Source organism: Paraburkholderia sp. (assembly GCF_050742655.1).
Lineage (GTDB): Bacteria > Pseudomonadota > Gammaproteobacteria > Burkholderiales > Burkholderiaceae > Paraburkholderia.
In genome coordinates, this window is record NZ_JBOIGG010000004.1 from 170703 (window position 1) to 227187 (window position 56485).

The 56485-nt window shown below is 64.4% G+C and carries 53 protein-coding genes, 1 tRNA gene and 1 pseudogene (2 of these 55 only partly in view); 29 read left to right on the forward strand and 26 right to left on the reverse strand.

All coding sequences use genetic code 11. The features are described 5' to 3' along the window. The 4 genes from ACREXZ_RS07985 to ACREXZ_RS08000 form a co-directional block, all read right to left on the reverse strand. Window positions 1–301, reverse strand: partial view of a very short patch repair endonuclease gene (locus tag ACREXZ_RS07985; RefSeq protein WP_431763512.1) — the 5' portion only. Its footprint begins 179 nt before the window's first position; only the first 301 of its 480 coding nucleotides appear in the window; the start codon lies at window positions 299–301; its stop codon lies off the left edge, out of view. 10 nt (window positions 302–311) lie between these two features. Then, entirely contained in the window at window positions 312–1583 is a 1272-nt protein-coding gene (gene dcm, locus ACREXZ_RS07990) for a DNA (cytosine-5-)-methyltransferase (RefSeq protein ID WP_431763513.1), read from the reverse strand. 274 nt (window positions 1584–1857) lie between these two features. Beyond that, window positions 1858–2148, reverse strand: coding sequence for a hypothetical protein (locus ACREXZ_RS07995; protein ID WP_431763514.1), 291 nt, complete (start codon window positions 2146–2148; stop codon window positions 1858–1860). A 195-nt stretch (window positions 2149–2343) separates the two neighbouring features. Continuing rightward, window positions 2344–2496, reverse strand: coding sequence for a hypothetical protein (locus ACREXZ_RS08000; protein WP_431763515.1), 153 nt, complete (start codon window positions 2494–2496; stop codon window positions 2344–2346). Between the two features lie 275 nt (window positions 2497–2771). Here ACREXZ_RS08000 and ACREXZ_RS08005 point away from each other — a divergent pair, with 275 nt between their 5' ends. The 3 genes from ACREXZ_RS08005 to ACREXZ_RS08015 all read left to right on the forward strand — a co-directional run bounded on the left by ACREXZ_RS08005 (window position 2772) and on the right by ACREXZ_RS08015 (window position 4044). Next, window positions 2772–3086, forward strand: coding sequence for a DUF4148 domain-containing protein (locus ACREXZ_RS08005; RefSeq protein ID WP_431763516.1), 315 nt, complete (start codon window positions 2772–2774; stop codon window positions 3084–3086). 326 nt (window positions 3087–3412) lie between these two features. Next, window positions 3413–3730 (forward strand): transposase, encoded by a 318-nt coding sequence (locus tag ACREXZ_RS08010; RefSeq protein ID WP_431763517.1) that lies wholly within the window; start codon window positions 3413–3415, stop codon window positions 3728–3730. Window positions 3731–3861: 131 nt separating this feature from the next. Then, the gene (locus ACREXZ_RS08015; protein ID WP_431763518.1) at window positions 3862–4044 is read left to right on the forward strand and encodes a rubredoxin; all 183 of its coding nucleotides are present in this window, start codon (window positions 3862–3864) and stop codon (window positions 4042–4044) included. Between the two features lie 52 nt (window positions 4045–4096). On the opposite strand, the gene ACREXZ_RS08020 is transcribed toward ACREXZ_RS08015, so the two are convergent. Next, window positions 4097–4840: a class I SAM-dependent methyltransferase gene (locus ACREXZ_RS08020; RefSeq protein ID WP_431763519.1), complete on the reverse strand. Its 744-nt coding sequence runs from the start codon at window positions 4838–4840 to the stop codon at window positions 4097–4099. Window positions 4841–5038: 198 nt separating this feature from the next. On the opposite strand from ACREXZ_RS08020, the gene ACREXZ_RS08025 reads away from it, so the two are divergent. From ACREXZ_RS08025 to ACREXZ_RS08060, 8 genes are all read left to right on the forward strand, one after another. After that, a tRNA-Arg gene (locus tag ACREXZ_RS08025) sits at window positions 5039–5113 on the forward strand. A 217-nt stretch (window positions 5114–5330) separates the two neighbouring features. After that, window positions 5331–6074, forward strand: a complete 744-nt coding sequence (locus ACREXZ_RS08030; RefSeq protein ID WP_431763520.1) for a YoaK family protein — start codon at window positions 5331–5333, stop codon at window positions 6072–6074. Between the two features lie 214 nt (window positions 6075–6288). Continuing rightward, window positions 6289–6576 (forward strand): hypothetical protein, encoded by a 288-nt coding sequence (locus ACREXZ_RS08035; protein WP_431763521.1) that lies wholly within the window; start codon window positions 6289–6291, stop codon window positions 6574–6576. Window positions 6577–7002: 426 nt separating this feature from the next. Next, a complete protein-coding gene (locus ACREXZ_RS08040) occupies window positions 7003–7404 on the forward strand; it encodes a DUF4399 domain-containing protein (protein WP_431763522.1) in 402 nt (133 codons plus the stop codon). A 183-nt stretch (window positions 7405–7587) separates the two neighbouring features. Beyond that, on the forward strand, window positions 7588–9519 hold the full coding sequence (locus tag ACREXZ_RS08045) for an ATP-binding cassette domain-containing protein (RefSeq protein ID WP_431763523.1): 1932 nt from the start codon (window positions 7588–7590) through the stop codon (window positions 9517–9519). A gap of 205 nt (window positions 9520–9724) precedes the next feature. Continuing rightward, a complete protein-coding gene (locus ACREXZ_RS08050; RefSeq protein ID WP_431763524.1) occupies window positions 9725–11710 on the forward strand; it encodes a DNA topoisomerase IV subunit B in 1986 nt (661 codons plus the stop codon). A 76-nt stretch (window positions 11711–11786) separates the two neighbouring features. Continuing rightward, window positions 11787–14108 (forward strand): DNA topoisomerase IV subunit A, encoded by a 2322-nt coding sequence (parC, locus tag ACREXZ_RS08055; RefSeq protein WP_431763525.1) that lies wholly within the window; start codon window positions 11787–11789, stop codon window positions 14106–14108. A 973-nt stretch (window positions 14109–15081) separates the two neighbouring features. Then, window positions 15082–15540, forward strand: coding sequence for a CopD family protein (locus ACREXZ_RS08060; protein ID WP_431763526.1), 459 nt, complete (start codon window positions 15082–15084; stop codon window positions 15538–15540). A 58-nt stretch (window positions 15541–15598) separates the two neighbouring features. Here the strand turns inward: ACREXZ_RS08060 and ACREXZ_RS08065 are convergent, their stop codons facing one another. Then, window positions 15599–16564, reverse strand: a complete 966-nt coding sequence (locus tag ACREXZ_RS08065) for a LysR family transcriptional regulator (protein ID WP_431763527.1) — start codon at window positions 16562–16564, stop codon at window positions 15599–15601. A 191-nt stretch (window positions 16565–16755) separates the two neighbouring features. On the opposite strand from ACREXZ_RS08065, the gene ACREXZ_RS08070 reads away from it, so the two are divergent. The 4 genes from ACREXZ_RS08070 (at window position 16756) to chrA (ending at window position 21772) form a co-directional block, all read left to right on the forward strand. Next, on the forward strand, window positions 16756–18084 hold the full coding sequence (locus ACREXZ_RS08070) for an MFS transporter (RefSeq protein ID WP_431763528.1): 1329 nt from the start codon (window positions 16756–16758) through the stop codon (window positions 18082–18084). Between the two features lie 25 nt (window positions 18085–18109). Further along, entirely contained in the window at window positions 18110–19381 is a 1272-nt protein-coding gene (locus ACREXZ_RS08075; protein WP_431763529.1) for a Zn-dependent hydrolase, read from the forward strand. A gap of 43 nt (window positions 19382–19424) precedes the next feature. Then, window positions 19425–20450: a histone deacetylase family protein gene (locus tag ACREXZ_RS08080; RefSeq protein ID WP_431763530.1), complete on the forward strand. Its 1026-nt coding sequence runs from the start codon at window positions 19425–19427 to the stop codon at window positions 20448–20450. Between the two features lie 83 nt (window positions 20451–20533). Continuing rightward, on the forward strand, window positions 20534–21772 hold the full coding sequence (chrA, locus tag ACREXZ_RS08085; RefSeq protein WP_431763531.1) for a chromate efflux transporter: 1239 nt from the start codon (window positions 20534–20536) through the stop codon (window positions 21770–21772). Window positions 21773–21830: 58 nt separating this feature from the next. On the opposite strand, the gene ACREXZ_RS08090 is transcribed toward chrA, so the two are convergent. From ACREXZ_RS08090 to ACREXZ_RS08120, 7 genes are all read right to left on the reverse strand, one after another. Next, window positions 21831–23039 carry a chromate transporter gene (locus tag ACREXZ_RS08090; protein ID WP_431763532.1) on the reverse strand — a complete coding sequence of 403 codons (1209 nt, stop codon included), beginning with the start codon at window positions 23037–23039 and terminating at the stop codon, window positions 21831–21833. 123 nt (window positions 23040–23162) lie between these two features. Then, entirely contained in the window at window positions 23163–25532 is a 2370-nt protein-coding gene (locus ACREXZ_RS08095; RefSeq protein ID WP_431763533.1) for a bifunctional diguanylate cyclase/phosphodiesterase, read from the reverse strand. A 451-nt stretch (window positions 25533–25983) separates the two neighbouring features. Continuing rightward, window positions 25984–26892, reverse strand: coding sequence for a PhzF family phenazine biosynthesis protein (locus tag ACREXZ_RS08100; protein WP_431763681.1), 909 nt, complete (start codon window positions 26890–26892; stop codon window positions 25984–25986). Window positions 26893–27017: 125 nt separating this feature from the next. Then, entirely contained in the window at window positions 27018–27482 is a 465-nt protein-coding gene (locus tag ACREXZ_RS08105) for a RidA family protein (protein ID WP_431763534.1), read from the reverse strand. A 55-nt stretch (window positions 27483–27537) separates the two neighbouring features. After that, complete coding sequence (locus ACREXZ_RS08110; RefSeq protein WP_431763535.1) at window positions 27538–28734, reverse strand: PLP-dependent aminotransferase family protein; 1197 nt, start codon at window positions 28732–28734, stop codon at window positions 27538–27540. 107 nt (window positions 28735–28841) lie between these two features. Next, a complete protein-coding gene (locus tag ACREXZ_RS08115; RefSeq protein ID WP_431763536.1) occupies window positions 28842–29750 on the reverse strand; it encodes a DMT family transporter in 909 nt (302 codons plus the stop codon). Window positions 29751–29793: 43 nt separating this feature from the next. After that, window positions 29794–30492 (reverse strand): VOC family protein, encoded by a 699-nt coding sequence (locus ACREXZ_RS08120; protein ID WP_431763537.1) that lies wholly within the window; start codon window positions 30490–30492, stop codon window positions 29794–29796. A 299-nt stretch (window positions 30493–30791) separates the two neighbouring features. Between ACREXZ_RS08120 and ACREXZ_RS08125 the strand changes: the two genes are divergently transcribed. The 4 genes from ACREXZ_RS08125 to ACREXZ_RS08140 all read left to right on the forward strand — a co-directional run bounded on the left by ACREXZ_RS08125 (window position 30792) and on the right by ACREXZ_RS08140 (window position 35514). Then, entirely contained in the window at window positions 30792–32249 is a 1458-nt protein-coding gene (locus tag ACREXZ_RS08125) for a PLP-dependent aminotransferase family protein (RefSeq protein ID WP_431763538.1), read from the forward strand. 80 nt (window positions 32250–32329) lie between these two features. Continuing rightward, the gene (htpG, locus tag ACREXZ_RS08130; protein WP_431763539.1) at window positions 32330–34228 is read left to right on the forward strand and encodes a molecular chaperone HtpG; all 1899 of its coding nucleotides are present in this window, start codon (window positions 32330–32332) and stop codon (window positions 34226–34228) included. Window positions 34229–34351: 123 nt separating this feature from the next. Further along, window positions 34352–35038 (forward strand): chorismate--pyruvate lyase family protein, encoded by a 687-nt coding sequence (locus ACREXZ_RS08135; protein ID WP_431763540.1) that lies wholly within the window; start codon window positions 34352–34354, stop codon window positions 35036–35038. Continuing rightward, window positions 35038–35514: a DNA-deoxyinosine glycosylase gene (locus ACREXZ_RS08140; protein ID WP_431763541.1), complete on the forward strand. Its 477-nt coding sequence runs from the start codon at window positions 35038–35040 to the stop codon at window positions 35512–35514. The genes ACREXZ_RS08135 and ACREXZ_RS08140 overlap by 1 nt, the downstream gene beginning before the upstream one ends. A gap of 110 nt (window positions 35515–35624) precedes the next feature. Here ACREXZ_RS08140 and ACREXZ_RS08145 read toward each other — a convergent pair. The 3 genes and pseudogenes from ACREXZ_RS08145 to ACREXZ_RS08155 all read right to left on the reverse strand — a co-directional run. Beyond that, a pseudogene (locus ACREXZ_RS08145) lies at window positions 35625–35738 on the reverse strand (VapC toxin family PIN domain ribonuclease); the annotation flags it as partial. After that, on the reverse strand, window positions 35735–35932 hold the full coding sequence (locus tag ACREXZ_RS08150) for a type II toxin-antitoxin system VapB family antitoxin (protein ID WP_431763682.1): 198 nt from the start codon (window positions 35930–35932) through the stop codon (window positions 35735–35737). The pseudogene ACREXZ_RS08145 and the gene ACREXZ_RS08150, both read right to left, overlap by 4 nt. A 186-nt stretch (window positions 35933–36118) precedes the next feature. Continuing rightward, window positions 36119–36814, reverse strand: coding sequence for a mobilization protein (locus ACREXZ_RS08155; RefSeq protein WP_431763542.1), 696 nt, complete (start codon window positions 36812–36814; stop codon window positions 36119–36121). Between the two features lie 289 nt (window positions 36815–37103). Here ACREXZ_RS08155 and ACREXZ_RS08160 point away from each other — a divergent pair, with 289 nt between their 5' ends. After that, complete coding sequence (locus ACREXZ_RS08160) at window positions 37104–38375, forward strand: SGNH/GDSL hydrolase family protein (RefSeq protein ID WP_431763543.1); 1272 nt, start codon at window positions 37104–37106, stop codon at window positions 38373–38375. A gap of 6 nt (window positions 38376–38381) precedes the next feature. Here the strand turns inward: ACREXZ_RS08160 and ACREXZ_RS08165 are convergent, their stop codons facing one another. Continuing rightward, on the reverse strand, window positions 38382–39320 hold the full coding sequence (locus tag ACREXZ_RS08165) for a LysR family transcriptional regulator (protein WP_431763544.1): 939 nt from the start codon (window positions 39318–39320) through the stop codon (window positions 38382–38384). A gap of 102 nt (window positions 39321–39422) precedes the next feature. Between ACREXZ_RS08165 and ACREXZ_RS08170 the strand changes: the two genes are divergently transcribed. Beyond that, the gene (locus ACREXZ_RS08170) at window positions 39423–40304 is read left to right on the forward strand and encodes an aldo/keto reductase family oxidoreductase (RefSeq protein WP_431763545.1); all 882 of its coding nucleotides are present in this window, start codon (window positions 39423–39425) and stop codon (window positions 40302–40304) included. Between the two features lie 142 nt (window positions 40305–40446). On the opposite strand, the gene ACREXZ_RS08175 is transcribed toward ACREXZ_RS08170, so the two are convergent. The 3 genes from ACREXZ_RS08175 to ACREXZ_RS08185 all read right to left on the reverse strand — a co-directional run bounded on the left by ACREXZ_RS08175 (window position 40447) and on the right by ACREXZ_RS08185 (window position 43872). Then, on the reverse strand, window positions 40447–40920 hold the full coding sequence (locus ACREXZ_RS08175; RefSeq protein WP_431763546.1) for a VOC family protein: 474 nt from the start codon (window positions 40918–40920) through the stop codon (window positions 40447–40449). Between the two features lie 292 nt (window positions 40921–41212). After that, on the reverse strand, window positions 41213–42793 hold the full coding sequence (locus ACREXZ_RS08180) for a methyl-accepting chemotaxis protein (RefSeq protein WP_431763547.1): 1581 nt from the start codon (window positions 42791–42793) through the stop codon (window positions 41213–41215). Window positions 42794–42978: 185 nt separating this feature from the next. Beyond that, on the reverse strand, window positions 42979–43872 hold the full coding sequence (locus ACREXZ_RS08185; protein WP_431763548.1) for a LysR family transcriptional regulator: 894 nt from the start codon (window positions 43870–43872) through the stop codon (window positions 42979–42981). A 129-nt stretch (window positions 43873–44001) separates the two neighbouring features. Here ACREXZ_RS08185 and ACREXZ_RS08190 point away from each other — a divergent pair, with 129 nt between their 5' ends. Together ACREXZ_RS08190 and ACREXZ_RS08195 are read left to right on the forward strand one after the other, a co-directional pair. Then, window positions 44002–44337: a carboxymuconolactone decarboxylase family protein gene (locus ACREXZ_RS08190; protein ID WP_431763549.1), complete on the forward strand. Its 336-nt coding sequence runs from the start codon at window positions 44002–44004 to the stop codon at window positions 44335–44337. Window positions 44338–44351: 14 nt separating this feature from the next. Next, window positions 44352–44765, forward strand: a complete 414-nt coding sequence (locus ACREXZ_RS08195) for a (R)-mandelonitrile lyase (protein ID WP_431763550.1) — start codon at window positions 44352–44354, stop codon at window positions 44763–44765. 47 nt (window positions 44766–44812) lie between these two features. On the opposite strand, the gene ACREXZ_RS08200 is transcribed toward ACREXZ_RS08195, so the two are convergent. Beyond that, complete coding sequence (locus ACREXZ_RS08200; RefSeq protein WP_431763551.1) at window positions 44813–45964, reverse strand: branched-chain amino acid ABC transporter substrate-binding protein; 1152 nt, start codon at window positions 45962–45964, stop codon at window positions 44813–44815. Between the two features lie 88 nt (window positions 45965–46052). After that, the gene (locus ACREXZ_RS08205) at window positions 46053–47336 is read right to left on the reverse strand and encodes an NAD(P)/FAD-dependent oxidoreductase (RefSeq protein ID WP_431763552.1); all 1284 of its coding nucleotides are present in this window, start codon (window positions 47334–47336) and stop codon (window positions 46053–46055) included. 360 nt (window positions 47337–47696) lie between these two features. Here ACREXZ_RS08205 and ACREXZ_RS08210 point away from each other — a divergent pair, with 360 nt between their 5' ends. After that, a complete protein-coding gene (locus ACREXZ_RS08210; protein ID WP_431763553.1) occupies window positions 47697–49100 on the forward strand; it encodes a PLP-dependent aminotransferase family protein in 1404 nt (467 codons plus the stop codon). A 52-nt stretch (window positions 49101–49152) separates the two neighbouring features. Here ACREXZ_RS08210 and ACREXZ_RS08215 read toward each other — a convergent pair whose 3' ends face one another. From ACREXZ_RS08215 to ACREXZ_RS08230, 4 genes are all read right to left on the reverse strand, one after another. Continuing rightward, the gene (locus tag ACREXZ_RS08215; RefSeq protein WP_431763554.1) at window positions 49153–49440 is read right to left on the reverse strand and encodes a DUF1330 domain-containing protein; all 288 of its coding nucleotides are present in this window, start codon (window positions 49438–49440) and stop codon (window positions 49153–49155) included. Window positions 49441–49592: 152 nt separating this feature from the next. Then, on the reverse strand, window positions 49593–49793 hold the full coding sequence (locus tag ACREXZ_RS08220) for a hypothetical protein (protein ID WP_431763555.1): 201 nt from the start codon (window positions 49791–49793) through the stop codon (window positions 49593–49595). Further along, a complete protein-coding gene (locus ACREXZ_RS08225) occupies window positions 49790–50194 on the reverse strand; it encodes a hypothetical protein (RefSeq protein WP_431763556.1) in 405 nt (134 codons plus the stop codon). The genes ACREXZ_RS08220 and ACREXZ_RS08225 overlap by 4 nt, the downstream gene beginning before the upstream one ends. Before the next feature lie 304 nt (window positions 50195–50498). Further along, the gene (locus ACREXZ_RS08230; protein WP_431763557.1) at window positions 50499–51380 is read right to left on the reverse strand and encodes a helix-turn-helix transcriptional regulator; all 882 of its coding nucleotides are present in this window, start codon (window positions 51378–51380) and stop codon (window positions 50499–50501) included. Window positions 51381–51464: 84 nt separating this feature from the next. Between ACREXZ_RS08230 and ACREXZ_RS08235 the strand changes: the two genes are divergently transcribed. The 5 genes from ACREXZ_RS08235 to mctP all read left to right on the forward strand — a co-directional run. Continuing rightward, window positions 51465–52352, forward strand: a complete 888-nt coding sequence (locus tag ACREXZ_RS08235) for an SDR family oxidoreductase (RefSeq protein ID WP_431763558.1) — start codon at window positions 51465–51467, stop codon at window positions 52350–52352. Between the two features lie 360 nt (window positions 52353–52712). Then, entirely contained in the window at window positions 52713–53780 is a 1068-nt protein-coding gene (locus ACREXZ_RS08240) for an SGNH/GDSL hydrolase family protein (RefSeq protein ID WP_431763559.1), read from the forward strand. Between the two features lie 230 nt (window positions 53781–54010). Beyond that, window positions 54011–54937 carry a spermidine synthase gene (locus ACREXZ_RS08245; protein ID WP_431763560.1) on the forward strand — a complete coding sequence of 309 codons (927 nt, stop codon included), beginning with the start codon at window positions 54011–54013 and terminating at the stop codon, window positions 54935–54937. A 225-nt stretch (window positions 54938–55162) separates the two neighbouring features. After that, window positions 55163–55414 carry a DUF3311 domain-containing protein gene (locus ACREXZ_RS08250; RefSeq protein WP_431763561.1) on the forward strand — a complete coding sequence of 84 codons (252 nt, stop codon included), beginning with the start codon at window positions 55163–55165 and terminating at the stop codon, window positions 55412–55414. Then, window positions 55411–56485 carry the 5' portion of a monocarboxylate uptake permease MctP gene (gene mctP / locus ACREXZ_RS08255; protein WP_431763562.1) on the forward strand. The gene runs 476 nt beyond the window's last position, so 1075 of the gene's 1551 nt are visible here — the first part of the coding sequence; it begins with the start codon at window positions 55411–55413; the stop codon falls past the right edge of the window. Before ACREXZ_RS08250 ends, mctP begins: the two co-directional genes overlap by 4 nt.

A 56485-nucleotide genomic window follows, 5' to 3' on the forward strand; every position in this document is an offset into this window, starting at 1 on the left:
GCGCCTTCAGGTCATTGCCGCGATTACGGCCGATCTTGTCGCGCCAGAAGTCGGGCCGCGTCTGCGGCCATTTGAACAGATGGCAGTCATGGCCGTGCCAGAAGCAGCCGTGCACGAACACGACGGCGCGATAGCGCGGCAACACGATGTCGGGACGACCCGGCAGGTCGCGCGCGTCGAGGCGGAAGCGAAAGCCGCGCCGATGCAGCAGGCTGCGGATCAATAACTCGGGTTTCGTATTGCGGCCGCGGATGCCGGACATCATCCGGCTGCGCGTGGCCGCATCGACGACGTCGACCATCAGCTCGCCTTCACGCGACCATCGCGAGTGCCGAAGCTGAAGCTGAAGCAGCCGGCACCGCGCCGATCAGCGCCTCGACGTGCGGCAGCATGATGCGCGCGACTTCGCGCATCACCGGCATCACGACGCTGTTGCCGAACTGCCGGTATGCCTGCGTGTCGCTGACGGGAATCCGGAACGTGTCGGGGAAGCCCATCAACCGTGCACATTCGCGCGGCGTCAGGCGACGCGGACGCTTGCGCGGTCCTTGATAAACGAGAATTTCCGAGCCGTCCTTGTGATAGCGCGCGGACAACGTGCGCGTGACGCTGTCCGGATAGGCGAGCCCGAAGCCGAAGCCGTTGCCGGCCGCGCGATGCTTGTCGGCGTAGTGCTGCAGATATGCCCACAGCTTCGGCGTCAGCGTGTATTTGGGCTGCACGCGGCGCTTCGCATGATCGTAGAAACGGTCTGCGTCCCACGGCAGGAGCGGCTCGCTGCCGTCCGTGCGATGCAGGATCGATGCGAGCCGCGGCCCTTCGGTCGGCAGTCGCAGATCGTCCCACGAGAAGGCGGTCGGGCCGCGAAAGCCCGCGATCAAAATCCGCTCGCGATGCTGCGGCGTGAAGTGGCAGCCATCGATCACGTGGTAGTGCACTTCGTAACCGAGCTCGTCGCGCAGCGTCTGCAGGATCACGTCGAAGGTGCGGCCCTTGTCGTGCGACAGCAGGTTCTTCACGTTCTCGAGCAGAAACGCTGCAGGCTGGCGCTCGGCGATGATGCGCGCGACGTCGAAGAAGAGCGTGCCCTGGGTCGTGCACTCGAAGCCGTGCGGACGGCCGAGCGCGTTCTTCTTGCTCACGCCGGCGATCGAAAAGGGCTGGCACGGAAAGCCGCCGAGCAGCACATCGTGTTCGGGGATCGCATCGGCGGGAAACGACACGATGTCGCCGATGAACTCACGGTCCGCGCCAAAATTTTCGAGGTAGGTTTTCTTCGAGAACGCGTTCCACTCGCTCGTGAACACGCAGGCGCCGCCTTGCGCTTCGAAGCCCATCCGGATGCCGCCAATGCCGGCGAACAGATCGATGAAGCGGAACCGTGCGGGTGCGTGTGTCGCCGAGGCGGAGCCGGTTTGCAGCAGCGTGTGCAGTGCGGGTTCGAGCATCGCGGGGCAGGGCGTTTCGCCTTTTTCCCAGCGCCGTACGGTCTTGATGTCCTTGCCGACGTACTCGGCGATCTGCCGCTGGGTGAAACGGGTACGCGCCTGTTTCAACAGTTCGAGCGGGGCGGCCTGGGTCACGGAGGGTCCTTGCTGGGAATTTTTGCGGACATTATGACCCATGGGTGACCCGCTTGCGGAGCGGTTTTTTCGAGACGAGGCGCGCGCGGAGCAGGCAGCCCTGGCGGTCGGGGAGCAAGCGTCTCGCGCCGACCGCCAGGTGTTCGCGCTGCGGGACACAGAATCGGCGATGCGTTGCGATGCGGTCAACGATTGTTAAATCGGCGTCAGGCGCCTGGTGACCGGTTGCTTATGCACTGAGTGACGCTTGGGTATGCAGATGCCGGCGATATGGTCAGTGTCCGTGGCCACCGCCGCCGTGACCACCACCGCCGCGTCCGCCGCCGCCGCGTCCGCCGTGCTGCCAGTAGCCGCCGTGGTCGCCATGCCAGCCGCGATCGCCCCAGCCGCCGCGACGATAACGATCGCCGCCGCCTCCGGCCCAGATGTTGACCGTGCCGTAGCCGTAAGCCGGCGCGTAGTCAGGGCCGTACGCATACCCCGGATCGTAATAGCCGTAACCGGGAGCCGCCACGCAGCCCGCCAGCATGACGACTACACCTGCCGCCCCGATGAGCTTGAACATGATTTGCTCCTCCTTTCACCTAGGAAAGGAATTGGGCTATCTAAGTTCGAGGGGAATTGTGTCGGGAGTTTACGGGTGGTCGGCCGGAGTGCCCGGGATGCCCAGGTATCCGCACGCGCGAACGCACAAAGAAAAACAGCCCCGCGCGGGCAGGGCTGTCGTTGTTGCGTGATCGCGAAGCGTGACTTCGAGGCTTCAACGGCAGCGGTTCACCCAATGATGATGAACCCGGACGCGATGACACACGCGATGATGGTGGTCGTAGGCGAATGCCTGAGAGACGCTGCCGAAAGCGGCAGCCACGGCGACCAGCGCCAGAAAAGCCTTCTTCACGATGAGTTCTTCCATATGGGGTTGAGCCAGAGCTTCGATGCTAGCAAAGCAGCATTACGAAAGGCTGAAACGGTCGTCTGGCTTATGCGGGGGTTGACCACATACCCGCTGGAACCCAGATCTTGCGAAATGGTAAGCGGCACTCTCGATGAATTGGGTTTGATTTAAGCAATAATGATTTGCCTTCTTAGGTATTAACCCTAGTTCCATTCCCTCCTAGACTGTAGTCAACGGTCGCCGATGAAACGAAACACGACACCGCATACAAACAATCTCTGGAGGTAGTCATCATGAAATCCCTGATCAAAGCAGTTGCTCTTGCAGTCGTCCTGGTTGCACCGGTTGCGTCATTTGCCCAATCGAACCAGCCGCTGACCCGCGCACAAGTGCGCGCCGAACTCGTTCAGCTGGAAAAGGCGGGTTACAACCCTGCCACCGCGAACGATTACGACTACCCGAGCAACATTCAGGCTGCCGAAGCACGCGTCGCTGCACAGAACGGCACGGCGCAAACCAGCGGCTATGGCCCGTCGGTGAGCGGTTCGTCGGATGCGGGTCACCCGGCCGCGTCGGACGGTACGAAGCCGGTTTTCTTCGGTCAATAAGCAGGACAGACGGGCCGTCAGTGGCCCGCGACTTCAGGGAGCCTAACCCCTGAAACCGCGCAGGCCCGCTTCCCGTCAGGGAGCGGGCCTGTTTTGTTGGTGCGTTACCTCCGCCGCCGGTGTTCCGGCGGCTTCGCCCGGGCGCAGTTCACAGTCGTCCGGGCGTTTTTCGGTTTGACGCGACCCGTGAACGAAACTCGTGTGGCAAATTCAGCAATTATTACCTTGTAATTGGCGAAATGTGGGGAAGCATGGTGTTTTTTCCGATTTTGGTGTATTTATAAAGCATGGATACTGGTAGATGAACTGTTCAGTTCAGGTGACCTATGCGCACGCTTCCGCTTTCCGATACCGCCTGGCAGCAGGTTTGCCATCTTTTTCCGCATAGCGACGCGCGGCGGTTTGGGCGCGCGAGTCGCGATCCGCGCGACGTTCTGAACGCCGTGCTGTGGGTCGTGACCCAGCACGAGCGATGGCAGCATCTGCCGGCAGACTATCCGCCGTCGCAGACCTGCTACATCAAATGGCTGCAGTGGACGCGCGCCGGCCTCATGGCCGAAGCGATGCTGTTGCTCGATCTCTACTGGGCAACGGAACAAGCCGAACAATCTGAACAAGCCGAACTGGAAGAACAGATGGCGTGACGGCGGCCTCATGGCGTCGGGTTCGCGTTCAACGGTTCTCGCGATCAACTCCGGTAACATGGCGGGTCGCCGCGCGGCCTGCTGGAACGGGTCGTTAGCGAATCTGACTTGAACCGATAAAGAGTTACGCCGTGAGTGATGTGATCGAATATAAGAGCTGGGTCTGCCTGATTTGCGGCTGGATCTATAACGAGGAAGAAGGACTGCCCGACGAGGGCCTCGCAGCGGGGACACGCTTCGCGGATATCCCCGAAGACTGGCGCTGCCCGTTGTGCGATGTCGGCAAGGTCGACTTCGCGGCCGTCGAGTTCTAGCCTGCCGGTTTTCCTGACTAAGCCCAAACGTTTCGCCTGGCTGTGTGCAGACTCATCTGCGTACGGCCACGACGATCAGTTCGCGGCTTTCGTCATCGACCGGTGTTTGCGACCAGTCGCCATACCAATGCGCAACGTCGAAGCCGGCCTGGTCGAGCGATTCGGCCAGCGCGGTCTGCGGGCGAAAACGCAACTCGCTCGTCGCGACTAGCTCGTCCCCTTCAGCGGCGAACCGGTAATGCGTCGCGAAGCGCACGCATTCACCGCGCACATCGAGCAGCACCTGCCATATTTCTACCGCCTGCCCGTCGGCGTCGGCGATGGTTCGACGCGAGCGCCCGGGCGTCCAGTCGTTCCACGGCGCGCGCTGCGGATGCCGGCTTTCGAATGCGAGACGGCCGCCGGGCCGCAACATGCGATGCGCGGCAACGAGCGTGCGATGCCAGCTCGCATCGTCGTTAAACACCTGGGCCACATGTCCCGTCATGATGACCAGATCCGCGTGCTCGACCGCAGCGTGTCTGGCATCGCCTTCGATCCATTGCACGCGTTCGCCAGCAGGTCGCTGGCGGGCGACGTCGAGCATCGCGCGCGACGGATCGATACCGGTCACATGGTGACCGCGCAGCGCCAGTTCGCAGGTAAGCAGGCCGGTGCCGCAGCCGATATCGACGATGCGCTGCGCGTGCGGCGCCGAGGCGAGCGCGAGATAGAACGCGGTATCGGCGGCGAATGGATTGAGCGCGTCGTACAGCGCGACGAGACGCGGATCGGTGTAGAGCGTATCGATGGACATGCCGCGCATGGTAGCGGCGAACCGTTGCCGGTGCTCAGCGGCGCTACCCGGATGCCATTTTCGTGTCCGGGTACGTTTGCTATACTCTGGCCCCTGCGGCGTTGTCCCGCGTCATGACGGTCGACTTAGGAACATGACGGCTGACGGGACATCGACTCCGGCTTTCTACAGCCGGTATTTTTCGCCGCACGCTGTCCGCTCCCCGTAGTTCAATGGATAGAACAAGTGCCTCCTAAGCGCTAGATACAGGTTCGATTCCTGTCGGGGGGACCAGTCAGGCAAGGCTTCGCGTGCCCGCTGTGATGCACGTGTGACAAACGCCCCGTCTTCCTCGTCGTCCTCTATCGAATCTGCGTGACGTCATGCGGCATCGGCGTGCGGCGTCGTCCGCGGTGGAAGCGCCGCCGGCCCTACACTGAAGCAATATTGCGTCGTGCTACGATCGACCGCATCGGGTTCGTCAACCCATGCAACAGCATCGAGCCGGGCCATGCCGATCAACTATCTCCGCGGATTCACCGCTCCGGAACGCACGGATGCGCTCAATCGTCGCCTGGGGCGCTCGCTCGCGTTCGTTGCCGGCGCCGCGAATGCCGGCGGATTTCTCGCGGTCGGTCAATATACGTCGCACATGTCGGGCATCGTGTCGTCGCTCGCCGACAATCTTGCGCTCGGTGAAATGGATCTGGTGATTGCTGGATTGAGTTCGCTTCTGTCGTTCGTGATCGGCGCGGCGGCGTCAGCGATGCTGATCAACTGGGGGCGTCGGCGGCGCCTGCGCAGTCTATATGCGATGCCGCTCGTCATCGAGGCTTGCCTGCTGCTGTGCTTCGGCCTGCTGGGCTCGAATCTCGCGCAGCATCACGTGCTGTTCGTGCCGGCCACGGTTTGCCTGTTGTGTTTCGTGATGGGATTACAGAACGCGATGATCACCAAGATCTCCAAGGCCGAAATCCGCACGACTCACATGACCGGACTTGTCACGGACATCGGCATCGAGCTCGGCAAGCTGTTCTACTGGAATCAGGGCGCGGCGCTCGAAGGTGTCGTACGCGCCGACCGCCCCAAGCTGTTGCTGCTCGGCTCGCTGCTGCTGTCTTTCCTGTGCGGCGGTCTCGTCGGCGCGCTCGGATTCAAGCATCTCGGATTCGTCTCGACACTCCCGCTCGCGGTGATGCTGATCACGCTCGCCGCGGTACCGCTCGTCGACGACATGCGCGCGCAACGCCGCTGAACGATTCTGCTGCGCCAGCACGAACCGTATGACGTTTCTCCTGTGTGACCACAGGAAAGATGTCACGGGTCGTCGGATGTAACCAATTGAATCCACTCGTAAAAATCGTAAAATCAATGTCAACGATCGACAAATGACATCGCGTTATCCCAAATGGCTACCTACTATGTTTCCGTCAGGGTGTCGTTCGGTACCCGCGAGAATGGAGGTTGCCATGACCAAGTGGATTCGCCGGTTGATGCTTAAGCATGCTCCCACGCCCGAGAAGGCCGCGACGTCGATGCTGATCGACGCGCGTATGCAGTTGTTCACCGCCGAGCAGCGCGTGATCGACGCCAATATCCAGCTCGAATACTGGCGTGCACGCGTCGTGTTCCTCGAGGACGTGCAGATACGCGGCGTCCAGTCCTACGCGAGTGTGCCCCTGAACGTGCCCGCGAAAGCGGCGACGGAAGCAGGGCCTGCACGCGCAAACGGCCCGCGTCTGGCGACGGGAATGTAAGTCGCGTAGAGGGAGCGTGGAGCATCGCCGTTCGATGCCTGCTCGCAGCGTGTTTGCGAATCGCTTCCTCATGACTGCCGAAGACGACCGCAGCGCTCGTTCGCGATGCGGTCGTCTTCGATGCATACCGCGAAGCGCGGCGTGGAGATCTGCGCGTCACACGTCGCGAGTAGCGTCGCCTGTGACTGCCGGCCCCATCGCTTGATGCGCCAACCGCGAGCCGCATCGCCTCGCGCGGCCACGCTTCGCACGGCGCCGCTGTCACGCCACGCGCCGCACCCTCGGTGTATCCTGTCCTCCGCGGCTTCCCGCACCACGCAGTAACCCAACAAGCAACCAGCAACGACGCGCATTGGCACGTAACCCATCGCGCATGCCCGCTGCATCGCACGCGATGCGCAAGCCGCTTCCCTACAGGAGATGCAAATGGTCAACAACAAGTGGTTGGTCGGTGCGCTGTGCTCCGGTCTGCTCGCCATCTCGAGCGTTGCGCATGCGGAGGGCGTGTTCTTCGTCACGCCGAAAGATGGCGCGACCGTGAGCAATCCGGTGCACGTGCAGTTCGGCGTCGATGGCATGAAGGTCATGCCGGCCGGAACGATGACGGAAGGCACTGGCCATCATCATCTGCTGATCGACGGCGACCCGTTGCCGCAAGGCCAGGTCATTCCCGCCACGGATAAATCGCTGCACTTCGGCAAAGGCCAGACAGAGACCGACATCACGTTGCCGCCCGGCGATCACACGCTGACGCTGCAGTTCGGCGACGGCGCGCACCGTTCGTATGGTCCCGAGATGAGCCAGACCATCACGGTGCATGTGAAGTAACGCATCGCTGACAAAGCGCGCCGCCACCCGGGCGGCGCTATCATCGACGGCCACGCGGGTACCCACGCACCCGAGCTCACCCGCGTAAAAGCGCCTCTGCCGTCCGGCCAGCCGGGCGCCGCGTCGCGCGCCCGGTACAATAAGCAATTCCGATTCACGCAGGCCTTCCCTCCGGTTTCCCCCATGTCGCTTTACACCATTACCGGCGCGCAACTCGCGTTCGGTCACGTCGCGCTGCTCGATCACGCGGATTTCTCGCTCGAAGCGGGCGAACGCGTCGGCCTGATCGGCCGCAACGGCGCGGGCAAGTCGTCATTGCTCAAGATCGTCGCCGATCTGACGAAGCCCGATGACGGTCTCGTCACGCGGCAGCAGCATCTGTCCACCGTCTATGTGCCGCAGGAGCCGGAGTTCGATACCGACGAGTCGGTGTTCGACGCGGTCGCCGCCGGGCTCAGCGACGCACGCGCGTTGCTCGACGAATACGACGACGTCGTGCACAAGCTCGCCGATACGCCCGAAGGCGCGGCGCACGACGCGTTGCTGTCGCAAATGAATTCGCTGCAGTCGTCGCTCGATTCGACCGACGCGTGGAACTGGTGCAACCGCGTGGAGACTACGCTCGCGCAGATCGGTCTCGACGGCGACGCGCGCGTCGGCGCGCTGTCGGGCGGCATGCAAAAGCGCGTCGCGCTCGCGCGTGCGCTGGTCGTCCAGCCCGACGTGCTGCTGCTCGACGAACCGACGAACCACCTGGATTTCGACGGCATCCGCTGGCTCGAAGATCTGCTGATCTCGCAACGCTCGGGGCTGCTGTTCATCACCCACGATCGTGCGTTTCTCGATCGCGTCGCGACGCGCATCGTCGACCTCGATCGCGGCCGGCTCCTGTCGTACCCGGGCAATTTCTCCGCATACCAGACACGCAAGGCGCAGCAGCTCGAAGTGGAGCGCGTCGAAAACGCGAAGTTCGACAAGCTGCTCGCACAGGAAGAAGTGTGGATCCGCAAGGGCGTCGAGGCGCGGCGCACGCGCAGCGTCGGGCGGATCGAGCGGCTCGTGAAGATGCGCAACGAGCGCGAGGAGCGCCGCAACGTGCAGGGCAACGTAAGGCTCGACGTCGGCCAGGGCGAGAGGTCCGGCAAGATCGTCGCCGAGCTGACCGACGTGACGAAGCGCTACGGCGCGCGCACGGTGGTCGACACGTTCTCGGCGACGGTGATGCGCGGCGACAAGATCGGCTTCGTCGGCCCGAACGGCGCCGGCAAGACGACGCTGCTCAAGCTGATTCTCGGCGCACTCGCGCCCGACGAAGGCAAGGTGCGCGTCGGTACGAACCTGCAGGTCGCGTATTTCGACCAGATGCGCGCGCAGCTCGATCTGGACAAGAGCCTCGCCGACACGATCAGCCCGGGCAGCGAATGGGTCGAGGTGAACGGCACGCGCAAACACGTGATGAGCTATCTCGGCGACTTTCTGTTCGCGCCCGAGCGTGCCCGCTCTCCGGTGAAGTCGCTGTCGGGTGGCGAGCGCAACCGGCTGCTGCTGGCGCGCCTGTTCGCGCGTCCCGCGAACGTGCTGGTGCTCGACGAACCCACGAACGATCTCGACATCCCGACGCTCGAACTGCTCGAGGAACTGCTCGCCGATTACGATGGCACGGTGCTGCTCGTGAGCCACGACCGCGCGTTTCTCGACAACGTGGTGACGTCGGTGATCGCGTCGGAGGGCGAGGGGAAGTGGCGCGAGTACGTTGGCGGGTTTTCCGACTGGCAGGTACAGCGGAGCCGCTCTGAGCAGCTCGCACGGGATGCGCTGAAAGAACCGGCGAAGGAAGCCGCCCGGGAATCCGCGCAGAAAGACGGCGCTGGCCGCAACGCGCAGCGCACCGCGAAGCTGTCGTTCAAGGAGCAGCGCGAGCTGGAGGCGCTGCCCGCGCAGATCGCCGCGCTCGAAGCCGAGCAGAAAACCGTCGGCGCGCAGCTCGAGGACGGCACGATTTTCGCGAAGGACGCGGAGGAGGGCAAGCGGCTCACCGAACGCCACGCGACGATCGACGACGAACTGCTCGTGGCGCTCGAACGGTGGGACGAACTGGAGAGCAGGCGCAAGTGACGCAGGCGCTGCAAGCAAACCGCCCGCGCAAATTGCCGGGCGCATCGAAATCAGTAAAATACCCCGCGAACCAGCAGGCTGCCCGTTAAGCGGGCACCCTCAGTCACCGCGTTGTTTCGTTTCGCTTTTTTTGAAAGCTCAACGCATTGTCCACGCAGATGTCCACAGGATCTGTGGACAGTAAATGGACGGAACCCAGCAAGCCATGTCTACCAGAAAGCCAAACGCTACCTACAGCGAAGCGTCGATCAAGGTGCTGAAGGGCCTCGAGCCGGTCAAGCAACGGCCCGGCATGTACACGCGCACCGAGAATCCGCTGCACATCATCCAGGAAGCCATCGACAACGCGTCGGACGAAGCGCTCGGTGGCTACGGCCGCCAGATCACGGTCACGCTGCATACGGACCACTCGGTATCGGTCGAGGACGACGGCCGCGGCATTCCATTCGGCCTGCATCCCGACGAAGGCGTGCCGGTCGTCGAGATCGTGTTCACGCGCCTGCACGCGGGCGGCAAGTTCGACAAGGCAGCGGGCGGCGCGTACACGTTCTCGGGTGGTCTGCACGGCGTCGGCGTGTCGGTGACGAATGCGCTGTCCACGCGCCTCGATGTAACCGTGTGGCGCGACGGCAAGGTCGCCGAGCTGGGTTTCTCGAACGGCGACGTCGTGCGTCCGCTCGAAGTGCGCAACATCGGCAAGGCCGACAAGAAGTCGGGCACGCGCGTCACCGCATGGGCGAACCCAAAATACTTCGATTCGCCGAATCTGCCGACGGGCGAACTGCAGCGCTTGCTGCGCTCGAAGGCGGTGCTGCTGCCGGGCGTCGAGGTGACGCTCGTCACAGAGAAGACCGGCGAGCGGCAAACCTGGAAATACGACGACGGCCTGCGCGGTTATCTGCTCGAAGGGATGGACGGCAGCGAGCTGCTGATCCCGGTGTTCGAGGGCGAGCGCTATGCGGAAAACTCGCGCTCGAACGAAGAGACGTTCGCCGAAGGCGAGGGCGCCGCATGGGTGGTCGCGTGGAGCGAGGAAGGGCCGCTCACACGCGAATCGTATGTGAACCTGATCCCGACGCCGGCCGGCGGCACGCACGAATCCGGGCTGCGCGACGGCCTCTACCAGGCGGTCAAGAGCTTCGTCGAATTGCACAACCTGCAGCCGAAGGGCGTGAAGCTGCTCGCCGAGGACGTGTTCGCGCGCGTGTCGTTCGTGCTGTCGGCGAAGGTGCTCGACCCGCAATTCCAAGGTCAGATCAAGGAGCGCCTGAACAGTCGCGACGCGGTGAAGCTGGTGTCGTCGTTCACGCGGCCGGGGCTCGAACTGTGGCTCAACCAGCACGTCGAGCACGGCAAGAAGCTCGCCGATCTCGTGATCAAGCAGGCGCAGGCGCGCACGCGCGCGGGACAGAAGGTCGAGAAGCGCAAGAGTTCGGGTATCGCGGTGCTGCCAGGCAAACTGGTCGACTGCGAGACCACCGATATCGCGCGCAACGAGTTGTTCCTCGTCGAAGGCGATTCCGCGGGCGGCTCCGCGAAGATGGGTCGCGACAAGGAATACCAGGCCATCCTGCCGCTGCGCGGCAAGGTGCTGAACACGTGGGAAACCGAGCGCGACCGGCTGTTCGCGAACAACGAGGTGCACGACATCTCGGTCGCGATCGGCGTCGATCCGCACAACCCGGACGATTCCATCGATCTGTCGAATTTGCGTTACGGCAAGATCTGCATTCTGTCGGACGCGGATGTCGACGGCTCGCACATCCAGGTGCTGCTGCTCACGCTGTTCTTCAAGCATTTCCCGCTGCTGATCGAGCGCGGTCACGTGCACGTCGCGCGGCCGCCGCTGTTTCGCGTCGATGCGCCCGCGCGCGGCAAGAAGCCGGCACAGAAGCTCTACGCGCTCGACGAAGGCGAACTCGAGGCGATTCTCGACAAGCTGCGCAAGGACGGCGTGCGCGAATCGCAATGGACCATCAGCCGCTTCAAGGGGCTCGGAGAAATGAGCGCCGAGCAACTGTGGGACACGACGATGAACCCGGACACACGCCGGCTGTCGCCGGTTGCGCTCGGCGATCTCGACTTCGATGCGACCGTCGCACGGATGACGATGCTGATGGGCAAGGGCGAAGCCGCGGCGCGCCGCACGTGGCTCGAAGAAAACGGCAACGAAGTCGAAGCGGATATCTGAGCGGCCGCGCGCTGCGTGGCGTATCGATACGCCGCGGCCCGCGCCCACTCGCAGCTAATACGGATACGGAATCCAGATGGAAGACAACACTCCCGATCTCTTCACCGAGCCGGCGCCGCCCGAGGGCGACTTCCTGACGCTCGGCAACTACGCGGAGCGCGCGTATCTCGACTATGCGGTGAGCGTGGTCAAGGGCCGCGCGCTGCCTGACGTCTGCGACGGCCAGAAGCCCGTGCAGCGCCGCATCCTGTTCGCGATGAACGAGATGGGTCTGGCCGACAACGCGAAGCCGGTGAAGTCCGCGCGCGTCGTCGGCGACGTGCTCGGCAAGTATCACCCGCACGGCGACCAGTCTGCGTACGACGCGCTCGTGCGGCTCGCGCAGGATTTTTCGATGCGCTATCCGCTGATCGACGGCCAGGGCAATTTCGGCTCGCGCGACGGCGACGGCGCGGCGGCGATGCGCTACACCGAAGCGCGCCTCACGCCGATCGCGAAGCTGCTGCTCGACGAAATCGATCAGGGCACCGTCGATTTCATGCTGAACTACGACGGCTCGTTCCAGGAACCGAAGCTGCTGCCCGCGCGGTTGCCGTTCGTGTTGCTGAACGGCGCATCGGGCATCGCGGTCGGTCTCGCCACCGAAATCCCGTCGCACAACCTGCGCGAAGTCGCGACGGCGGCGGTCGCGATGATCCGCAATCCGTCGATCGGGCACGCCGAACTGATGCAACTGGTGCCGGGCCCGGACTTCCCCGGCGGCGGCCAGATCATCTCGAGCGAAGCCGAGATTGCAGCCGCGTACGAGACCGGCCGCGGCAGCCTGAAGGTACGGGCGCGCTGGAAGATCGAAGAACTCGCGCGCGGCCAGTGGCAGGTCGTGTTCAACGAGTTGCCGCCGGGCACGTCGTCCCAGAAGGTGCTCGAGGAAATCGAGGAGCAGACCAATCCGAAGTTGAAGCTCGGCAAGAAGACGCTCACCCCCGAGCAGTTGCAGACGAAGCAGACGCTGCTCGGACTGCTCGACGCCGTGCGCGACGAATCGGGCAAGGACGCGCCGGTGCGCATCGTGTTCGAGCCGAAGACGAGCCGCGTCGACCAGACCGAATTCGTCAACACGCTGCTCGCGCATACGAGTCTCGAATCGAACGCGTCGCTGAACCTGGTGATGGTCGGCGCGGACGGCCGGCCGCGGCAGAAGGGCCTGCGCGAGATCATGCAGGAGTGGATCGGCTTCCGCTTCGTGACCGTCACGCGGCGCACGCAGCATCGGCTGACGAAGGTCGACGACCGGATTCACATCCTCGAAGGCCGGATGATCGTCTTCCTCAATATCGACGAGGTGATCCGCATCATCCGCGAATCGGACGAACCGAAGGCTGCGCTGATTGCCGCGTTCGGCCTGTCCGACCGGCAGGCCGAGGACATTCTTGAAATCCGGCTGCGTCAGTTGGCGCGTCTCGAGAAGATCAAGATCGAGAAGGAACTGACCGAGCTGCGCGATGAAAAGGCGAAGCTCGAGGAACTGCTCGGCAGCGACACGGCGATGAAGCGGCTGATCATCAAGGAAATCGACGCCGACGCGAAGCAGTATGGCGACGAGCGGCGCACGCTGATCCAGCAGGAAAAGCGTGCGGTATTCGAAGTGCGCGTCGTCGACGAGCCGGTCACCGTGGTCGTGTCGCAGCGCGGCTGGGTACGCGCGCTGAAGGGCCACGGGCTCGACGCGGCGAGTTTCATGTTCAAGGCCGGCGACGGTCTATACGCGGCGTTCCAGTGCCGCACGCCCGACACGCTGGTCGCGTGGGGCAGCAAGGGGCGCGTCTATTCGGTCGCGGTCGCGTTGCTACCGGGCGGTCGTGGCGACGGTGTGCCGGTGACGTCGCTGATCGAACTCGAGTCGGGCACGCATCTGATGCATTACTACGCGGCGTCGGCGGAGCAGCAGTTGTTGCTTGCGTCGAGCAACGGCTTTGGGTTTATCGCGAAGGTCGGCGACATGGTGAGTCGTGTGAAGGCGGGCAAGTCGTTCATGACGATCGACGCGGGCGCCACGCCGCTCGTGCCGATGCCGATGCTGCCGGACGCGACGCGGGTCGCGTGTCTGTCGAGTGGCGGCCGTCTGCTGGTGTTCGGTCTCGATGAGATGAAGACGTTGTCGGGTGGTGGGCGCGGCGTGATATTGATGGCGCTTGATGAGAACGAAACGCTGGTGCAGGCGTTGGCGATCGGCAAAGCCGGTGTTGTGTTGTCGGGTACCGGGCGTGGTGGGAAGCTTTATGAAGAGGTTTTTGCTGGGGCGGCGTTGACGCCGCATGTTGGGAAGAGGGCGCGGAAGGGGCGCTTGCCGGATAGTAAGCTGAAGCAATTGAGCTTGCGGCCAGTGGCGACCGAGTAGCGCTTTTTTTTGGGGTTTCTGCCTGGGCCGGCGGGTGCGATTTGGCGCCTCGTGGCGCGGGCGTTGGCCTTTGCTGTTTGCCCTCGCAGGCGGCTGTGATTTGGCGCCTCGCGGTGCGAGCGTTGCCCCTGTGCGGGGCGGCACTTACTCTTCTTTGCCGCGGCAAAGAAGAGTAAGCAGAAGAAAGCCGCCGAGATGTTACCAGGTCCTTTCCGTGTGAGGCCGGGAATGGCCCTCGCCTAAGTGTCCGCCTCATCCACACTGGGTAGTGGTCCGAGACGAGACCGTCTCCCGTGCCCCAAACCGGAGTGACAAAGCGCCCGCCCACCCCGCGGCGCACCGGTGTGCGCGCGGCAGGGTTTGCGTGGGAAACCCACAGGGAAGAGTGAGGACGCAGCGCAGAACAGCGACCGCGTTAAGCCGAAGCATTGACCGAGGGGCTATGCCCATCGGCGGCGAAGCCCGCCGGAACGGATGACTGCTGTGTCACTGACGTGTGTGATGCGAGGGCAGGTCTCGTCTCGGACCACTGCCCAGCGTGAACGAGGTGCCCACTTAGGCGAGGGCCATTCCCGGTATCACGCGGAAAGGACCTGGTAACATCTCGGCGGCTTTCTTCTGCTTACTCTTCTTTGCCGCGGCAAAGAAGAGTAAGTGCCGCCCCGCACAGGGGCAACGCCCACGCCGCGAGGCGCGAAATCGTAGCCGCCTGCCAGGGCAAACAGCAAGGGGCAACGCCTAGGCCGCGAGGCACGAATAAGCACCCGCCCGCAAGGGCAAACGGCAAAAGGCAACGCCTGCGCCGCGAGGCGCCAATAAGCACCCGCCTGCACAGGCAAAAAGAAATACCCAGCAAGAAATGAACTGGACAAGCGAGCCGCGGTCGAAAGCGCTCAATAGCGGTACGCATCCAACCCATGACAACCCACTAGCGCAGCGGCGCGCCCCCCACGATAAGAAAGGAAAACAACAAATGCCCATAGCGATCGAAATCGCACTCTTTCTACATCTGCTCGGCGTAGCCGTATGGATCGGCGGCATGGTCTTCGCGCACTTCTGCCTGCGCCCCGCGCTCGCGGACCTCTCGCCGCAATTGCGGCTACCGCTCTGGGAATCGGTGTTCGGGCGTTTCTTCAACTGGGTCGCGGCATCGGTGCTCGTCATCCTGCTGTCGGGCGGCTTCCTGCTGATGCAGTTCGGCGGCAGTCACGCCTCGTGGCAACTGCACGCGATGGCCGGCCTCGGCATCGTGATGATGCTGATCTTCGGACACATCCGCTTCGCCGTATTCCCCCGCATCCGCCGCGCCGTGCAGGCGCAGAACTGGCCCGACGGCGCTCGCGCGGTCGGTACCGTGCGGCGGCTCGTCGTCGTGAACCTCGTGCTCGGCGTCGTCACGATCGGCGTCGCGGTGCTGTCGCGCGGTCTCTGATCTTCCTGTCCGGTTCTGTCCTGTTCCACCGGGGCGCGGCGCCGCTGCGCTCACCACTCTACTGACGCACAGCGCCCAACCTTTCCGCCAGCGAATAGCGCTGCATGCAGCGCTCCATGCTGTCGAGAAACGCGTGGTCGGCGGCGCTCATCTTGCGGTCGCGATGCCACAGCAGATGCACGTCCACGTCCGCGAGTCCGTCGTCGGGCGGCAGGCGCCATAGCCGCTGCTGCGCGACGTCGTCGCGCACGATGTGCTCCGGCAGGCAGCCCACTCCATAGCCTGCGAAGATCAATCGGCGCACTTCATCGAGGCTCGCCGACGACGCGACGATCCTTCCAGTAAAGCCCTTCTGATCGCGAAACACGGTAAGCGGCGACAGGCTGTCGCCGATCTGGTCGCTCGTGAACGACACGAAGTTTTCCGCGAGCAGGTCCTGCATCGTCAGTTGCGACTGGCCGAACAGCCGATGATGCCGGCCGCAAAAAATCGCGTAGCGCTGCCGCAGGAAGCAGCGCATCTCCAGCTTGTCGACCGGCATGCGGCACAGGCTCAGGCCCGCGGTCGCGGTTTTCTGCAGCAACGACGAAATGATGTCCGACGAACGCATGACCTCGATCTGCAGATCGATCCGCGGATACGCGCGATGAAACTCCGCGAGGAATTCGTCGTACACCGGCGAATCGATCCGGCTGATGCTGAGTAGTCGGATCGAGCCGGTGATGTCGTCGACACGGTCGTCGAGTTCGGTTTCGAGCCGCGAGATGTTGCCGTAGATGTCGCTCGCAATCCGGTACACCTCTTCGCCCGCCTGGGTCGGCGTGAAAGTTTGCCCACGCCGCTCGATCAGCTTGCGGCCGAGCGTGTCCTCGAGCCGCTTCAGCGCCTGGCTCACCGCCGGCTGCGTCACGTAGAGCCGCGCGGCGGCGCGGCTCACGCTGCGCTCCTGGATGATCACGAGATAAGTGCGCAGCAGATTCCAGTCGAGTCGGTCGTTCAGGAAGCGGGCGATGTCGGCGCGCATGGCGTCTCTCCGGGAGCGGCTACGAGGCGGGGCGGGTGGAAGGTCAGGTATTAGCCAGATTTATGCCGAGAATAATAACTGGAAATTTGACTAATATTTTCTGGCTGGCGATAAACGGTCCACACGGCGGCCGCCGGTCTACGATCGGACAGGCCCGACCGACGAGACCGCAACCATTTGAGCCCAACCCCATGAACCAGCCCGCCATCCCCGCCCGCCAGCCGGTGCGCGCCGCCATCGCGGCGTTCATCGGCACGATGATCGAGTGGTACGACTTCTACATCTACGCCACTGCCGCCGCGCTCGTGTTCGGCGAGCTGTACTTTCCGTCGCGCGATCCATTCGTCAGCACGATGGCGTCGTTCGCGACGTTCGCGGTGGGCTTCTTCGCGCGGCCGCTCGGCGGGCTGATCTTCGGCCATCTCGGCGATCGCATCGGCCGCAAGAAAGCGCTGATGACCACGCTGATGATGATGGGCGTCGCGACGGTCTGCGTCGGGCTGCTGCCGTCGTTCTCGAAGGTCGGCGTACTGGCCCCGGTGCTGCTCGTGCTGCTGCGGGTGGTGCAGGGCATCGCGGTCGGCGGCGAGTGGGGCGGCGCGGTGCTGATGGCCGGCGAGCATGCGCCGCAGGGTCGCCGTACGTTCTTCGCGTCGTTCGCGCAGCTCGGCAGTCCGGCGGGGCTGATCCTGTCGCTCATCGCGTTCCGCGCGGTGACGTCGCTCGACAAGGCCGACTTGCTGTCGTGGGGCTGGCGTCTGCCGTTTCTCGCGAGCGCGGTGCTGCTCGTCGTGGGCATCCTGATCCGGCTCGGCGTGAACGAGTCGCCGGAATTCCAGCGCGTGAAGGACACGAGCAAGACGCTGAAGCTGCCCATCGCGGAAGTGTTTCGCTCGGCGTGGGGGCTCGTGCTGCTCTGCATCGGCGCGAACACGATCGGCATCGCGGGCGTCTACTTCACCAACACGTTCATGATCGCGTACACGACGCAGTACGTCGGCATCGCGCGCTCGATGATTCTCGACTGCCTGTTCGCCGTCGCGATCATCCAGTTCTGCGTGCAGCCGCTGGCTGCGTGGGTCGCCGAGCGCATCGGCGGCGCGCGTTTCCTGAAGCTTGCGGCGCTCGCCGCGATGCTGTCGCCGTATCCGATGTTCGTGCTCGTGCAGCGCGCCAGCGTCGTGCCGATGGTGATCGGCATCGCGATCGCTGTTGTCTGCATGGCGAGCTTCTATTCGGTGATCGCGGGTTTCGTCAGCGGTGTGTTCGACACACGCGTGCGCTACTCGGCGATCTCGCTGTCATACCAGGTGTGCGGCGCGATCGCCGGCGGTCTGACACCGCTCGCCGGTACGTGGCTCGCGCATCGCTATACCGGCCAATGGTGGCCGCTCGCGGTTTTCTATACGTGCCTCGCGGGCATCTCGCTGCTGTGCATCGTCGCGCTCGACGCGCGCCGTGCACGCCGTGCGGATGCCACCGATGCCACCGATTCACGCGATGCGCTCGGCGCGAACTGAACGCTTCGATCAACGGAGGAAGACGATGAAGGACCTGTTGCACATCGATGGCCCGAGGCTGTGGGCGAGTCTGATGGAAATGGCGAAAATCGGCGCGACGCCGCGTGGCGGTGTGCGTCGCCTCGCGCTCACCGATGAAGACCGGCTCGGACGCGAGCGTTTCGCGCAGTGGTGCCGTGACGCGGGCATGCGGGTGAGCGTCGACGAAGTCGGCAACCTGTTCGCGACGCGCGCCGGCACCGATCCGCACGCGGCGCCGGTGCTGATCGGTAGCCATCTCGACACACAGCCCGAAGGCGGACGCTTCGACGGCGTCTACGGCGTGCTCGCCGCGCTCGAAGTCGTGCGCACGCTGAACGACGCGGGGCTCGCGACCGACAAACCGATCGAGATCGTGTCGTGGACCAACGAGGAGGGCGCGCGCTTCACGCCCGCGATGCTCGGCTCGGCGGTGTTCACCGGAGCGATGCAGGTGGACACAGCACTCGACACGTGCGACGCGCAGGGTGTGACGCTCGCCGATGCATTGCGCTCGATCGGCATCGAGCACGCATCGACTACGCCCACACTGCGCCTGGCACAGCACCAGCCGGTCGACTCATACTTCGAAGCACACATCGAACAAGGCCCCGTGCTCGAAGCGAACGATACGACGATCGGCATCGTAACCGGCGGCCAGTCGATCCGCTGGCTCGACGTCGAGGTGACTGGCACGGCCGCGCATGCGGGTACGACGCCGATGCCGTATCGCCGCGACACGTTGTTCGCGTGCGCGCAGATGGCGAGCGAACTCGAACGGATCGTCGCGCGCTACGCGCCGCGCGGACTCGCGACGATCGGCCAGGTCGATATCCCGAACGCGTCGCGCAACACGATCGCGGGCCGGCTCGCGTTCACCGTCGATCTGCGTCATCCCGACGACGCGCAGGTCGACGCGATGGAACGCGATCTGCGCGATGCGTTCACGCGGATCGCCCAGGCGCGCGGCGTGCAGGTCGACGTCTCGACGCATTGGGTAAGCCCCGCGACGCCATTCGACGAACCTTGCGTCGCACTCGTCGCCGATGCAGCGGCCGGGCTCGGCTATTCGCACGAACGCATCGTCAGCGGCGCGGGGCACGACGCGATCCATCTCGCGCGCTATTGCCCGACCGCGATGGTGTTTATCCCGTGCGTCGGCGGGTTGTCGCACAATGAAGCCGAAGACGCGCTGCCCGACGACGTCACGCGCGGCGCCGACGTGTTGTTGAACGCGGTGCTTGCACGCGCGGGCATCGTGCAGACCGTCGCGGCCTGAACGGCGCACCGCATGCACCACCTCTGAAGAAACCGGATCCGCCATGCTGACCTTCTTCCATCCCGACCAGTTGCTCCATCATCCGCGCTCGTATCTGTCGCGTGGGCAGATGCGGACGCCGCAGGAAGTGCCCGAGCGCGCGGAACGCCTCGTCGCGGCCGCGCATGCGCTCGGCTTCGACGTGCGCGAACCCGCCAACGCGGGCACGGCACCGATCGCCGCGGTGCACGACATGAACTACCTGCGCTTTCTCGAGGAAGCACACCGCGACTGGAAAAAGATTCCCGCCGACTGGGGCGACGAAGTGATGTCGAACGTGTATGTGCGCGAGGGCAATCCGCTACGCGGCGTGCTCGCGCAGGCCGCGCGCTATCTCGCCGACGGTAGCTGTCCAGTGGGCGAGCAGACGTGGCGCTCGGCATACTGGTCCGCGCAGTCAGCGCTCGCGGCTGCAGCCGCGGTGAGGGACGGCGCGCACGAAGCATGGGCGTTGTGCCGGCCGCCTGGTCATCACGCGCGCACCGATGCGGCGGGTGGTTTCTGCTATCTGAACAACGCGGCGATCGCTGCGCAGTCGCTGCGCGGGCGTCATGCGCGCGTCGCGATCCTCGACACCGACATGCATCACGGACAGGGCGTGCAGGAGATTTTCTACGGACGCGACGACGTGCTGTACGTGTCGATCCACGGCGATCCGATGAACTTCTATCCGGTCGTCGCGGGCTTCGAGGACGAGCGTGGTGAAGGTGCCGGCGACGGTTTCAACGTGAATCTGCCGATGCCGCACGGTTCACCGGAAGCGGCGTTCTTCGAGCGACTCGACGATGCGTTGCGCGTGCTCAAGCGCTTCGAGCCCGATGCGCTGGTGCTCGCGCTTGGCTTCGATATCTACAAGGACGATCCGCAGGCGCAGGTCGCGGTGACGACCGAGGGCTTCGGCCGGCTCGGCGCGGCGATCGGCGCGCTCGATCTGCCGTCGGTGATCGTGCAGGAGGGCGGCTATCACCTGCAGAGTCTCGAGGCGAACGCGCGCGCTTTTTTCGATGGGTTCGGACAGAGCAGAACCTGAGCCGGATAAGGACACGGCTCGCGCCGGTGTCGCGTTGCCTGTCGTTGTAAGATGCGGGCTCGATCGATTGCTCGCTCCGACACATGCAAGGTCCTCCGATCGCCTCATCAAGTCCAGCGCAGTCCGGTAACGTACTCGAGGTCCTGACGGTTTTTCTGAAACTGGGCCTCACGTCGTTTGGCGGCCCCATTGCACATCTCGGATATTTCCGGCGCGAATTCGTCGATCGGCGCCACTGGCTCGACGACGAGGGCTATACCGATCTCGTTGCGTTATGTCAGTTTCTGCCCGGCCCCGCGAGCAGTCAGGTGGGATTTGCCATCGGCCTGATGCGCGCAGGGTGGCTGGGCGGCCTCGCCGCATGGTGCGGTTTCACGTTGCCGTCGGTATTCCTGCTGATCGCGTTTGCCGCACTCGCACCGGATATCGGAAGCGGCGTCGGACAAGGTATCGTGCACGGTCTCAAGCTGGTGGCGGTGGCCGTCGTCGCGCAGGCCGTCTGGGACATGGCGAGGCGCATGTGCGCGGAGCGTCGTCGCGCGGCGATTGCATTGATCGCAATGGCATTGCTTGCCGTGCTGACGACGGTCTATGCGCAACTGCTGGTCATCGTGCTCGGTGCGCTGCTCGGTGTCGTGCTATGTAGAGATCCGCGGGCTGAGCCAGGTCGCGAGCCTCACCCGGCGCTCGCCGCGTGGTGCGTTTCCCGGGCAGCGGGCTGGGGTGCCATGACGCTGTTCTGCGTGCTCCTGTTCGGGCTGCCGGCGCTGCTTGCGCAGCACGACGTGCCCGGCGCTCGACTGTTCGACGCCTTCTATCGTTCCGGGGCGTTGGTGTTCGGCGGCGGTCACGTCGTGCTGCCGTTGCTGCAGGAGCGAACCGTCGCGACGGGGTGGATTGCGCCGGGCGATTTTCTGGCGGGCTACGGTGCCGCGCAGACCGTGCCGGGTCCGTTGTTCACCTTTGCGGCGTTTCTTGGCTGGACGATTTCGGGGGACACGCATCGATGGGCCGGCGCCGTGCTCGCGACCATCGGCATCTTTTTGCCGGGCCTGCTTCTTGTGATCGCGGCGTTGCCCCACTGGCAGTCGCTGCGTCGTCGCGCGGCCACGACCGCGATGCTCGGCGGGGTCAATGCGGCGGCGGTGGGTCTGCTGGCGACAGCGCTCTACACGCCGGTCTGGACGAGTGCAGTGCTTTCGAAGATCGACTTCGCGATCGCCGCGCTCGGCTTTCTGCTGTTGACACGCTGGAAGACACCGCCACTCGCGGTCGTCGTGGTCTGCGCGCTCGGCGGCGTCGCCGAATTCATGCTGCGGTGACCGTGGGGCGGCGGGCACTCCTGCTGTCGTCCGAAGCGGTGCCCTTCGACAAGCCCGCTTACAAATGCCCCCACACAAGCCACACCCCGCACGCCGCCGCGACAGTCCCGTACACGAAATACACTGGCACCTTCGCGCGCATGAAGCACACAGCGGAAAACAACGCGGTCAGCAGATAGACCGGTTCGAGCGGCACATGCCCGGCGATCCGCAACACTGCGACCGCGAGGAACGCGGTCGTCACCGCGCGCAGCATCCGCATGCCGTGTTCGAAGCGCGCGTGCGCCTTCAACTGATACAGATGACGCTGCGCGAGCACGACGAGGCAGCCCGACGGCACGAACAGCGCGAGTGTCGCGACGAGCGCGCCGATCCAGCCGTCCACGAGATAACCGAAGAACGGCACGACGTTCAGCAGCGGTCCCGGCGACAGCGGCGACAGCGAGAACGCCAGCGTGAAGTCGTTATCCGACACGCCGATCGAGGGCGTGACGAACAGCGTCTTCAGTACCGGCAACGCGGAGAAGCCGCCGCCGAACAGCGTCATGCCAGCGCCGGCGAGCCGCGGCCACAGTAGCGGGAGGTCGTAGCGCTGCGGCAGCGGCAGTGCGAACAACACGAGCAGCAGACCGAGCCCCGCAAGGATCTGCCAGTCCCCGCGCTCGATCTTGACGACGATCGGCTGCCGGCGTACCGGGCTCGCGATCCAGCCCACCGCGAACGCGCCGCCGAGAATCACGATGTACACTGCCGGGCTGCGCGCCAACACAAGTCCGATGCAGCCGAGCACGGCGCCGGCCCATTCGAGCTTGCCGCGCACCAGCGTGCGCGTCTGTTTGTACCAGGTGACGGCGATCAGCGTCGCGAGCACGACGCTGAAGTGATTGAGCAGCGTTTGCGACGCGGCGGCGCGCACGAGCGGCGTGCGATAGAAGATCGCGAACAACGTCATCAGCGTGAAGAACGGCAGCACGCTCGCGATGCCGGCGATCCACGCACCCGCGCGGCCACGCAGCGCATGACCGAGCTGCACGGCGACGTTGCAGCCCACTGGCCCCGGCACCATCCATGCGAGCGCGATCAGGTCGGAGAATGCGACGCGCGACAACCGTCCTTCGCGTTCGACGTAGTGATGCTCGAGCTGCGCCATCAGTGCGAGGCCGCCCCACGACAGCGTGGACAGCCCGAAGACGACGCGAAACAGCGTCCATAGCGGCTCGCGTTCGCCACGCCGGGTCGCGTCCTTGAGTGTGGTGGTCGTCTGCATCGTGCGCGCGCGATCGCCGGTGGCTCCGTGCGTCTCTCCGTTCAGGCCGGATAGTTAGCGTGGTGATTGAACGCGTGCCGCATGGCCCTGCGCGGCGCGCGTTCCGGTCAGGCAGCGACGCAGCTACGCGGACTGTCCGCTGGCATTCGACGTCGCGCTCGCGCTGTCGGCGTCCCGATCGTGCGTGCCGTGCTTCCCGGGCATTCCGCATACGCCGAAGCGGTCGAGCAATGCCGGGATCGCTTCGACCGGCACCGGGCGTGAGAACAGGAAGCCTTGCGCCTCGATATGGCCGAGCGCCGCGAGCCACGCGATCTGCTCTTCGGTCTCCGTGCCTTCGACGACCACCGTGAGCCCGAGCGAGCGCGCGAGGTTGACGATCGCGGTGACCATCACGCAGACGCTGCGGTCGCCGGGAATCGCCTGCACGAACGAGCGGTCCACCTTCAGCGTATCGACCGAGAAGCGGTTCAGGTACGACAGCGACGAATAGCCGGTGCCGAAGTCGTCGAGCGCGATCCGCACGCCGAGCCGCTTCAGCGCGAAGATTTTTTCCGACACGAGTTCGGGGTACTCCATCATCGCGGTCTCGGTGATCTCGAGTTCGAGACGGCGCGCCGAGATGCCGGTTTCCTCGATTGCCTGCGAGATCGTCTCGAACAGGTCGCCGCGCCAGAACTGCACGGCCGAGATGTTCACCGCGAGCGATAGCGTGTCGTAACCCTGTTGCTGCCACAGCGCGAGCTGGCGGCAGGCAGTCTGGATCACGAAGTCGCCGATCGGCACGATCAGGCCGGTCGATTCGGCGACCGGAATGAATTCGCTCGCCGGAATCAGGCCGTGCTGCGGATGGTTCCAGCGCACCAGCGCTTCGAAGCCGGTGATGCAGCGGCGCGTGAGATCGATCTTCGGCTGGTATGCGAGGAACAGCTGGCCGTCCGCGAGCGCGACGCGCAACTGCTGCTCCCATTTCATCAGATGATCCGCGCGGTGCGACAGCTGCGGCGAATAGAACTGGTAGCAGTTCTTGCCCGCGTCCTTCGCGCTGTACATCGCGAGATCGGCCTTCTTCAGCAGATCGATCTCGCTCTCGTTGACCACCGAGTACAGCGCGATGCCGATGCTCGCGTGCAGCACGAACGAACTGCCGCGCACTTCGAATGGCCGCGAGAAGACGTCGGATGCCGCTTCGGCGAGATCGACCGCGCGCTTCTCGACGCCGTCGCCCTTCACGACGACGACGAATTCGTCGCCACCGATGCGCGACAGCGTGCCCGCCACGCCCACCGCGTCGGCGAGACGCGCGGAGGTCATCTGCAGCACGATGTCGCCGGCGTTGTGGCCGAGCGTATCGTTGACCGCCTTGAAGTTGTCGAGGTCGATGAAGAGAATCGCGAGCCGGCCGAGATTCGATGGCTGGCTCACATCGAGCCGCAGGCTCTGCAGCGTCGCGTACCGGTTGGGCAGACCGGTCAGCAGATCGTATTCGACGAGATGCGTCATCTCGCGCTCGCGGCCGAGCAGCTTGCTGATCAGGCCCGTCGCGACCGCGAAGAAACTGAGCATCGCGAGCGAGATGAAACTCGCCATCAGCAGATAGACGTTGCGCGTGTGGTTGTAGTCGGCGAATTCCTCGGCTTGCGACAGGCCAACCAGCACGCCGAGCGGATAGCCGTCGATATGGCGGTACGACACGATGCGCGTCACGCCGTCGATCGAATCGACGTAGGTGCCCGACACGTGTTCGGAGGTCGGGTAAGTGCCGCTCGCGGTGAACGTGCCGTTCGCGCGTTCGGCGCTACCGGTGCGGCGCGCGAGCACGGTGCCGTTGTCGGAGATCACCGCGATCACACCGTCGCGGCCGATCGCCGCGTTGTTGTAGAAGTCGCTCGTGAAGTAGCTCGGATCTTCCGACACCACGACGACACCCGCGAACGAGCCGTCCGGATGATTCAGGCGACGCGTCATCTGCAGCGTCCAGTGACCCGACACGCGGCCGAGCACCGGTTTGCTGATGTACAGCTGATCGTCGTTCTCGTGCTCGTGAACCTTGAAGTGCTCGCGGTCCGACAGATCGATGTGCTTCGGATTCAGTTCGGCGGTGTTCGCGATCAGCCTGCCGTGCTCGTCGATCAGCGACACCTGCACGAGCGTCTCGCTCTGCACGACGCCTTTCTCGACCGTGCTCGCAAGATCGAAATGCCCCGGCGTTTTCTCGAATTCGTACTTCACGAAGCGCGTGATCTGGTCGACCTGATGGATCGCTTTCACGGTGTGCTGTTCGAGCGCCGAGGAGAGGATCGCGGCGGAGGCCATCGCCTCGCGATTGGTCGCTTCCTTTTCGACCGACAGGCGCGCGAAGATCACGGCCCACAGCAGGATCAGGACGAGCACGCCGAGCGCCGGAATGGCGAGCAGCGCGCGTCGGCGCGAAACGCCCGGGTCGGCGCGATATCGTGTGTCGCGAGCGGAAACGGACCGGAACGGATTCATCGGACGGGTCGGGCCCCTGCGCCTTCAGGCTGCGGCCCCGGATACATCGACTGCGCTGATTTCGAATATGGCTGCATGATGAACTGGGTATGGGTCGCGCAGAGGAAACGACGGTCGCGCCACAGTATCCGTATAACACCGGATCGATTCTCGATATTACTGAATGGCGATAGATTAAGGAAGGGCCGGAGGCTCGGGTATACGCTGTCGCTCGAATCTCGCGTGCGGGCGTGCGGGCGCCCGCCGGAAGGGCCTCCGCGAGCGTTCGCCCACGTTGCGGGCGATTCCCGCGATTGACCACGGCGTTATTTGATCGTTATCTGAAAAAGCGAAAAGATATCTTTAATTCGCAGGCGACCGGGTTATTCATGCGGAGCGCATGAAGAGCGGTCGCCTGTCGTCTCGCGATGCGCCGGGCGGACCGGCGCATGGACGTTTTAAGCGGGATGTTTTAAGCGCCGCTACGGTCAAGCGCGCGGTCAAGCGTGATCGTGCCGTCGACGATCGTTACGGCCGGGCCGCCGATCCAGATCTTGCCCGCGTCGTCGTCATAGCGGACTGCGACGTGGCCCGCACGGCCAATCACGGTGCCCTGACGCGCGGTGTAGCGCGTGCCCGGGCGCCGCTTCTGGGCGGTGAGCAGACCGGCGAGCGCCGCATTTGCGCTGCCGGTGACGGGGTCTTCACCGACGCCGAAGCTGCCGCCCGCCATCAGGCAGCGCACTTCGAACGTCGCAGGACCGTTCGCGTCATGCGGACCGTAGACGGCGACACCATGCGTGCCCACCTTCTGTACGACCTGCGCGAGCCTGGCGGGATCCGGTTCGATCGCGAGACACGCTTGCGCCGAGTTGACACGCACGACGAGCCACGGTGCGCCGTTGTCAATTGCGCACGGCGGCGCGTCGAAGTCGATGGCCGACGTGCGCAACGCATCGCTGAGTGCCGCATAGTCGTGCTCCGGCAGCGGCGTCACGCGCGCGGGCGGTGCGGCGAACGCCCACGTGCGGTCGGGTTGCTCGATAAGTTCGACGAGACCCACGCCGCATTGCTGCACGAGCCGGCCCGGCTGCTTCGGCTGGTAACCGTTTTCGAGCAGCGCATGCGCGGTGCCGAGCGTTGGGTGTCCCGCGAACGGCAGCTCCGCCTGCGTCGTGAAGATGCGGACGAAATAGTCGGCGGCGGGATCGGTCGGCGTGACGACGAAGGTCGTCTCCGACAGGTTGGTCCAGCGCGCGATCGCCTGCATCTGCGCGGTGTCGAGTCCGTTGCCGTCGAGTATCACGGCGAGCGCATTGCCCTTGAACGGTACTGCGGTGAAAACGTCGACCTGTTTGAAGCTAACGGTGTGAGCAGTCATGGTCATCGTGCGGGCTCTTTGGGCGGCGTACGTGCCGCGATAAAAAACGCCGCGGACGGAGTGACCGTCGGCGGCGTAGCGTAGTGAAGCGTAGCGGATAGGGCAGGTAGACCCGCCGGCCGCGCTTACTGAACTTCGGCGATCAGCTCGATTTCGACGCACGCGCCGAGCGGAATCTGCGCGACGCCGAACGCGGAGCGCGCATGCTTGCCGCGCTCGCCGAATACGTCGGCGATCAGCTCGGACGCGCCGTTCGTCACGAGATGCTGCTCGGTGAAATCGAGCGTCGAGTTGACGAGGCTCATCACCTTCACGATGCGCGTCACGCGGTTCAGATCGCCGACGTGCGCATGCAGCGTCGCGAGCAGATCGATCGCGATCGAGCGCGCCGCGGCCTTGCCTTCTTCCGTGGACAGCGAAGCGCCGAGCTTGCCGACCCACACCTTGCCGTCCTTCTTCGCGATGTGACCCGACAGGTACACCGTGTTGCCGCTTTGCGCGCTCATCACGTAGGCGGCGGCGGGTGCGCCCGCGACGGGCAGTTCGATACCGAGTTCCTTCAGCTTGTCGTACACGTTGGCCTGTGCCATGAGAAGTCCTTGTCTGTCGATAAAAAATGGGAGAGCTTGTCGCTGAGACCCGCGCTCAGACCTTCGCGCGAATCAGTGCGGCGAGGCGCGCAACGCCTTCGTCGATTTTCGCGGGTGGCACCGTGACGAACGACAGTCGCAGCGTATGGTGCTGCGCGTTGTCGGCGAAGAACGGCGCACCGGGCACGAACGCAACGTTCTGCGCGACCGCTTCCTCGAGCAGCTTCATGCTGTCGATGTGTGTGGGCAGCGTCACCCACACGAACATGCCGCCTTCCGGACGGTTCCAGCTGACGCCTTCGGGCATGTAGCGCTCGAGCGACGCGAGCATTGCCGCGCACTGGTCGCGATACAGCGCGCGGATGGTCGGCACGTGTGTGTCGAGAAAGCCGTCCTTCACGACTTCGTGCACGATGCGCTGCGTGAAGCTCGGCGTGTGCAGATCGGTGGCCTGCTTCGCCTGCACGAGCTTGAAGTGCAGTTCCTCGGGCGCGATGATGTAGCCGACCCGCAGACCCGGCGCGAGCACCTTCGAGAACGAGCCGAGATGCACGATGTGATCGGGTGCCATCGACAGCAGCGTCGGCAGCGGTTCGCCCGCGTAGTCGAGCGCACCGTACGGATCGTCTTCGATCACCGGGAACGGCGAGGTTTTCGCGAACGCGGCGAGCGCGCGGCGGCGTTCGATCGGCAGCCGGCGGCCCGTCGGATTCTGGAAATTCGGCTGTGCGTACAGCAGACGCGCACCGGCCGTGAGTTCGGGCGTGAGTGCGTCGGGGATCAGGCCGGCGTCATCGGTCGGCACCTGCACGTAGCGCGGCTCGAACATCGAGAACGATTGCAGCGCGCCGAGATAGGTCGGCGTTTCGACGAGCACGGGGCTATCCGGGCACACCAGCACCTTGCCGAGCAGATCGAGCGCTTGCTGCGAGCCCGTCGTGATCAGCACCTGAGTCGGGCGGATCTGCACGCCATTCGTCGAGTAACGCGCCGCGACCCATTCACGCAGCGGCAGATAGCCCTCGGTCGCGCTGTACTGCAGTGCGGCGGCCGGCGCATCGCGCAGGATGCGGTCGGAGGCTTCGCGCATCCGCTCGGCCGGGAACGTGGCCGGCGACGGCAGACCGCCCGCAAACGAGATGACTTCGGGCCGTTCCGTGACCTTCAGGATTTCGCGGATCGCGGAGCTGGTGAGCTTGCGCGCGCGCACTGAAAGTTGCCACTTCGGGGCTTGAAGGTCGCTTTGGTCCATAGTCTCCTCGTCTCTATTGCTGGAACAGGTCGGTCAAAAGGTCGATTATCGCGCATCGCGCGGGGTTGGCGTGGGGTTGAGATCCACACTGATACTCATCATCATGCTCACGCGGCACGCGCGGGCAGCGGTGCGGTGCGTACCGCGGCACGACGACCGAGCATCACGGTGGCGATCACGGCGGCGGCGAACAGCCACGTCGACGGCGCCACGGTCTCGCCGAAGCACAGCACGGAAAACGCCATCGTGAAGAAAATCTGCAGCAGCTGTACCTGACCGACGCGTGCGGTGCCGCCCATCGCGAGCCCCGCGTACCAGGCAAAAAAGCCGATGAACTGCGAGAACAGCGTGACGTAGCCGAACGCGAGCCAGGTCTTCAGCGCGACCGGCTGCGGATGCAGCACGTGATGCTGCCACGCGAGCCAGCCGACCGGCAGCACGAGAAACGGCGCGGACACAACGAGCGCCCAGCAGATCACCTGCCAGCCGCCGATCTGCCGCGCGAGCCGCGCGCCTTCCGCGTAGCCGAGCGCACCGATGCCGACGGCGACGAGCATCAGCAGGTCGCCGGTCTGCAGCGTGCCGCCGCCCGACTGCAGCGCGAACCCGACGACGATTGCGCTGCCCGCGAGCGCGCTTGCCCAGAATGCCTTCGACGGCCGCTCATGCGACAGCCACGCCGCGTACAGCGCGACGCACAGCGGCTGCAGCCCGTTGACCACCGCGCCGTGCGACGCGGGCACGGTCTTCATCGACCACGCGGAGAACACGGGGAACGCGACGATCACGCCAAGCGAGACGACCGCGAGGCTTTTCATCTGCGGCCACGTGGGCCGGCGTTCGCGGCGCCATGCGAGCAGCGCGGCGGCGGGCACCGCGGCAGCGAGCGCGCGGCCGAGGCCGTTCAGCAGCGGATGAAACTCCGCGACGACGATGCGCGTCATCGGCAGGGTGAGGCTGAAGATCACGACGCCGACGAGGCCGAGCAACATGCCTTGGGATTCACGCGGATTCATACGTATGTTTCGAGGTTCGTTTCGGATCGTTAGAAGAGGCGGTTCAGCGCAGCGTGCGCGGACCAGCGGGTGTATCGAATTCGGCGATGAGAGAGGGGGTGCTATTCGTGCTGTCGGTCGCATCGAGCTGCAGCAGCGACGCGGCACCAAGCCAGCGCAACTGCTCGCGCACGACGTCGGCTTGCGGATGCACGGCCTTCAGGCTCTTCAGCGCGAGGCCGGTCTCGGGCAGCACCGCCGACGGATGATGCGACGTGTCCCACTGGATCAACGTCGGCACGATGCCGTCGCCTGCGCCTTGCCATGACGGGAACGCGCCGTCGTCCGGCACCGCGAGTTGCCACGTGAAGTCGCCGCGCGTCATCGGCACGACAGGCGGAATGCGTTGCGGGTACTGCGCCTGCCACGCAGCGAGTTGCTTCGGCCGCTCGACGCGCACGACCCAGTGCGACAGATACGGACCGGCGGCGAGCCGCGTCTGCGTGTCGGGTGCGTCGAGCGCGAACAGGCGAGGGCGCGCGGGTGCATCCGACGCGGCCTCGGCGGCGTCCGGATCGGCGGCGATCACTTCGAGATAGACACCGTCCCACAGATTCAGCAGACGGTTGTGCGTGCGCATCAGCGGATGTGCGCCGCCGCCCGCGGGCGCAACGCCGAGCGTGTCGGCGACGTATTGCGTGCCTTCGTCGAGCGTGCGGGCGGAAATCACGAGATGGTCGATGCGAAGCGAGCGGACGGTCATGAGCGGATCGGGAAAAACGGTTCGGGACGAGGCGGCAGATGGGGCGCGCGGTGCGGGTCCCGGCACGGCATGCAGGCCATTGGGCCGGGCCGGATAGCATACCCGTTCGCCCTGTAGCGGACCACGCGCAGCCGGAATGCCCAGCATATTCCGGCGCATGGCGCGACCGCGCACGAACCGCATCGTCCGGCTCAATGTAACGCGTTGGACCGGCACAGTAACGGTACAATCGGGCCAATAACGTTCGGTACAGTTGCCTGCTATTGCCACCCGCAGTGATCACCCCGCCGGAGAACGCGATGTCCGTTCCGCTCGACCAGATTCCCGCTCCGCACGATGCGTCGTCGACGACGCTCGTCGAGCAGCTCGTGCAATGGGGCCGGCACCGCATCGAGGAGCGCGTGTTTCGCCCCGGCATGCGGATGCCGTCGATCCGCAAGCTCGCGCTCGATAAGGGCGTGTCGCGCTTCACGGTGGTCGAGGCGTACGAGCGGCTCGTCGCGCAGGGCTATCTGGATTCGCGACGCGGCTCGGGTTTCTACGTGCGCGAACGGCTCGCGGTGCCGATGCCCGGCGAGCGTCGTGGCACGGTCGCCGAAGCCGTGCCGGGATCGAGCACGCTCGACGTGGTCTGGCTGCTGCGCAACATGCTGCATACGTCGACGCGGCCCGAGAAGGGCCCCGGCCTCGGCTACCTGCCGAGTCGCTGGCTCGACGGCGAACTGATCACTGGCGCGCTGCGCACACTGAGCCGGCAGAGCGGCGCGCAGATGCTCGGCTTCGGCACGCCGCTCGGTTTTCTGCCGCTGCGGCAGCAACTGCAGACGCGCCTCGAGGAACTCGAGATCGGCGCGTCGCCGGACCAGATCGTGATGGTGTCCGGCATTACCCAGGCGATCGATCTGATCTCGCGGATCTACGTGCAGCCCGGCGACGCGGTGATCGTCGGCGACCCGGCGTGGTTCCAGATGTTCGGCCGCTTCGCGTCGCAGGGTGCGCGGCTCGTCGGCATGCCGTACACGCCGGACGGTCCCGACCTCGACGCGCTCGAGACGCTCGTCGAGACATGGCGCCCGAAAATGCTCGTGATCAACTCGGTACTGCAGAATCCGACCGGCACGTCGCTGACGGCCGCGCAGGCGTTCCGCATCCTGCGTCTCGCGGAGGCGTACGACTTCATCGTCGTCGAGGACGACGTGTACGGCGACCTGTGTCCGCCGGGTTATCCGGCGACGCGCCTCGCGAGCCTCGATCAATTGAAACGCGTGATCTATCTCGGCAGCTTTTCGAAGACACTCGCGGCCAACCTGCGCGTCGGGTTCGTCGCGTGTGCGCCGGAGGTCGCGCGGGCCGTCACCGACCAGAAGATGCTGGTCGGCATGACGTCGCCGGAACTGAACGAACGTGTGCTGTACAAGATCCTGACCGAAGGTCATTACCGGCGTCACGTCGAGCGGTTGCGTGCGCGGCTCGATGGCGTGCGCGACAAGGCTGCACGGATGCTCGAGAAGACCGGGCTGAACCTGTTCCAGTCGCCGGGCGCGGGGATGTTCCTGTGGGCCGACACCGGGGCCGATTCCGACGGCCTTGCCGCGGCCGGTCACGAAGCGGGCTTCCTGCTCACACCGGGCAGCCTGTTCTCGCCGCACCAGTCGCCCACTACGTGGATGCGCTTTAACGTCGCGAACTGTGGCGATCCGGCGCTGTCAGCGTTCCTGTGCCGCTATCTCGATGGGCTGACGCGCCGCGCCTCTTGAAAAACGCGCCGTGCGCCCTTATCTGCGCGCACGGTTCTCCATCTACCAGATCAACCAGCCAAGCACAGAGGAAGTCAGACATGGCCCAGCAAACCATGAGCTTTCAGGCGGAAGTGAAACAGCTTCTGCACCTGATGATTCATTCGCTGTACAGCAACAAGGAAATTTTTCTGCGCGAGCTCATCTCGAATGCATCCGATGCGGCCGACAAGCTGCGCTTCGAAGCGATCGAAAACGCCGCGCTATACGAGAACGATCCGAACCTGCGTATCCGTGTGGCGTACGACAAGACCGCGCGCACCGTGACGATCGACGACAACGGCATCGGCATGAGCCGCGACGAAGCGATCTCGAACCTCGGCACGATCGCGCGCTCGGGTACGAAGGAGTTCTTCGGCAAGCTGTCCGGCGACCAGCAGAAGGACGCGGCGTTGATCGGTCAGTTCGGCGTCGGTTTCTATTCCGGCTTCATCGTCGCCGAGCGCATCACAGTCGAGACGCGCCGCGCCGGTCTGCCCGCAAGCGAAGGCGTGCGCTGGGAAAGCGCGGGCGAGGGCGACTTTGAGGTCGACACGATCGAACGCGCGGCGCGCGGCACGACGATCACGCTGCATCTGCGCGCCGACGAAGACGAACTGCTGTCGTCGTATCGCCTGAAGTCGATTATCCAGAAGTACTCCGACCACGTCGCGCTGCCGATCCTGATGCAGAAGGAAGAGTGGGACGCGGAAAAGAGCGAGATGGTGCTGAAGGACGAGGACGAGACCGTCAATCAGGCGAGCGCGCTGTGGACCCGCTCGAAGAACGACATCACCGACGAGCAGTACCAGCAGTTCTACCTGCACCTCGCGCACGATCATGAAAATCCGCTCGCGTGGACGCACAACCGCGTCGAGGGCCGCAGCGAATACACGCAGTTGCTGTACGTGCCGACGCGCGCACCGTTCGACATGTGGAATCGCGAGCAGCGCGGCGGCCTCAAGCTGTACGTGAAGCGCGTGTTCATCATGGACGATGCCGAGCAACTGCTGCCCGCGTATCTGCGTTTCGTGAAGGGTGTCGTCGATTCGAGCGATCTGCCGCTCAATGTGTCGCGTGAAATCCTGCAGGAAAGCCGCGACGTGAAGGCGATCCGCGAAGGCGTGACGAAGCGCACGCTGTCGATGCTCGAAGAACTCGCGAATGCCGAAGACGATGCGGGCAAGGACAAGTACAAGACGTTCTGGACCGCGTTCGGCCAGGTGCTGAAGGAAGGCGCTGGCGAAGACGCCGCGAACCACGAGCGCATCATGAAGCTGCTGCGCTTCGCGTCGACGCATACCGACAGCGCCGAACAGAACGTGTCGTTCGCCGATTACGTCGCGCGGATGAAGCCCGAGCAGACGAAGATCTACTACGTCACCGCCGACACGCTGCAGGCTGCGAAGAACAGCCCGCACCTCGAAGTGTTCCGCAAGAAGGGCGTCGAAGTGCTGCTGCTGACCGACCGCGTCGACGAATGGATGCTGTCGTATCTGAACGAGTTTGACGGCAAGCCGCTCGCGAGCGTCGCGCGTGGCGACCTCGATCTCGGTGCGCTGAACGACGAGGAAAAGGCCGAGCAGGAAAAGGTCGGCGAGGCGTTCAAGCCGCTCGTCGAGAAGATGAAAGAGGCGTTGAAGGACAAGGCGAAGGACGTGCGGCTCACGTTCCGTCTGACCGATTCGCCGTCGTGCCTCGTCGCCGACGACGGCGACATGAGCGGTTACCTGCAGCGGATGCTGAAGGCCGCGGGTCAGCAGGCGCCGTCGTCCCAGCCGATCCTGGAAGTGAATCCGGAGCACGCGCTCGTCAAGGCGCTGCATACGGACGGCGCCGATTTCAGCGACTGGTGTCATCTGCTGTTCGATCAGGCGCTGCTCGCGGAAGGCGGTGCGCTCGAGGATCCCGCGAGCTTCGTCCGGCGGACTAATGTGCTGCTGCTCGCACGGACGGTCTGAGTGGTTTAGCTGCGATGAGATGAAAAACGCTACCTTCGGGTAGCGTTTTTTTGCCGTCGATCTGACGCGCGCAAGGTACCGTCTTCGCGGCGGCCCTGGCGACGCTCGCCCTATAATGCGGCCATGATCCTTCGTTTCGATGCAGCGGACGCGCACTGGCGCGTCACACCGCTGCCCTGTTTCAGTTCCGATCAGAAAGACTGGCTGACGCGCGGCGGCTCGCTGACCGCGCACCTGCGCACGCTCGGCGAGGTCGCGGTGCGCGTGACGCGCGAGACCGTCGCACAACCATGGGCCGACGAGCATGCTGCGCTCGGCGTTACCGCGCGTGCGCCGGTGTGGGTACGCGAAGTCGTGCTTGCGGTCGACGGCGTGCCGTTCGTCGCCGCGCACAGCATCGCGCCGCTTGCGGCGAGCGTCGGCGTGTGGCAAGCGATGCGTCGTCTGCGCACGCGGCCGCTCGCCGAACTGCTGTATAGCGACAGCGGCGTCGCGCGGTCGTCGCTCGTGAGCCGCCGGCTTGTCGCGCGGCATCCGCTGTATCGACTTGCCGCGCGTGCGATCGACGACACGCCGCCGCATGCGCTGGTCGCGCGCCGCTCGGTGTTCGAGCGGGGCGGAGCGCCGCTGATGGTGACCGAATGCATGCTGCCTGCGCTGTGGCGTCATCTGGCGGAAGGTTCGGCTGTGCGCGTTGAGCACGTGTCCGTTCATCCTCGCGATCATGGGCGCGCGCTTGGGCATACGGCGTCGCGTGCGCATCCGGTTCCGCTTCCTTCTTCTGCTGAACGCGGCGAGGCGAAACGCTGATGTTGCAGGGCTTCCCTCCGGTCGTCACGCACGACACGCACACGCTGATACTCGGCAGTTTCCCGGGCGAGGCGTCGCTCGCGGCGACACAGTATTACGCGCATCCGCGCAACCAGTTCTGGCGACTGCTTGGCACGGTACTCGACGAGCCGCAACTAGCCAGACTCGCCTATGAGGAGCGCCTGCGCCGCATGCTCGCGCACGGCATCGGTGTGTGGGATGTGCTCGCGGCGTGTCGTCGCGAGGGCAGTCTCGATGTGGCGATCCGCGACGCGCAGCCGAACGATTTCGCGTCGCTGCGTGAGTACGTGCCGCAGTTGAAGAGGGTTTGCTTCAACGGGAAAACGGCGGGGCGGTTTGCAACGGTGATCGGTGCGGCGGGGTATGAGACGCTCGTGCTGCCTTCGTCGAGTCCGGCGAATGCGATGCTCTCGTTTGAGCAGAAGCTACTCGCCTGGCATGGAGTGGTTGGCTGACGTCTTTTTCCTGAGGCCCGGAAGATATGTCGGGTGTGAATTTAGAGCGACTCAATCAGCGCTGCGAAGCCTGGCTTTAAAAGGCCGCGATTGTGATGTGCGGCCCTTTCCTCGCCACCATCGAGTGAATGCGCCAGGACGCGTTCCTCGGTAAGCAGAATAACGAGGAAAGGATCGGAAGCGTTGATGTGGTCTATCCAGACTGACGTATCGACAAGAATCATTCGACATCCTGTCGGCGACGCGGTGCCCCCTTTACGCCGGGTTGACTGCCGCCAAGATTCGCGAGCCGCTTCGCGGCCTCACGTTGGATCAAGGCCTTGAGCGCTTCGCGCACAAGTGCCGACTTCTCCTCCAAACCCGTATAGGCTTGAGCTTTGGCGATCAATTCGTCATCGAGAGCGATAGTTGTATGCATAGCCATATCCACAAGTCGGAGCACGAATAATGGCATCGTTTGATGTTTTTTTTCGTGCATCGTTCTTGCGGGCGAATGCGATGCTCTCGTTCGAGCAGAAACTGCATCTCTGGCGCGCGATTATCTTGTAGCGTGCCAGGCAGCGGGCTTCCTCGCCCGCCGCATGATTCCACGTGTCGGATCAGCCTACAACGCGAGCATGTCCAGTTCCGCATAAGCGCGATGCAGCCATACCTTGACGCGCTGACGCTCGAGCAAGCCGAGCCCTGTGGCGGCACGGTCCGGATGATTGACTGCTGCCCAGAAGCTCGCGCTCTGTCGATCGATCTTCTGCATGGTCGTATCGGGCAGGCGGCGTAGCGTTATTACGCTGGCACCCAGTGCTTCGGCCCGCTCGCGCTCGCCGGACGCCTCCAGAATGTCGAAACGATCGCCGCGCACTTCGTTCAGCACGAGTACCAGCTTGATTCGTCCGCCGAACTGGTCGAGCCACTGCCGTAACAGATCGACCGAATCGCGTCCGGTGTCCATGACGTGCCACCAGGTCAGTGCGATGCCGTGCTCTTCGGCAAAACCGAATACGTCCGATTCGTCGAGCCATCCGGCGAGCGCCTGCTGCGTCTGGGCCGCGAGATCGACCAGTATGCGTCGCTGCGGATCTGCGAGGGCCGATTCCATGATGGGATCGAGGCTGTCATGCTGGTCGAGAACGGCAGGCGCGGCAAAGTCGGCATAGAACCGCAACAACGCACCATGCGATCGGTCGGTATCGAAGCCCACGAAGGGCACGCTCCGATCGATGAAATACTGGGCTAACACGCGGGCGGCGAGCGATTTGCCCACGCCGCCTTTTTCCCCACCAATGAAGTGGATGTGGCTCATGCTGACGAATTTCCTGTGATAGAGCGGATATGACCGAAACCAACGCTAGCAGGTTTCGGTGACGTAACGACGAAACAGGTCGTGTCGAAAGGAAATGCGTGCGTGGCAGCAGCATGCTGTGTGATCGGCGGAGGTGTCAAACTGGACAAAATATCGACCGGTTCAACATCCAGCGAATCTTCGTTTCATGGGCGGATTCAAACAGGTAAGTTCTGCGTAAGTATCGTGCGCCATAACTCCACCAGTCCACAGAACATCGGACGGACTGTAAAAATACATCGGAGACGGCATGGACACGAATGCATCGGCAAGACGCAGGAGGCTGCTCGTAACGACAGGACGTGTGGTGGCGATGCTGTCGCTGGCAACGGCGATCGCGGCATGTGGCGGAGTCAATAGCAATCCAGGCCAGTGGGTCGCAAGCTGGTACGCGGCGCAGCAGGACTATAACGAGGCGATCCCGGGCAATCTCGCGCCTGCCCCCACGCCGGTTTCCATCTCGAACCAGACGATCCGGCAGATCGTGCATACGTCGTATGGCGGCAGCCAGGTCCGCATCAAGTTGTCCAATCTTCTTGGCACGACGCCCGTTACGTTTGCGGCAGTACGCGTGGCGCGAAGTACAGGAAGCGGCGGCATCGATACGACGACCGACAAACCGCTGACCTTCTCGGGTCAAGGCAGTGTGACGCTCGCGGCCGGCGCGGAAATATGGAGCGACAGCGTGAGCCTGTCCTTTCCGACGCAAACGGATATCGCTGTCAGCCTGTACCTCCAGGGCAGTGCGCCGGAGGCGACGGTCCATACGCTGGGCCAGCAGACGAACTACCTCGCGTCGGGCAACCAGGCGAGTGCGGCGTCGCTGAGCGGCGCAACGACCAGCACCTCGTACTACTGGCTGAGCGAAGTCGACGTGTCGAGTACGGACAAGGTGAAGGTCGTCGTGACCTTCGGTGATTCGATCACGGATGGATTCCAGTCGACGGTCGGTGCCAATCATCGGTGGCCGAATTTCTTCGACGATCGCGTGCAGGCTGCGGTGGGGAGCGTCGGCAAGGCAAGCGTCGTCAATGCGGGAATCTCGGGCAACCGCTGGCTGCACGACGTGATCGGGCCGGCCGGGCAAGGGCGGTTTGCACGGGACGTCACGAGCGTGTCGGGTGCGACTCACGTCGTGATTCTGCTGGGCATCAACGATATCGGCTTCGGTGTGTTCTCGGCGTCGCAGGCGGTGTCGTCGGATCAGATCATCGCTGCGATGAATGCGGCGATCGCTCAGGCGAAAGCCCGGCAAATGAAGGTGTTTGTCGCAACGCTGCTGCCTTATCAGGGGGCATCCTACTTCGACGCGACCGGCGAGACGAAGCGGCAGGCGGTCAACGCGTTCGTGCGGTCTGCCTCGAATATCGACGGCGTTATCGACTTCGACAAGGCCATGCAGGACCCGTCGAATCCGACGACGTTGCTTCCTGCCTACGACAGCGGCGATCACCTTCATCCGAACGATGCCGGGTATCAGGCGATGGCCAATGCGATCGATCTGAGCTTGCTGAACAAGTGAGCTGCGCTACGTCCGCCGGACCACCGGGCTTTCTACCCGCCCGGTGACCGGCGTTTCCCCCGCCTTCAAAAAATCGACAAACGCCCGCAACGGCGCCGGCAAATGCCGACGCCCGGGGTAATAAAGAAACGGTCCTGAGAAGCTCGGCCACCACGTCTCGAGAATCGGCTCCAGCGCGCCGCTGTCGAGATGCGGACGCAGTATGTCCTCGAACAGGTGAATGACGCCTATGCCTGCCACCGCGGCACTGATCGCGAGATCGAATGCCGCGGCCGGTCTGACGAGCAGCGGCCCGGAAGGATCCAGTTTCACAACCTCGCCGTCGCGCTCGAAATGCCAGTCGGGTTTCGCCCCGCTGGCGAACTGGCCTCGCAGGCATGCATGCGCAAGCAGGTCGCGCGGATGCGTGGGTCGGCCGTATGTATCGAGATAGCGAGGCGCCGCAGCGGTTGCGAAGCGCTGCACCCGCGGCCCGATCGGGATCGCGATCATGTCCTGCTCGAGCCGCTCTTCATAGCGGATGCCCGCATCGCAGCCGACCGACAGCACGTCGACGAACCCGTCCTCCACGACGACCTCCACACGGATGTCGGGATAGGCCATGAGGAACGACTCGATGACGGACGGCAAGACGATTCGCGCGGCGCTCGACGGCACGTTGAGTTTGAGCGTACCGGCCGGCTTGTCTCTGAACACGTTCAGGACGTCGAGCGCTGCTTCCATCTCGCTGAACAACGGTGTCAGCTTCTCGATGAGACGTTGCCCCGCCTCGGTCGGCGCGACGCTGCGCGTCGTCCGGTTGAGCAGGCGCAGACCGAGCTTCGCTTCGAGACGCCGCACGGCAATGCTCAGGCTCGACGCCGAGACGCCGCTCGCCCGGGCTGCGTCGCGAAAACCGCCCGCGCGGGCGACCGCGGTGAAGGCGGCAAGGTCGTTCAATTCCATGGCGATTGTTCATAATTTTTAACAACCCGTCCAATCTAGGCCGGATTATCAAACAGCGCAACCGTCGACATACTCGCGTTCAACGTCATCAAGGAGAACGTCATGTCGAATTTCAACCCCGCCAGTACCTTCCCGCTCGCCGGTCGCCCGGTGCATCGCATGGGCTATGGCGCTATGCAGCTTGCCGGCCCCGGCGTATTCGGGCCGCCGAAAGATCGTGCTGCCGCGCTCGCTGTCCTGCGTGAGGCAATCGCGTCGGGCGTCGATCACATCGATACGAGCGACTTCTACGGGCCGCACGTCACCAACCAGATCATTCGCGAAGCGCTGCATCCGTACCCGGACAATCTGGTCATCGTCACCAAGGTCGGCGCGGTTCGCGGCGAAGACGCGTCGTGGCTACCCGCGACCGAACCGGCGGATCTCGAGCGCGCGGTTCACGACAACCTGCGCAACCTCGGTGTCGATGCGCTCGACGTCGTCAACATGCGCATCATGGGTAGCATCCACAGCCCTTCGGAAGGCTCCATCGCGAAGCAGATCACAGCGCTCGCCGAACTCCAGCGTAAGGGGCTCGTGCGCCACATCGGCCTGTCGAACGCGACGTCGACCCAGGTTGTCGAGGCGCAGGGCATCGTTGATATCGTCTGCGTGCAGAATCACTACAACCTGGTTCATCGCGAAGACGATGCACTCGTCGACGAACTCGCGAGCAAGGGCATCGCCTACGTGCCGTTCTTCCCGCTGGGCGGGTTCACGCCGATTCAATCGTCGGCGCTGTCGACCGTCGCGCAGGCGCTTGGTGCAACGCCGATGCAGGTGGCGCTCGCGTGGCTTCTGCATCGCGCGCCGAACATTCTGCTGATTCCGGGTACGGGGTCGGTCGCGCATCTGCGTGAGAATCTGCAGGCGGCACAGTTGAGGTTGTCCGATGCGGTGCTCGCGGAGCTGGATGCGATGGGTCGGGCGGGTGCGGCGGGTTGAGTGTGGGAGGTTCTGCTGCGTTGCGGGCGTGGTGGAATGAGCGGCAGTCGCGCGTTGTGCGTTCGGAGCAGGGCGCCGGGTTTGGCGTGGTAGTCAAACCCGGCGACGCATAAGCGGTTGTCCAGGTTGCCTGTTATTCCGCCTAACCCGCCGTCCCCGAATACGCCGCTCTCAGCGCGGCGAAATCGAACTTCACCATCTTCATCATGGCGCCGGCAACGCGCGTGGCCTTCACTGGGTCGGGGTCGGCCATCATCGGGATGAGATCGTCCGGCACGATCTGCCACGAGACGCCGAAGCGGTCTCGCAGCCAGCCACAGCTGTCTTCGGAACCGCCGTCCGCGAGAAGGGCGTCCCAGTAGCGATCGAGTTCTGCCTGATCCGCGCAGCTGACCACAAAAGATACCGCGTGATTGAACGGGTCGGTTCGCGAGGCGCTCATTGCGATGAAGGGTTGTCCAAAGAGCACGAACTCGACCAGGCCCACGGCACCGGCGCTCGGTATCTCGGTGACCCGAACGATGCGCGAGTCCGGAAAGACGCTCGTGTAGAACGTAGCGGCTTCTTCAGCTTCCGTGGAGTACCAGAGAAATGGCGTGATCTTTTGAATCGTCATGGCGAATCTCCTGTCAGGGGTGGCGACAACCAGGCGCAAGCTGTAGCCGATATGGAGACGACAAAGGAAGACCGCCAAAATTAACACGCTGGGGGAAAAAGTTTTACTGCATTTATCGTAGTCGGCGACGCGGGTAGGGCATGGTTGACCGATTGTTCCTGTCGCTAGCAGGGCGCCGATTCTTGCTCACCACGGCGACACGCTTTACCCATTTTGCGCTGCAAAAACGTCGCGTCCGACAGACCCGCGTCAACGCACTTCAACCATGACCGCACGCGGCAAAGCAACCGGCTCACGCTAACGCCACATGGGCTGTCTCTCCCTCTCCAATCGCGAACACGCTCACCGATTCCACCAGCTTCCCCGCATCGTTCCGTAGCGACCCGGCGGCGATCGCAGTGCGTTCGACGAGCGCGGCATTCTGTTGCGTCGCACGATCGAGTTCGACGACGACGCGGCTCACCTGATCGATCGCATCCGATTGCTCGGAACTCGCCACCGAGATCTCCTGCATCGCGTCGGTCACCCGTTCGACCGAACGTACGATCTGGTTCATTGCCGTGCCCGCTTCGCCGACCTGCGCGGCACCGGACTGGATCGACCGGTTGGACTCGTCGATAAGCATCCGGATTTCTTTTGCGGCCTCCGCGCTGCGCTGCGCGAGCAGCCGCACTTCCGATGCCACGACCGCGAAGCCTCTGCCGTGCTCGCGAGCGCGCGCGGCTTCCACCGACGCGTTGAGCGCGAGGATATTGGTCTGAAAAGCGATGCTGTCGATGACCCCGACAATGTCCGCGATCCGTACCGCGCTCGCGGACACCGAGGTCATCGTCCCGGCGACGCGCGTCATGATTTCGCTGCCGCGCATCGCGTCGTCTTTCGCGGTGCGGGCGAACTCGTCGCTGTGTCGTGTGTTGTCCGCGTTTTGCCGGACGGCGGCTGCAAGTTCCTCAAGCGTCGCCGCGGTCTGTTCGAGCGCGCTTGCCTGATGTTCGGTGCGTCCCGACAGTTCGCGGTTGTCGTTGGCGATTCCCAGGATTCCGCCGTTGACGTCGTCGGTACCACGGCGGATCCTGTCCACCGTTTGCGCGAGGCCGCCCTGCATCCGTTCGAGGGCCGACCACAACGCGCCGATTTCGTTGCGCGCCCATACGCGGATCGAACCCCCGAGGTCGCCCGCCGCGATTCGCTCGCAATGTCGCGCGACCGCCGTCAGCGGACGCAGCAGCATCCGCTCGACGAACACCCAGTAGACGATCATCAGCATCACCGACAACGCGAACAGCGCGATCGCCATCGCTGCCGCAGTCTGCGCCTGTGCGTTCGCCTGCTTGCGGGCCGCATCGCGCTGCGACTGCACTGCGCCGATTACGTCGCGCAGCGTGGACTGGAACGCGGCGTCCGCTTGTTCCGCGGTCGACGAGGCCGCGGCATAGCGATCCAGCGACACGTCGTAGAGCGCTTCCTCGCGCGCATCGAGCACCTTTGCGTAGCTGTCGTAGGCCGCGTTGATCCGGCCGACCGCGGGCGCCGCCGCCGGATCGCGCGTGGCAGTCCGATGCCAGGTCTCGAAGACCTTCGCCGCTTCTGTACGGAGCCCGGAAGCCTTGCGCGTGTAGTCCGTCGCGGCGACCTGATCGCCGCGCTGCAGATTGATGTACGCGTTGTCCATATCGACCAGCGTGGCGAGCAACAGACGCTGGGTCTCGTGCAGCGGTTCGAGTTCCGCGTTCGACAGGTGATCGATCGTCTCGAGCGCGGCCGCGGACCGCTTTGCACCGATCCACGCATCGCCCGCTGCCCACCAGAGCGCGAGCGCGAAAACCGCCAGCAACAACAAAAGTCCAGTCCGGATTCTGAAATGAGCGAGCATAGATTTGTTCTGGATCGTTATGGGTACGGGGCACGCACGCTCGCAGGGGCGGGCGTGGTTGGTCTGGAGGGTAGTTCGCCCGGTACTGCGTGGCGGTTACAGCGGATGGAGAAAATCTGGGTCACACCGCACCAACGATTTGCGCAAAGACCCGGGGGATCACCAGGGCTACTGCGTTCGTGGATTCACCCCCCCGCCCGAAGCGCCTCAACCACCACCGACAACGCCCTCGAAGACTCACGCCGGCTGGGATAAAAGATATGCAGACCTGGAAAGGTCGGAAACCAGTCTTCCAGCACCCACTGTAGCCGCCCCGCGGCGACGTGAGGCTGCGCGAGGTCTTCCGGAATAAAGGCCAGCCCCGCACCGTCGATCGCCGCGTTCAGCATCTGATACGCGCCGTTGAACGTGAACTGCCCGTCGACGCGCACCTGCAGTTCCCGCTTGCCTTTCTTCAACTCCCACGCATACAGGCCGCCTCGGGTCGGCAGGCGCAACGTGATGCAGTTATGGTCGAGCAGATCCTTCGGCTGCCTAGGCGCTGGATGTTTCGACAGATACGACGGTGCCCCGACGATCGCCAGCCGCGCGTCTGCTCCGATGCGCACCGCAATCATGTCCTTCGCAACCTGGTCGCCCCAGCGCACGCCGATGTCGAAGCGGTCGGCCACGATATCGGACAGGCCGTAGTCCACCATCATCTCGACCTTGATGTCGGGGTAGCGGGGCAGGACCTTTGAGAGGCGCGGCCACAGCACGGTGTCCGCGGCGTAATCGGTGGTCGTGATGCGGATCGTGCCAGCCGGCTTGTCGCGCGTCTCGATCAGCGCGGCAAGTTCGCTCTCGATCTCCTCGAAGCGCGGCGCGACGGTCTGCAGCAGACGCTGCCCCGCGGCCGTCGGAGCCACGCTGCGCGTCGTGCGGTGCAGGAGCCGCACACCCATTCTCGCTTCCAGCGCGCGCAGCGCGTGGCTCAGTGCGCTTTGCGAAACCCCGAGCGTGGCCGCCGCGCGCGTGAAACTGCCTTCGCGCGCGACCGCAATGAAGGCCAGCAGATCGGCAACGTTCTCACGCAGCATTGATGAACCTCATTCATAAGTCCTGCCACATTGTACTGTCTAGTCAGATCGGCCAGCCGCGTCGACAATCTCCTGTGTGCCGATGCCCGGACCCGAAGGCATTCAATCGATTGAGTCAAGGAGAGGACCATGTCCACTAAACCCACCGCTCCCACCGCCGCACGCGATTCGTTCGGTTCGATCGCGCCGAAGCTGGCCGAACTGAGCGACGAGGTTTTGTTCGGCGATGTCTGGGAGCGTCCGCAGCTATCGAAGCGGGATCGCAGCCTCGTGACCTGCGCGGCGCTGATCGCACTCGGCAAGTCCGAACAGATGAATTTCCATTTTCCACGCGCGATCGAGAACGGCGTCACGCACGATGAACTCGTCGAGCTGATGACCCATCTCGCGTTCTACGCGGGCTGGCCCAACGCGATGTCGGCCGTGACGCGCTTCAAGGACCTGTTTCCGGCCGCGCACCAATAACTGAGGGCTACACCATGGAACTGAAAAGAGCAGGCTCGCAGCCTTCGCTGAAGGGGCCCGCCGAGTGGTTCACCGGCACGGTCCGCATCGATCCGCTGAACGCGCCGCCGGCGCCCGCCAGGGTATCGTGCGCGAGCGTGACGTTCGAGCCGGGTGCGCGGTCGAACTGGCATACGCATCCGTTGGGTCAGACGTTGATCGTGACAGCCGGCTGCGGCTGGACGCAATGCCAAGGCGAGCCGATCGTGGAGATCCGCGCCGGTGACGTCATCTGGTGCCCGCCGGGCCATAAGCACTGGCACGGCGCCACGCCGACGACGTCGATGACGCACATCGCCGTCCAGGAGGCGCTGGACGGCAAGAACGTCGAATGGATGGAGCGGGTGACGGACGAGCAGTACTTCGCAGGGCAATCGCAGAAGGGATGACGCGCGACCGTTGTGCGGCCGCGCGGTTCGCTCATCTCAACTCAACGCTAAACCCCGCTCCCGCCGACCGTCTTTACGCTTTTCCACTGTCCTTGCTGCACCTGGAACAGCGTGTAAGGCGGCTTGATCAGATCGCCATACGGATCGAAACTGATCTTGCCCGTCACGCCGGTAACATCGACCTTCGGCAGGCTCTCGACGATTTTCGCGCGGTCGAGCGAATCGGCGCTGTGAATGGCCGCGATCATCGCGAGCGCGGCGTCGTACGCGAACGGCGCGTACAACTCGACGTCCTGGTTGAAGCGCGCCTTGTAGCGCTTGCCGAACGCCTGCGCCGCAGGCAGCTTGTCCAGCGCCGGGCCGGGTTCCATATCCTTGGTGCCGTCGCCGGCCGCACCCGCAATCTGCAGGAACGCATTGCTCTTCAACGCGCCGGCGCCGAACAGTTGCGTCGACATGCCGAGCGAGCGCATCTGCTTGACGAGCATCGCCCCCTGTTCATCGAGACCGCCGAAGAAAATCAGGTCGACATTTTTGCTCTTGAGCGTGGTCAGGATGGCGCGGAAGTCGACGGCCTTGTCGTTGGTGAACTCGCGGTCCACGATGTTGCCGTTCGCTTCCTTTGCGCCTTTCTCGAACGAGTCGGCCAGTCCCTGTCCGAACGCCGTGCGATCGTCGATGATGCCGATGCGCTTCGCCTTCATCTGCTCGACCGCGAAGTGGCCGGCGACCACGCCGCCGATGCCGTCGTGTCCCATCGTGCGAAACACGTTCTTGTAGCCTTGCTTCGTCAGTTGCGGATTGGTCGAGCCGGGCGTGATCATCGCGACGTTCGCCTGATGGTAGACCGTCGAGGCCGGGATGCTGCATCCCGAGTTGTAGTGGCCGATCACGCCGACCACACCGTCGTCGATGAGTTTCTGTGCGACCTGGATTGCCACGCGAGGGTCCGCCTGATCATCCTGAACGTCGAGCACGAACGTGACCGGCTTGCCGCCCACGGTCGGATGTTTCGCGTTCTCTTCGTCGAGCGCGAGTTGCGCGCCGTACTGCAGATCCTTGCCGACGCGTGCGACCGGGCCTGTCAACGGCCCGGCAAAACCAATCTTGACGACTTCTGGATCGACTGCCCACGAAGACGGCAGGTACGTGCCGAGTGCGCAGACGGCCAGACTCGAAAGCCAATAGCGGCGATTCATGATGTGCTCCTTGCGTGATGTCGCGTCGCGCGTGGTGTCGGTCGACCGGTCCGATGCGCGACGCGTCGAAACCGTCCTGCAGTGCCGGCTAGAAAACGTGAACCTGCTGTCGCTGTCGTGCGGACGGCGAAATCCGGAAGCGCGTCGGTGCGTAGGGCGCGAGATCGAGCAGCGGCGCACGCCGCGCAACCAGATCGGCGACGATGCGTCCGCTCACGCCGGCCAGCGTCACCCCGAGATGCTGATGGCCGAATGCATAGATCACGCGCTCGCTGGCGCGCGAACGTCCGAGCACCGGCACGCCGTCGGGCAATGTCGGGCGAAAGCCGAGCCAGCTGCGGTCGGGTGTATCGAGTGCGGAGAGTGCGGGCAATGCGCGTTTCGACGAGAACGTCAGCAGGTCGAGCAGCGAACGGTTACGCGTGGCGCTGAAGCCACCGAGTTCGACGGTGCCCGCGACGCGGAGGCCGTCGCTCATCGGCGTCATGTAAAAGCCGCGCTCGGCCCAGCCGACCGGCCGTGAAATCAGTTGCTGCGCGCCGGGGTAGCGCACGTGATAGCCGCGTTCGGTGTCGAGCGGCACCGCGTCGCCGCACTGCCTGGCGAACCGCGCGGAGTGCGCGCCTGTCGCGATCACGACGTGGCTGAAGCGTCGCGCGATACCGCCGACCGTCACACTTGCACCCTCGTCCGCCGGCTGCACCGCGCTGACCGTCGAGTGCTCCAGCGTCAGCCCTTGTGCCGTGAGCCGTTCATACAGCGTCTGCAGGAACGCGTGCGGGTCGGAGAAATGCCAGCTGTCGCCGAACAGCACGCCGCGTTCGAAAATCGGTGCCAGCGACGGTTCGAGCCCGCGGATGTCGTCGCCGCCCAGTACATCGAAGGCAACACCGAACCGCTTGCGCAGGTCGAGCGCGGGACGCGCGGCATCGAACGAAGTCGCGTTCGAATACAGATAAAGGCATTCGCGCGGCCGGACGAAACGTGCCAGTTCTGCATCGGCGAGCAGCGGCGCGTAACCGTCCTGCGCGTGGGCAAGCAGTGCGGCGAGTGCGCCGACGCTTGCTTCGTAGCGACGCGGCAGCGAATCGATCAGGAAGCGCACGAGCCACGGCGCGAGTTGCGGCAAGTACCGCCAGCGCAATCTGAACGGGCTGGTGCGCGACAGCAGGAAGCGGGGCAGATCGCGGAACACGGATGGGTTGTTCACCGGAATGCACGCGTAGTGCGCGAACGTGCCGGCGTTGCCGAACGACGCGCCCTGTCCGATCCCCGACGGATCGAACAGCGTGACGCGATGGCCGTCGCGCATCAACGACGCGGCGCTCGCGAGGCCGATGAATCCCGCTCCGACGATGGCGACGTCCGGCATCACTCGCGCCTTTCCGGCGCCCGTGTGCCGGTCGACGACACGGATCGGGCCGCAGTGGACGGGGGCAAGCGCATCGGGAAACTCCTGCTGACGGATTCGGGAACATTGCCGGGCGACCTCTCGAAGCACGCGCCACCAGACAAACTCTGATATCTAGAATCACACAATATTTTTTTGTGTGCAATTAAAACGAGTCTTGTGTGGTCCTGGCGTTTTCCCTGGATGGTGAGTGATGTGGCGGAGGATTGCCTGCTGGCCCTTGCTTGCTGGATGAGTTGCAGTCAGGCCTGTGTGGTATAGAATCGGCAAAACTCCGCAGAGCTGCGGACAAAGCTGATTTTGTATGGAGACATCCGACTCATGGCTTCTGGCAAAAACGCCGCGCGAAGTGCCAACGGTGCCGCGGCGCGCGCGAAGCGCTCCACCTATGTCGAGGTATCCAGCTCGATCGAGAAGGAGATTCGCAGCGGTGTCTATCCGCCGGGCAGTCGTCTGCCGCCGCAGCGGCAACTCGCGACGGAACTGGGCATCAACGTGTCGACGGTGTCGCGTGCGTATAAGGAGTTGCAACTGCGGGGGCTGGTGATCGGCAGCAAGCGGCGCGGCTCGCTGGTGACCGGCGGCGCGATGCCGAGCGTCGAGTCTGCGCAGGCGGCGAGCAATGCGACGATCGATCTGACCGTCAACCGGCCGGCCACCGGCGAATTTCTCGCTTGCCTCGCGCGCACGCTCGCGGATCTGCCGCAGGATCCGCGTTATCCGGAACTGCAGGAATATCAGCCGCCGCAGGGGCCGTCATGGGCGCGGGTCGCGGGGGCCCGCTGGATCGCAGCGCCGGGCTTCGCGCCGATGCCCGAGCATGTGGTCGTGACGAGCGGGGCGCAGCACGGGTTGTATGCGGTGCTCAACAGCCTGATCGGCACCGATGGCGTGATCCTCGCCGATCGACTGACGTACTACGGCCTGAAAGCGCTCGCGCCGGTGTTCCAGTTCGAGATCGTCGGCATTCCGAGCGACCGCGACGGCCTGCTGACCGACGAGGTCGAAGCCGCGTGCCGGCGGATGCCAGTGAAGGCGATCTTCACGGTGCCGAATCTGCAGAATCCGACCGTGACGACCATGAGCCTCGAGCGGCGCATGGCGCTCGTCGACGTGGCACGGCGGCACGGCGTGGCGATCATCGAGGACGACGTCTATGGGCCGCTCGTCTCGCAGCGGCTGCCGACGATTGCGAGCCTGTGCCCGGAGCTGACGTTTCACATCGGCGCGACCTCGAAGATTCTCGCGCCCGGGCTGCGGCTCGGTTATCTGCTGAGCCCGCCGGACAGTTCGGCGCTATGTGCGGAAGCCGTGCGTACCACTGCATGGATGCCCGCGCCGATATCGATGCTGATCGCGTCGGTGTGGATCGAGGACGGTACTGCGCGGCGCATCATGGATGCGCAGCTCGCCGAGATTCGCGCACGGCAGGGTCTCGCGCGCGAGCTGTTGCCGCAGGAGTTGCTGCGGACTGATCCGGCGTGCATGTTCGTCTGGCTCAAACTGCCGCAACCTTGGCGCGCCGACGATTTCGCCGCGAACGCGAAGGCGCGCGGCGTCGTGGTGATGCCTTCATCGGCGTTCGCAGTGGACCGTTCGGAGATCGAGCACGGCGTGCGGATCAACCTCGCCTGCGCGGCGAATCGCGATCAGCTGGTGAGCGCGCTGCGACTGTTGACGGCTACGCTCAGGGACCGGCCGCGCGCGCTGTTCGGGACGATCTGATCCGTCTCGCTGTGTTTCGCTGCGGTTGCCGCGGTTGGCATTCGACCGCGCATCACACGCCTTCGACGAGCACCGTGCGATACGTCGACCCGTTGAACCGGTGCTTTGCGACGGCCTGATACGCCGGGCCGTCGTACCACGCGCGAGCCGCTTCGGTCGACGGAAACTCGACGATCACGACGCCTTCGGGCGCATCGCCTTCGAGTACCTGCTGCGGTCCGTACGCGGCGAGGATCTTGATCGGGTGACCTTTGAAGGTCTCGCCGACCTGCTTCATGTACGTGTCGAGTTCGCTCTGGTCCTGCGTGCTTTCGCGTGTGAAAACGATGTAAGTCGCCATGTCGTGCGCTCCTGCTGCGGGGTGGGGGTGCGCACGATGATGCCATGAAACTGCGCGGGGAATGTGTACGCAGCCGTGTGCGCAACCGGACGGCGACCCTCCGGAATTGACGTGCGCTGCCGGGATCGGTGAGGCGCTTTTACAGCGATGCGCTACCGCAAACCCAGTCGATTCGTCCCGGCATGTAGCGCGCCTGCGCCGATCAGCATCGCGACCACCGCTCTGACGAACCACACATAAAAATCAGTCGAGCGATCGAATACGTCGAATGCTTGCAGCAGGCAGTAGCAACCCGTCGCGATGCAGCCGACGCCGGCGAGGAGCAGCACCACGAGCACCGTCTTGCCGCTCATGTCGCCAGCTGGCGTACCGCCACCGGTCGAGCGCCGGGATCCTGGGCCGGTGGCGCGACGGAAACGAACTGCAGCATCAGGCAGAAGATGAAGCCCAGTAGCTGCAGGGTCCGGCGGGTGGAAAAGAACGCGCTCTTGCCGGGCACGACCATTCGCACGGTGCCGACGCGGGCCAACATCGCGGTCCCGACCGTCGACGGCAACGCGGGGCCCTTTAACGCGGCCGGGCTGCCCTGAACGAAGCGGGCCAGCAAAACGGAGCCGAGCAACGTGGTTCCAACATGCAGACAGGCCATCCATCCTGGCTGGGCGATGGCGCCCGGCGTATTCAACGCGTGCGACCCGACAAGATTGATGTAGGCGGAAGCGGCCGTGCAGGCCATGCCGACGAGCGCAGTCATGCGCCAGGATTCATATCGCGATGTCGTCGCCTGGGTCATGGGAGTGAGAGGGTAACGGGTTGTGACGCAGTCTGCCGGGCACCGGTAAAGGTCGATGCGCGTACGTCAAGCTTATCGGCATCCCGCTTTTCTTCTTTAGGACCGCGTCGGCGATGCTGATGCTAGATCTATCCAGTTAAGGCATCAACCGGTCCGGTGCCGTTGCACTCCATCGTCACGCGCATTCGGGTATCCGTCCGCGGGCTGTCCGCTGTCGCGTCGACGCTCGGGCCAGGTGCCTGGCATCGTCGCCCTCATTCCGCGTTCACGTTACCCGGGTCCCTCTCGCGAGCAACATCTCGATGGCCTTTGCGTCGGCCGGCGTGACCGGCGTAAACACGGCCATGCTCAACCCGGTCGAGCCGCCGACAGCGAAGGTCGAGTACTCGAGCGTCAGTGATCCGGCGACCGGATGCTGGATGTGCTTGTGCCCAACCCACGCGCTGCGTACCTCGTTCTCGGCCCAGAGCCGGCGGAAGTCGGCGCTGGTCGCCTGGAGTTCGGCTGCGAGCGCCACCGCTTCCTCGCTGCCGCCGATGCGTGCGACATCGACCCGAAAACTCGCGAGCGCGAAGCGTGCGTCGGCTTCCCAGTCGGGCCATCGCTCGCGCGGATTCCGCGTGCCGAAGATGCGCCGCAGCACGTTGCGCTCGCTCGGCTGAATCCCCGTGTAATCGCCGAGCACCGCCATCGCCGCTGCGTTCCACGCGACGACGTCCCATATCGGCGTTCTCGCGACGGCGGGCGTAGCCGTGAGGCCGTCGAGCACGCGCTGCAATGCCGACGTGACTACGGGTCCAGTCGCCAGCGGCGCGGCCGGGTTCAGCGGTGGCGGCCGTTGCTGTGCGAGCAGGAACAGCATCTCGCGCGCGGCGGCATCGAGCTCCAGCGCACGGGCGAGCCGTTCGAGCACTTCGACCGATGGCGGTCCACCGCGACCCTGTTCGAGCCACGTGTACCACGCGACGCTGATGTTGGCCCGCGTCGCCACTTCTTCGCGCCGCAGACCGGGCGTGCGGCGTCGGCTGGGAGCGTCCGCGTCGGGCTGCAGACGTGAGCGCCGGTCGCGCAGGAAATCGCCCAGCGATGCGACCGGATCCGACAGCGTCTGAGTGGTGGGCAAAGTGGGCAGGGTGTTAACGGTCATAACGGTATACGCTCCCGGCTTTTGTGGCTCGAAGCGACGCTGGACAATTCACGCATCCGTTCACAACTCATTGAGAGGATCGACATGCGTGTATTCGTAACGGGAGCTACGGGCTTTATCGGCGAGGCGGTGGTGCGCGAACTCGTCGCGGCTGGACACACCGTGCTGGGGCTGGCGCGTAGCGACGCTGCTGCCGCTACTCTAGCGCGAACGGGCGTCGACGTGCAGAGAGGCGATCTGACCGACACCGCTAGCCTCGTCGCCGGCGCGCTCGCGTGCGACGGCGTGGCGCATCTGGCCTTCATCCACGATTTCTCTGCTTACGAGGCTGCTGCCGAGACGGATCGGCGCGCGGTGGAGGCGATGACCGGTGCGCTTGAAGGCTCGGGCAAATCGTTCGTGCTGACGTCCGCCACCGCGTTGGCTGCGTCCGGCGGCGTGACGATGGAAGATGACACGCCGCCTGACGGAGGCCTGCCGCGTGGCCGGACCGAGGCGGTCGTGCTGGCGGCCGCCGGGCGCGGTGTGCGCACGAGCATCGTGCGGCTGTCGGTGTCCGTGCACGGCGCGGGCGATCACGGCTTCGTCCCGAGGCTGATCGACTTCGCGCGCCGCACGGGTGTCGCGGCGTTCATCGGCGATGGTGGGAATCGCTGGCCGGCGGTGCATCGGCTGGATGCCGCGAGGCTTTACCGGCTCGCGCTCGAGAAAGCCGCGCCGGGTTCGCGGCTCCACGGCGTCGCTGAGAGCGGCGTGCCGATGCGGGCGATCGCGGAGACGATCGGGGCAGGGCTCGGCGTGCCGGTGCGCAGTCTTTCCGTCGATGAGGCAGCCGGGCATTTCGGATGGATGACACGCTTCGTCGCGATGGACAACCCGACCTCCAGCGACATCACCCGCACAACCTGCGGCTGGCAGCCGCAAGAACCGGATCTGCTGACCGACATGCGGACCAACGGCTACTTCGGATGAATGAGGGCCGTCCGTGTCATGCGGACGGCGTGCGCTCTGCCGTTTGCCACAGTGGCGCGCCGATGCGGCTGTTCTGTCGGACGACACAGAAAGTGAAAACCGTGCTGCGCAAGTGAAAAAACATCGCCACAGGTCGTGAAAAAGTCCGGGCGGTCGACATCCATGGCGAGGGTGCGGCCGTCCGCAATTGTCGCTGATCGACCCACTTCGGCCCGTCGACCCAGCGCGAGCTTAACGGCGGCTTCCAGGGGACAGCGGTCATACGAGACCACGCGCCAGGCGACATGAACTCGCCCATCGCGGACAGTTACCGCGCAACGAGGTTATTCTTCGATACGCCACACTACCCCGGAGTGCCCCATGCAGACAGTCCGTCGTTTTGCGTTCCTTGCGTTGACATGCAGTGTCATCGGTTTGTCCCATTCGTCGAACGCATCGGCCGACTCTGCCAATCCGCAACGAAGCCGCATGCAGGTTGTCTCGTTCGGGGACAGTCTGTCGGACGTTGGCACCTACGCGTACGCCCGACAATTCGGCGGCGGTACCTACACCACCAATCCGGGCGCTATCTCCGTACAGGTTATCGCGGAACATTATGGGTCGGGCCTCACGCCCGCGTTGACGGGCGGCTTCGGGCAACCGAACGTCGTTCATCCGGAAGGATTGGGCTACGCCCAAGGGGGCGCCCGGGTCGCTGGGCCGCCGAACCCCGGCGATGCAACGGGCGACACCGGCGAGTTACAGACTCCACTGACTTCACAGGTGGCCGCCTATCTTCAGTCGCATACACGCTTCACCGGCCAGCAACTCGTACTGATGCAAGGCGGGGCCAACGACGTTCAGGATGCCTATGGCGCATGGGCGGGAATGGTTGCGAGCGGCGGCGATCCGGGCGCCTCTTTGCAGGCAGTGCTACCTTCGCTGAGACAGGCAGCGCAGCAATTTGCAGGATTGGTGCACCATGTGCGACAACACGGCGCCACACATATCGTTGTACAAAACGTACCGGACATCAGCAAGGCGCCAATCGCGAGCCTTCTCGAGCAGCAACTGCCGGGCTCCGCAAAAGTGCTTCGGCGTCTGGCGCGGGTATTCAACACCGCGCTGGATGAGGCTCTTCCTTCATCGCCGGCCGTGTTGCGGATCGACGCGTTCACGTTCATTGATGAAGTATCAGAGAACTATCGCCAACTTGGTTTTCGCTTCGACGGCAGCATCGGCACCAACGTGGCATGCGCGCCGGCAAACCTGCCCCCGGCATTTCAGGCCGATGACACCAGCGCGCTCTTCTGCTCGCGCTCGACGTATGTCTCCCCCCATGCTGACAACATCTACATGTTCGCCGACGCTTATCATCCGACGACTCACCTGCAAAAACTCATAGCGGACTACGTCGTGGTCAAGATCGACACGTGGTTGCACGAATAGGTCATCGCCCTGGCACTTCGTTGCCCCGAACGTCAGCCCGGCAACGAAGTGCCGCTGCATGGCGAAGAACATCACGACCGACGGCAGTAGCGATCCCGTTGCGTTCAATGCGCCGTATTTCACTTCCGCAGTCGTTCCAGCTCATCACAGCCTTTCCACCAGTCGATCGCGCCGCGGATGCTATCCTCTCGGTCGATTCAAACCTGCGCCTATCGGCGCGACATCCCCTCATGACCAAACTCATCAAGCGTGCTTCAGCCGAAGCACGTGCATTCCGTGCCGAGCGGCACGAGACGGCCCAGCCGAAACAGAAAATCGCGCGTACGAAGTCACGCAATCCGCAGCACGGAGACGACGACCTCGACCTCGACCGCGCGCCGAAGATCGACGCGCCGCGCAAACCGCGCTTCGCGCCGGTGACGTTCTCCGAAGAGCAGGGCGTCCGCTATCTGCACTTCGGGACCGAGTGGGTGCAGGGCGCGATGCGCCTGAAGAAGCCCGACCATCTCGAACTCGAATACGCGCAGCAGATGATGGCGTGGCTGCTGTTTCTCGACACGCCGTCGCGGATCGTGCAACTTGGCCTCGGCGCCGCGTCGCTGACGAAGTTTGCGCACCGCTACCTGAAGCGCGCGAAGGTCGAGGCAGTCGAGCTGAATCCGGCTGTCGTCGTCGCGGCGCGCACGATGTTCGCGCTGCCGTCCGACGACGCGCGCCTCACGGTGCACGAAACCGATGCGTGGGACTTCGTCAGCGACCGCGCGAACCACGGGACGATCGGCGCGTTGCAGATCGACGTCTACGATGCGACCGCGCGCGGTCCGGTGCTCGACAGCGTCGCGTTCTATCGCGCGGCGCGCGCATGCCTCGCGGACGCAGGCATCGCGACGATCAACCTGTTCGGCGATCATCCGAGCTTCGTGCGCAACATGAAGCGTCTGAACGAAGCGTTCGACGGTCGTGTCGTCGCGCTGCCTGAAGTGCACGACGGCAACCGCATCGCGCTCGCGTTTTCGGGCCCGGCCCTCGACGTGCCGTTCGACCAGTTGAAGCAGCGCGCGAAGCTGATCGAGAAGACGCTCGGCCTGCCGGCCCGCAAGTGGCTCGACGGTCTGCGCGAATCGACCGGCCAGCGCGGCGCGACGTTCTCCGTCTGACGTTGTAGTGGCCGGAAGGCCAGGCTAGCAGCGGTACCGGGCCCAACACGGGCCTAACATGCCCCTTCGAAACGCCCGACCTGCTTGGGGTCGCCCCTGCTTGACCGGGTGTTCGCGACTCCTATACTCTTTCGAAGCTTTCGGGGCACCCGTGCGTTATCCGCTCCCGGGTCCTGTACCCGTCGAACACGGGTGACAATTCAATAAAAGTAAAGAGGAGACGTCATGGCTCACGACGCCGACGCAAACAAACCCAGCCGCCACTGGCTCTGGCTGTTACTGCTCCCCTGGATCGCGATGATCTGGGTGCCGTCCTACAACAAGGTCGAACCGCAACTGTTCGATTTCCCGTTCTTCTACTGGTACCAGCTGCTGTGGGTGCTGATCAGCGCCGTGATCACCGCGCTCGTGTACTTCAAGACCAAAACGCGCTCAGGTAACGGCTCAGCCCGCGGCTCGCAGGGAGACGCACGATGAACGTCACTGCTACCTTCGTCTTCGTCCTGTTCTTTATCGGCGTCACGATTCTCGGCTTCGTCGCGGCGCACTGGCGGCGCGGCGACCTCGCGCATCTCGAGGAGTGGGGCCTCGGCGGCCGCCGTTTCGGCACGGTCGTCACGTGGTTCCTGCTGGGCGGCGACCTGTACACCGCGTACACGTTCGTCGCGGTGCCAGCGCTGGTGTTCGGCGCGGGCGCGACCGGCTTCTTCGCGCTGCCCTATACGATCCTGATCTATCCGTTCGCGTTCGTGGTGTTCCCGAAGCTGTGGAGCGTCGCGAAGCGGCAGGGTTACGTGACGTCGGCTGACTTCGTCAACGCGCGCTACGGCAGCCGCATGCTCGCACTGGCGGTCGCTGTGACCGGCATCGTCGCGACGATGCCGTACATCGCGCTGCAGCTGGTCGGCATCGAAGTGGTGATCGGTGCGCTCGGCTTCGATACGACGGGCTTCGTTGGCGACCTGCCGCTGATCATCGCGTTCGCGATCCTCGCGGCGTACACGTACACGTCGGGTCTGCGCGCGCCGGCGATGATCGCGGTCGTCAAGGATCTGCTGATCTACCTGACCATCGCGGTCGCGATCATCGTGATTCCCGCGCAGATGGGCGGCTTCGGTCACATCTTCGCCTCGGTGCCGCCGGCCAGGCTGCTGCTGAAAGCACCCGACGCATCGAGCCTGAACGGCTACAGCGCGTACGCGACGCTCGCGGTCGGTTCGGCGCTCGCGCTGTTCCTGTACCCGCACTCGATCACCGCGGTGCTGTCGTCGAAATCGGGTAACACGATCCGCCGCAACATGGCGATGCTGCCGGCCTATTCGCTGGTGCTCGGCCTGCTCGCGCTGCTCGGCTTCATGGCGCTCGCTTCCGGCGTGAAGGACATGCCGGAGTTCGCGCCGTACTTCAAGGCGTTCGGCCCGAACTTCGCGGTGCCGGCGTTGTTCCTGCACTTCTTCCCGTCGTGGTTCGTCGGCGTCGCGTTCGCGGCGATCGGCATCGGTGCGCTGGTGCCCGCGGCAATCATGTCGATCGCGGCCGCCAACCTGT

Coding starts and splice junctions, on each gene's coding strand:
- ACREXZ_RS08160 (WP_431763543.1), top strand. CDS start 37,104: ATGGACACGAATGCATCGGCAAGACGCAGGAGGCTGCTCGTAACGACA.
- ACREXZ_RS08245 (WP_431763560.1), top strand. CDS start 54,011: ATGACCAAACTCATCAAGCGTGCTTCAGCCGAAGCACGTGCATTCCGT.
- ACREXZ_RS08120 (WP_431763537.1), bottom strand. CDS start 30,492: ATGACCGTCCGCTCGCTTCGCATCGACCATCTCGTGATTTCCGCCCGC.
- ACREXZ_RS08080 (WP_431763530.1), top strand. CDS start 19,425: ATGCTGACCTTCTTCCATCCCGACCAGTTGCTCCATCATCCGCGCTCG.
- ACREXZ_RS08240 (WP_431763559.1), top strand. CDS start 52,713: ATGCAGACAGTCCGTCGTTTTGCGTTCCTTGCGTTGACATGCAGTGTC.
- ACREXZ_RS08150 (WP_431763682.1), bottom strand. CDS start 35,932: ATGCATACAACTATCGCTCTCGATGACGAATTGATCGCCAAAGCTCAA.
- ACREXZ_RS08210 (WP_431763553.1), top strand. CDS start 47,697: ATGGCTTCTGGCAAAAACGCCGCGCGAAGTGCCAACGGTGCCGCGGCG.
- ACREXZ_RS08205 (WP_431763552.1), bottom strand. CDS start 47,336: ATGCCGGACGTCGCCATCGTCGGAGCGGGATTCATCGGCCTCGCGAGC.
- ACREXZ_RS08075 (WP_431763529.1), top strand. CDS start 18,110: ATGAAGGACCTGTTGCACATCGATGGCCCGAGGCTGTGGGCGAGTCTG.
- ACREXZ_RS08030 (WP_431763520.1), top strand. CDS start 5,331: ATGCCGATCAACTATCTCCGCGGATTCACCGCTCCGGAACGCACGGAT.
- ACREXZ_RS08135 (WP_431763540.1), top strand. CDS start 34,352: ATGATCCTTCGTTTCGATGCAGCGGACGCGCACTGGCGCGTCACACCG.
- ACREXZ_RS08040 (WP_431763522.1), top strand. CDS start 7,003: ATGGTCAACAACAAGTGGTTGGTCGGTGCGCTGTGCTCCGGTCTGCTC.
- ACREXZ_RS08140 (WP_431763541.1), top strand. CDS start 35,038: ATGTTGCAGGGCTTCCCTCCGGTCGTCACGCACGACACGCACACGCTG.
- ACREXZ_RS08230 (WP_431763557.1), bottom strand. CDS start 51,380: ATGACCGTTAACACCCTGCCCACTTTGCCCACCACTCAGACGCTGTCG.
- htpG (WP_431763539.1), top strand. CDS start 32,330: ATGGCCCAGCAAACCATGAGCTTTCAGGCGGAAGTGAAACAGCTTCTG.
- ACREXZ_RS08185 (WP_431763548.1), bottom strand. CDS start 43,872: ATGCTGCGTGAGAACGTTGCCGATCTGCTGGCCTTCATTGCGGTCGCG.
- ACREXZ_RS08215 (WP_431763554.1), bottom strand. CDS start 49,440: ATGGCGACTTACATCGTTTTCACACGCGAAAGCACGCAGGACCAGAGC.
- ACREXZ_RS08010 (WP_431763517.1), top strand. CDS start 3,413: ATGCGCACGCTTCCGCTTTCCGATACCGCCTGGCAGCAGGTTTGCCAT.
- ACREXZ_RS08155 (WP_431763542.1), bottom strand. CDS start 36,814: ATGAGCCACATCCACTTCATTGGTGGGGAAAAAGGCGGCGTGGGCAAA.
- ACREXZ_RS08035 (WP_431763521.1), top strand. CDS start 6,289: ATGACCAAGTGGATTCGCCGGTTGATGCTTAAGCATGCTCCCACGCCC.
- ACREXZ_RS08165 (WP_431763544.1), bottom strand. CDS start 39,320: ATGGAATTGAACGACCTTGCCGCCTTCACCGCGGTCGCCCGCGCGGGC.
- ACREXZ_RS08235 (WP_431763558.1), top strand. CDS start 51,465: ATGCGTGTATTCGTAACGGGAGCTACGGGCTTTATCGGCGAGGCGGTG.
- ACREXZ_RS08050 (WP_431763524.1), top strand. CDS start 9,725: ATGTCTACCAGAAAGCCAAACGCTACCTACAGCGAAGCGTCGATCAAG.
- parC (WP_431763525.1), top strand. CDS start 11,787: ATGGAAGACAACACTCCCGATCTCTTCACCGAGCCGGCGCCGCCCGAG.
- ACREXZ_RS08190 (WP_431763549.1), top strand. CDS start 44,002: ATGTCCACTAAACCCACCGCTCCCACCGCCGCACGCGATTCGTTCGGT.
- ACREXZ_RS08250 (WP_431763561.1), top strand. CDS start 55,163: ATGGCTCACGACGCCGACGCAAACAAACCCAGCCGCCACTGGCTCTGG.
- ACREXZ_RS08125 (WP_431763538.1), top strand. CDS start 30,792: ATGTCCGTTCCGCTCGACCAGATTCCCGCTCCGCACGATGCGTCGTCG.
- ACREXZ_RS08070 (WP_431763528.1), top strand. CDS start 16,756: ATGAACCAGCCCGCCATCCCCGCCCGCCAGCCGGTGCGCGCCGCCATC.
- ACREXZ_RS08100 (WP_431763681.1), bottom strand. CDS start 26,892: ATGACTGCTCACACCGTTAGCTTCAAACAGGTCGACGTTTTCACCGCA.
- ACREXZ_RS08195 (WP_431763550.1), top strand. CDS start 44,352: ATGGAACTGAAAAGAGCAGGCTCGCAGCCTTCGCTGAAGGGGCCCGCC.
- ACREXZ_RS08005 (WP_431763516.1), top strand. CDS start 2,772: ATGAAATCCCTGATCAAAGCAGTTGCTCTTGCAGTCGTCCTGGTTGCA.
- ACREXZ_RS07995 (WP_431763514.1), bottom strand. CDS start 2,148: ATGTTCAAGCTCATCGGGGCGGCAGGTGTAGTCGTCATGCTGGCGGGC.
- chrA (WP_431763531.1), top strand. CDS start 20,534: ATGCAAGGTCCTCCGATCGCCTCATCAAGTCCAGCGCAGTCCGGTAAC.
- ACREXZ_RS08225 (WP_431763556.1), bottom strand. CDS start 50,194: ATGACTGCGCTCGTCGGCATGGCCTGCACGGCCGCTTCCGCCTACATC.
- ACREXZ_RS08045 (WP_431763523.1), top strand. CDS start 7,588: ATGTCGCTTTACACCATTACCGGCGCGCAACTCGCGTTCGGTCACGTC.
- ACREXZ_RS08060 (WP_431763526.1), top strand. CDS start 15,082: ATGCCCATAGCGATCGAAATCGCACTCTTTCTACATCTGCTCGGCGTA.
- ACREXZ_RS08000 (WP_431763515.1), bottom strand. CDS start 2,496: ATGGAAGAACTCATCGTGAAGAAGGCTTTTCTGGCGCTGGTCGCCGTG.
- ACREXZ_RS08090 (WP_431763532.1), bottom strand. CDS start 23,039: ATGCAGACGACCACCACACTCAAGGACGCGACCCGGCGTGGCGAACGC.
- ACREXZ_RS08220 (WP_431763555.1), bottom strand. CDS start 49,793: ATGAGCGGCAAGACGGTGCTCGTGGTGCTGCTCCTCGCCGGCGTCGGC.
- ACREXZ_RS08200 (WP_431763551.1), bottom strand. CDS start 45,964: ATGAATCGCCGCTATTGGCTTTCGAGTCTGGCCGTCTGCGCACTCGGC.
- ACREXZ_RS08020 (WP_431763519.1), bottom strand. CDS start 4,840: ATGTCCATCGATACGCTCTACACCGATCCGCGTCTCGTCGCGCTGTAC.
- ACREXZ_RS08115 (WP_431763536.1), bottom strand. CDS start 29,750: ATGAATCCGCGTGAATCCCAAGGCATGTTGCTCGGCCTCGTCGGCGTC.
- ACREXZ_RS08170 (WP_431763545.1), top strand. CDS start 39,423: ATGTCGAATTTCAACCCCGCCAGTACCTTCCCGCTCGCCGGTCGCCCG.
- ACREXZ_RS08065 (WP_431763527.1), bottom strand. CDS start 16,564: ATGCGCGCCGACATCGCCCGCTTCCTGAACGACCGACTCGACTGGAAT.
- ACREXZ_RS08175 (WP_431763546.1), bottom strand. CDS start 40,920: ATGACGATTCAAAAGATCACGCCATTTCTCTGGTACTCCACGGAAGCT.
- ACREXZ_RS08110 (WP_431763535.1), bottom strand. CDS start 28,734: ATGGACCAAAGCGACCTTCAAGCCCCGAAGTGGCAACTTTCAGTGCGC.
- ACREXZ_RS08105 (WP_431763534.1), bottom strand. CDS start 27,482: ATGGCACAGGCCAACGTGTACGACAAGCTGAAGGAACTCGGTATCGAA.
- ACREXZ_RS08180 (WP_431763547.1), bottom strand. CDS start 42,793: ATGCTCGCTCATTTCAGAATCCGGACTGGACTTTTGTTGTTGCTGGCG.
- ACREXZ_RS08095 (WP_431763533.1), bottom strand. CDS start 25,532: ATGAATCCGTTCCGGTCCGTTTCCGCTCGCGACACACGATATCGCGCC.